The 55618-nt window shown below is 33.2% G+C and carries 60 protein-coding genes, 1 tRNA gene, 1 rRNA gene and 1 other RNA gene (1 of these 63 running past the window's edge); 35 read left to right on the forward strand and 28 right to left on the reverse strand.

The genetic code is table 11. The features are described 5' to 3' along the window. The 5 genes from J0383_RS18670 to J0383_RS18690 all read left to right on the forward strand — a co-directional run. Positions 1 to 290 carry the 3' portion of a SixA phosphatase family protein gene (locus tag J0383_RS18670; protein WP_207295478.1) on the forward strand. The gene continues 196 nt to the left of window position 1, outside the view, so 290 of the gene's 486 nt are visible here — the last part of the coding sequence; its start codon lies beyond the left edge, outside the window; it ends in the stop codon at positions 288 to 290. 5 nt (positions 291 to 295) lie between these two features. Next, complete coding sequence (gene ppk1 / locus J0383_RS18675; RefSeq protein WP_207295479.1) at positions 296 to 2374, forward strand: polyphosphate kinase 1; 2079 nt, start codon at positions 296 to 298, stop codon at positions 2372 to 2374. A 35-nt stretch (positions 2375 to 2409) separates the two neighbouring features. Beyond that, positions 2410 to 3300, forward strand: coding sequence for a Ppx/GppA phosphatase family protein (locus J0383_RS18680; RefSeq protein ID WP_207295480.1), 891 nt, complete (start codon positions 2410 to 2412; stop codon positions 3298 to 3300). A gap of 71 nt (positions 3301 to 3371) precedes the next feature. After that, a complete protein-coding gene (locus J0383_RS18685) occupies positions 3372 to 3932 on the forward strand; it encodes a Crp/Fnr family transcriptional regulator (protein ID WP_207295481.1) in 561 nt (186 codons plus the stop codon). Positions 3933 to 4089: 157 nt separating this feature from the next. Then, entirely contained in the window at positions 4090 to 4668 is a 579-nt protein-coding gene (locus J0383_RS18690; protein WP_207295482.1) for an NAD(P)H-dependent oxidoreductase, read from the forward strand. 109 nt (positions 4669 to 4777) lie between these two features. Here J0383_RS18690 and J0383_RS18695 read toward each other — a convergent pair whose 3' ends face one another. Further along, positions 4778 to 5194 (reverse strand): DNA polymerase III subunit gamma/tau, encoded by a 417-nt coding sequence (locus J0383_RS18695; RefSeq protein WP_207295483.1) that lies wholly within the window; start codon positions 5192 to 5194, stop codon positions 4778 to 4780. 10 nt (positions 5195 to 5204) lie between these two features. Between J0383_RS18695 and J0383_RS18700 the strand changes: the two genes are divergently transcribed. Then, positions 5205 to 5405: a hypothetical protein gene (locus tag J0383_RS18700; RefSeq protein ID WP_207295484.1), complete on the forward strand. Its 201-nt coding sequence runs from the start codon at positions 5205 to 5207 to the stop codon at positions 5403 to 5405. A 46-nt stretch (positions 5406 to 5451) separates the two neighbouring features. Here J0383_RS18700 and dnaX read toward each other — a convergent pair whose 3' ends face one another. Beyond that, positions 5452 to 6537: a DNA polymerase III subunit gamma/tau gene (gene dnaX / locus J0383_RS18705; RefSeq protein WP_207295485.1), complete on the reverse strand. Its 1086-nt coding sequence runs from the start codon at positions 6535 to 6537 to the stop codon at positions 5452 to 5454. 272 nt (positions 6538 to 6809) lie between these two features. Between dnaX and J0383_RS18710 the strand changes: the two genes are divergently transcribed. The 5 genes from J0383_RS18710 (at position 6810) to J0383_RS18730 (ending at position 8847) form a co-directional block, all read left to right on the forward strand. Continuing rightward, positions 6810 to 7226: a hypothetical protein gene (locus J0383_RS18710; protein ID WP_207295486.1), complete on the forward strand. Its 417-nt coding sequence runs from the start codon at positions 6810 to 6812 to the stop codon at positions 7224 to 7226. A gap of 87 nt (positions 7227 to 7313) precedes the next feature. Further along, the gene (locus tag J0383_RS18715; RefSeq protein WP_207295487.1) at positions 7314 to 7565 is read left to right on the forward strand and encodes a type II toxin-antitoxin system ParD family antitoxin; all 252 of its coding nucleotides are present in this window, start codon (positions 7314 to 7316) and stop codon (positions 7563 to 7565) included. Beyond that, positions 7558 to 7851 (forward strand): type II toxin-antitoxin system RelE/ParE family toxin, encoded by a 294-nt coding sequence (locus tag J0383_RS18720; protein WP_207295488.1) that lies wholly within the window; start codon positions 7558 to 7560, stop codon positions 7849 to 7851. Before J0383_RS18715 ends, J0383_RS18720 begins: the two co-directional genes overlap by 8 nt. Positions 7852 to 7988: 137 nt before the next feature. Then, on the forward strand, positions 7989 to 8468 hold the full coding sequence (locus tag J0383_RS18725) for a BON domain-containing protein (RefSeq protein WP_207295489.1): 480 nt from the start codon (positions 7989 to 7991) through the stop codon (positions 8466 to 8468). 7 nt (positions 8469 to 8475) lie between these two features. Beyond that, positions 8476 to 8847 carry a LysM peptidoglycan-binding domain-containing protein gene (locus J0383_RS18730; protein WP_207295490.1) on the forward strand — a complete coding sequence of 124 codons (372 nt, stop codon included), beginning with the start codon at positions 8476 to 8478 and terminating at the stop codon, positions 8845 to 8847. A gap of 103 nt (positions 8848 to 8950) precedes the next feature. On the opposite strand, the gene J0383_RS18735 is transcribed toward J0383_RS18730, so the two are convergent. Beyond that, entirely contained in the window at positions 8951 to 9244 is a 294-nt protein-coding gene (locus tag J0383_RS18735; protein ID WP_207295491.1) for an SH3 domain-containing protein, read from the reverse strand. Positions 9245 to 9369: 125 nt separating this feature from the next. Here J0383_RS18735 and rnpB point away from each other — a divergent pair. Both rnpB and J0383_RS18745 read left to right on the forward strand, forming a co-directional pair. Beyond that, an RNA gene (gene rnpB / locus J0383_RS18740) (RNase P RNA component class A) lies at positions 9370 to 9711 on the forward strand. A gap of 30 nt (positions 9712 to 9741) precedes the next feature. Beyond that, a complete protein-coding gene (locus tag J0383_RS18745; RefSeq protein ID WP_239023098.1) occupies positions 9742 to 10989 on the forward strand; it encodes a cation:dicarboxylate symporter family transporter in 1248 nt (415 codons plus the stop codon). A gap of 81 nt (positions 10990 to 11070) precedes the next feature. Here J0383_RS18745 and J0383_RS18750 read toward each other — a convergent pair whose 3' ends face one another. From J0383_RS18750 to J0383_RS18760, 3 genes are all read right to left on the reverse strand, one after another. Further along, entirely contained in the window at positions 11071 to 11265 is a 195-nt protein-coding gene (locus tag J0383_RS18750; protein WP_207295492.1) for a hypothetical protein, read from the reverse strand. 95 nt (positions 11266 to 11360) lie between these two features. Next, positions 11361 to 12047, reverse strand: a complete 687-nt coding sequence (locus J0383_RS18755; RefSeq protein WP_207295493.1) for a response regulator transcription factor — start codon at positions 12045 to 12047, stop codon at positions 11361 to 11363. Between the two features lie 11 nt (positions 12048 to 12058). Next, complete coding sequence (locus J0383_RS18760) at positions 12059 to 13417, reverse strand: sensor histidine kinase (RefSeq protein ID WP_207295494.1); 1359 nt, start codon at positions 13415 to 13417, stop codon at positions 12059 to 12061. A gap of 138 nt (positions 13418 to 13555) precedes the next feature. On the opposite strand from J0383_RS18760, the gene J0383_RS18765 reads away from it, so the two are divergent. Continuing rightward, positions 13556 to 15670, forward strand: coding sequence for an outer membrane beta-barrel family protein (locus tag J0383_RS18765; RefSeq protein ID WP_207295495.1), 2115 nt, complete (start codon positions 13556 to 13558; stop codon positions 15668 to 15670). Positions 15671 to 15721: 51 nt separating this feature from the next. Here the strand turns inward: J0383_RS18765 and J0383_RS18770 are convergent, their stop codons facing one another. Then, the gene (locus J0383_RS18770; protein WP_207295496.1) at positions 15722 to 15988 is read right to left on the reverse strand and encodes a hypothetical protein; all 267 of its coding nucleotides are present in this window, start codon (positions 15986 to 15988) and stop codon (positions 15722 to 15724) included. Between the two features lie 3 nt (positions 15989 to 15991). Here J0383_RS18770 and J0383_RS18775 point away from each other — a divergent pair, with 3 nt between their 5' ends. Further along, a complete protein-coding gene (locus J0383_RS18775; protein WP_207295497.1) occupies positions 15992 to 16231 on the forward strand; it encodes a hypothetical protein in 240 nt (79 codons plus the stop codon). A gap of 28 nt (positions 16232 to 16259) precedes the next feature. Here J0383_RS18775 and J0383_RS18780 read toward each other — a convergent pair whose 3' ends face one another. Further along, positions 16260 to 16502, reverse strand: a complete 243-nt coding sequence (locus J0383_RS18780; protein WP_207295498.1) for a hypothetical protein — start codon at positions 16500 to 16502, stop codon at positions 16260 to 16262. Between the two features lie 4 nt (positions 16503 to 16506). Here J0383_RS18780 and J0383_RS18785 point away from each other — a divergent pair, with 4 nt between their 5' ends. Then, positions 16507 to 16725, forward strand: a complete 219-nt coding sequence (locus J0383_RS18785; RefSeq protein WP_207295499.1) for a hypothetical protein — start codon at positions 16507 to 16509, stop codon at positions 16723 to 16725. 28 nt (positions 16726 to 16753) lie between these two features. On the opposite strand, the gene J0383_RS18790 is transcribed toward J0383_RS18785, so the two are convergent. Continuing rightward, positions 16754 to 16939, reverse strand: a complete 186-nt coding sequence (locus J0383_RS18790) for a hypothetical protein (RefSeq protein WP_207295500.1) — start codon at positions 16937 to 16939, stop codon at positions 16754 to 16756. Between the two features lie 88 nt (positions 16940 to 17027). On the opposite strand from J0383_RS18790, the gene J0383_RS18795 reads away from it, so the two are divergent. Then, entirely contained in the window at positions 17028 to 17237 is a 210-nt protein-coding gene (locus tag J0383_RS18795; protein ID WP_207295501.1) for a hypothetical protein, read from the forward strand. A gap of 126 nt (positions 17238 to 17363) precedes the next feature. Here J0383_RS18795 and J0383_RS18800 read toward each other — a convergent pair whose 3' ends face one another. After that, positions 17364 to 17831, reverse strand: a complete 468-nt coding sequence (locus J0383_RS18800; RefSeq protein ID WP_207295502.1) for a DUF6934 family protein — start codon at positions 17829 to 17831, stop codon at positions 17364 to 17366. A 31-nt stretch (positions 17832 to 17862) separates the two neighbouring features. Then, the gene (locus J0383_RS18805; RefSeq protein ID WP_207295503.1) at positions 17863 to 18135 is read right to left on the reverse strand and encodes a hypothetical protein; all 273 of its coding nucleotides are present in this window, start codon (positions 18133 to 18135) and stop codon (positions 17863 to 17865) included. Between the two features lie 87 nt (positions 18136 to 18222). Here J0383_RS18805 and J0383_RS18810 point away from each other — a divergent pair, with 87 nt between their 5' ends. After that, the gene (locus tag J0383_RS18810) at positions 18223 to 18435 is read left to right on the forward strand and encodes a hypothetical protein (protein WP_207295504.1); all 213 of its coding nucleotides are present in this window, start codon (positions 18223 to 18225) and stop codon (positions 18433 to 18435) included. Between the two features lie 8 nt (positions 18436 to 18443). On the opposite strand, the gene J0383_RS18815 is transcribed toward J0383_RS18810, so the two are convergent. After that, positions 18444 to 19418, reverse strand: a complete 975-nt coding sequence (locus J0383_RS18815) for an IS1595 family transposase (RefSeq protein ID WP_207295505.1) — start codon at positions 19416 to 19418, stop codon at positions 18444 to 18446. Positions 19419 to 19816: 398 nt separating this feature from the next. On the opposite strand from J0383_RS18815, the gene J0383_RS18820 reads away from it, so the two are divergent. The 6 genes from J0383_RS18820 (at position 19817) to J0383_RS18845 (ending at position 22775) form a co-directional block, all read left to right on the forward strand. Continuing rightward, positions 19817 to 20338 (forward strand): hypothetical protein, encoded by a 522-nt coding sequence (locus tag J0383_RS18820; protein ID WP_207295506.1) that lies wholly within the window; start codon positions 19817 to 19819, stop codon positions 20336 to 20338. Continuing rightward, entirely contained in the window at positions 20338 to 20580 is a 243-nt protein-coding gene (locus J0383_RS18825; protein WP_207295507.1) for a hypothetical protein, read from the forward strand. The genes J0383_RS18820 and J0383_RS18825 overlap by 1 nt, the downstream gene beginning before the upstream one ends. Before the next feature lie 28 nt (positions 20581 to 20608). After that, complete coding sequence (locus J0383_RS18830; protein WP_207295508.1) at positions 20609 to 21019, forward strand: hypothetical protein; 411 nt, start codon at positions 20609 to 20611, stop codon at positions 21017 to 21019. A gap of 19 nt (positions 21020 to 21038) precedes the next feature. Next, the gene (locus J0383_RS18835) at positions 21039 to 21413 is read left to right on the forward strand and encodes a hypothetical protein (RefSeq protein ID WP_207295509.1); all 375 of its coding nucleotides are present in this window, start codon (positions 21039 to 21041) and stop codon (positions 21411 to 21413) included. A gap of 117 nt (positions 21414 to 21530) precedes the next feature. After that, positions 21531 to 22277 carry a hypothetical protein gene (locus tag J0383_RS18840; protein WP_207295510.1) on the forward strand — a complete coding sequence of 249 codons (747 nt, stop codon included), beginning with the start codon at positions 21531 to 21533 and terminating at the stop codon, positions 22275 to 22277. 3 nt (positions 22278 to 22280) lie between these two features. Further along, entirely contained in the window at positions 22281 to 22775 is a 495-nt protein-coding gene (locus tag J0383_RS18845) for a hypothetical protein (protein ID WP_207295511.1), read from the forward strand. 158 nt (positions 22776 to 22933) lie between these two features. Here the strand turns inward: J0383_RS18845 and J0383_RS18850 are convergent, their stop codons facing one another. After that, complete coding sequence (locus tag J0383_RS18850; RefSeq protein ID WP_207295512.1) at positions 22934 to 23128, reverse strand: hypothetical protein; 195 nt, start codon at positions 23126 to 23128, stop codon at positions 22934 to 22936. 34 nt (positions 23129 to 23162) lie between these two features. Here J0383_RS18850 and J0383_RS18855 point away from each other — a divergent pair, with 34 nt between their 5' ends. Continuing rightward, positions 23163 to 23414, forward strand: a complete 252-nt coding sequence (locus J0383_RS18855; RefSeq protein ID WP_207295513.1) for a hypothetical protein — start codon at positions 23163 to 23165, stop codon at positions 23412 to 23414. 109 nt (positions 23415 to 23523) lie between these two features. On the opposite strand, the gene J0383_RS18860 is transcribed toward J0383_RS18855, so the two are convergent. Genes J0383_RS18860 through J0383_RS18870 form a run of 3 tightly spaced genes read right to left on the reverse strand, consistent with a single transcriptional unit; the run spans position 23524 to position 25686 of the window. Then, positions 23524 to 24324 (reverse strand): Imm52 family immunity protein, encoded by an 801-nt coding sequence (locus tag J0383_RS18860; protein ID WP_207295514.1) that lies wholly within the window; start codon positions 24322 to 24324, stop codon positions 23524 to 23526. Further along, positions 24305 to 24868 (reverse strand): RsmD family RNA methyltransferase, encoded by a 564-nt coding sequence (locus J0383_RS18865; protein ID WP_207295515.1) that lies wholly within the window; start codon positions 24866 to 24868, stop codon positions 24305 to 24307. The genes J0383_RS18860 and J0383_RS18865 overlap by 20 nt, the downstream gene beginning before the upstream one ends. Beyond that, positions 24865 to 25686: a DUF3822 family protein gene (locus J0383_RS18870; RefSeq protein WP_207295516.1), complete on the reverse strand. Its 822-nt coding sequence runs from the start codon at positions 25684 to 25686 to the stop codon at positions 24865 to 24867. The genes J0383_RS18865 and J0383_RS18870 overlap by 4 nt, the downstream gene beginning before the upstream one ends. Before the next feature lie 316 nt (positions 25687 to 26002). Between J0383_RS18870 and J0383_RS18875 the strand changes: the two genes are divergently transcribed. Next, a complete protein-coding gene (locus J0383_RS18875) occupies positions 26003 to 27412 on the forward strand; it encodes an ATP-dependent DNA helicase (protein WP_207295517.1) in 1410 nt (469 codons plus the stop codon). 123 nt (positions 27413 to 27535) lie between these two features. Continuing rightward, positions 27536 to 28270 carry a 3-deoxy-manno-octulosonate cytidylyltransferase gene (gene kdsB, locus J0383_RS18880; RefSeq protein WP_207295518.1) on the forward strand — a complete coding sequence of 245 codons (735 nt, stop codon included), beginning with the start codon at positions 27536 to 27538 and terminating at the stop codon, positions 28268 to 28270. 49 nt (positions 28271 to 28319) lie between these two features. On the opposite strand, the gene J0383_RS18885 is transcribed toward kdsB, so the two are convergent. From J0383_RS18885 to J0383_RS18920, 8 genes are all read right to left on the reverse strand, one after another. Further along, positions 28320 to 29669: a hypothetical protein gene (locus J0383_RS18885; protein ID WP_207295519.1), complete on the reverse strand. Its 1350-nt coding sequence runs from the start codon at positions 29667 to 29669 to the stop codon at positions 28320 to 28322. A gap of 222 nt (positions 29670 to 29891) precedes the next feature. Next, positions 29892 to 32303: an alpha-ketoacid dehydrogenase subunit alpha/beta gene (locus tag J0383_RS18890; RefSeq protein WP_207295520.1), complete on the reverse strand. Its 2412-nt coding sequence runs from the start codon at positions 32301 to 32303 to the stop codon at positions 29892 to 29894. 187 nt (positions 32304 to 32490) lie between these two features. After that, entirely contained in the window at positions 32491 to 35241 is a 2751-nt protein-coding gene (locus J0383_RS18895) for a gluzincin family metallopeptidase (protein WP_207298726.1), read from the reverse strand. 268 nt (positions 35242 to 35509) lie between these two features. Continuing rightward, the gene (locus J0383_RS18900) at positions 35510 to 36238 is read right to left on the reverse strand and encodes an LOG family protein (protein WP_207295521.1); all 729 of its coding nucleotides are present in this window, start codon (positions 36236 to 36238) and stop codon (positions 35510 to 35512) included. Between the two features lie 399 nt (positions 36239 to 36637). Next, positions 36638 to 39469, reverse strand: a complete 2832-nt coding sequence (gene uvrA, locus J0383_RS18905) for an excinuclease ABC subunit UvrA (RefSeq protein WP_207295522.1) — start codon at positions 39467 to 39469, stop codon at positions 36638 to 36640. 120 nt (positions 39470 to 39589) lie between these two features. After that, complete coding sequence (locus J0383_RS18910; protein WP_207295523.1) at positions 39590 to 41374, reverse strand: chloride channel protein; 1785 nt, start codon at positions 41372 to 41374, stop codon at positions 39590 to 39592. Positions 41375 to 41458: 84 nt separating this feature from the next. Further along, positions 41459 to 43141: a gamma-glutamyltransferase gene (gene ggt, locus J0383_RS18915; RefSeq protein WP_207295524.1), complete on the reverse strand. Its 1683-nt coding sequence runs from the start codon at positions 43139 to 43141 to the stop codon at positions 41459 to 41461. Between the two features lie 28 nt (positions 43142 to 43169). After that, positions 43170 to 43754, reverse strand: a complete 585-nt coding sequence (locus J0383_RS18920) for an acyl carrier protein phosphodiesterase (RefSeq protein ID WP_207295525.1) — start codon at positions 43752 to 43754, stop codon at positions 43170 to 43172. A 235-nt stretch (positions 43755 to 43989) separates the two neighbouring features. Here J0383_RS18920 and glmM point away from each other — a divergent pair, with 235 nt between their 5' ends. After that, positions 43990 to 45378 (forward strand): phosphoglucosamine mutase, encoded by a 1389-nt coding sequence (glmM, locus tag J0383_RS18925; protein WP_207295526.1) that lies wholly within the window; start codon positions 43990 to 43992, stop codon positions 45376 to 45378. Between the two features lie 72 nt (positions 45379 to 45450). Here glmM and J0383_RS18930 read toward each other — a convergent pair whose 3' ends face one another. Both J0383_RS18930 and J0383_RS18935 read right to left on the reverse strand, forming a co-directional pair. Continuing rightward, a complete protein-coding gene (locus tag J0383_RS18930) occupies positions 45451 to 46935 on the reverse strand; it encodes a glycosyl hydrolase (protein WP_207295527.1) in 1485 nt (494 codons plus the stop codon). Between the two features lie 204 nt (positions 46936 to 47139). Continuing rightward, on the reverse strand, positions 47140 to 48012 hold the full coding sequence (locus J0383_RS18935; RefSeq protein ID WP_207295528.1) for a lysophospholipid acyltransferase family protein: 873 nt from the start codon (positions 48010 to 48012) through the stop codon (positions 47140 to 47142). A gap of 117 nt (positions 48013 to 48129) precedes the next feature. Here J0383_RS18935 and J0383_RS18940 point away from each other — a divergent pair, with 117 nt between their 5' ends. The 5 genes from J0383_RS18940 (at position 48130) to J0383_RS18960 (ending at position 51849) form a co-directional block, all read left to right on the forward strand. Beyond that, positions 48130 to 48768: a rhomboid family intramembrane serine protease gene (locus J0383_RS18940; RefSeq protein ID WP_207295529.1), complete on the forward strand. Its 639-nt coding sequence runs from the start codon at positions 48130 to 48132 to the stop codon at positions 48766 to 48768. 53 nt (positions 48769 to 48821) lie between these two features. Continuing rightward, positions 48822 to 49511, forward strand: coding sequence for an SIMPL domain-containing protein (locus tag J0383_RS18945; RefSeq protein WP_207295530.1), 690 nt, complete (start codon positions 48822 to 48824; stop codon positions 49509 to 49511). Positions 49512 to 49619: 108 nt separating this feature from the next. Beyond that, positions 49620 to 50189 (forward strand): Crp/Fnr family transcriptional regulator, encoded by a 570-nt coding sequence (locus J0383_RS18950; protein ID WP_207295531.1) that lies wholly within the window; start codon positions 49620 to 49622, stop codon positions 50187 to 50189. An 87-nt stretch (positions 50190 to 50276) separates the two neighbouring features. After that, on the forward strand, positions 50277 to 50666 hold the full coding sequence (locus J0383_RS18955) for a RidA family protein (protein WP_207295532.1): 390 nt from the start codon (positions 50277 to 50279) through the stop codon (positions 50664 to 50666). Between the two features lie 208 nt (positions 50667 to 50874). Then, positions 50875 to 51849, forward strand: a complete 975-nt coding sequence (locus J0383_RS18960) for a YheT family hydrolase (RefSeq protein WP_207295533.1) — start codon at positions 50875 to 50877, stop codon at positions 51847 to 51849. Positions 51850 to 51991: 142 nt separating this feature from the next. Here J0383_RS18960 and J0383_RS18965 read toward each other — a convergent pair whose 3' ends face one another. Further along, on the reverse strand, positions 51992 to 52402 hold the full coding sequence (locus tag J0383_RS18965) for a nuclear transport factor 2 family protein (RefSeq protein WP_207295534.1): 411 nt from the start codon (positions 52400 to 52402) through the stop codon (positions 51992 to 51994). A 12-nt stretch (positions 52403 to 52414) separates the two neighbouring features. Next, a complete protein-coding gene (locus J0383_RS18970; protein WP_207295535.1) occupies positions 52415 to 52939 on the reverse strand; it encodes a TetR/AcrR family transcriptional regulator in 525 nt (174 codons plus the stop codon). Between the two features lie 833 nt (positions 52940 to 53772). On the opposite strand from J0383_RS18970, the gene J0383_RS18975 reads away from it, so the two are divergent. Together J0383_RS18975 and J0383_RS18980 are read left to right on the forward strand one after the other, a co-directional pair. Next, positions 53773 to 55286, forward strand: a 16S ribosomal RNA gene (locus J0383_RS18975). 126 nt (positions 55287 to 55412) lie between these two features. Continuing rightward, positions 55413 to 55486, forward strand: a tRNA-Ile gene (locus J0383_RS18980). Positions 55487 to 55618: the final 132 nt, after the last annotated feature.

Here is a 55618-nt window from a genome sequence, read left to right on the forward strand (position 1 = left end):
CCCAAAATATTTCATACCCTATTGAAAGCATCGTTTTTAAAGATGAATTGTATACTTTCGATGTTAAACAATTGGAAAAGGTTATTAAATCATGTGATAATAGTTTAGAAAGCGTTATTCTTTTTGGACATAACGAGGCTATTACAAATTTTGTTAATAAATTTGGAGATGTTTTTATTGATAATGTCCCAACCTCTGGATTTGTATCGCTGCAATTTGATTCGGAAAGCTGGGATGGCATTGATAAAGGCAAAACACATAAAACAATTTTCCCCAAAGATTTAAAATAATTAAAGTGTACGAACAGAAATATATCGATAGAGAAAAAAGCTGGTTAGCGTTTAATGCAAGAGTACTTCAGGAAGCGGCAGACAATACCGTTCCTCTTTTAGACAGACTGCGTTTTGTTGGAATTTTTTCAAACAATTTAGACGAGTTTTTTAGAGTTCGGTACGCTGCAATTAGAAGATTAAGTCTTTCAGGAATTTCTGGAGAAAAATATTTAGGAGGTATTTCTGCTCATCAGTTAATTAAAGATATTACCGAAATCGTAATTCAGCAGCAATCTGAAAGCTTGCGTATTTTAGGAAATATTGAATCAGAGCTTGAATCCGAAAATATTTTCATCATAAACGAAACACAAATTACGCCAAAACAAGAATGTTTCCTAAAGGATTTCTACATGCAGAAGCTGAGTCCTGAACTGGTAACAATCATTTTGAATGATCTTGCTGTATTTCCGGTCTTAAAAGATACTTTAGGATATCTGGCTGTTCGTTTAGAATTGGCAAATGACGAAATTCGTTATGCTTTAATTGAAATTCCTAAAAATATTAATCGTTTTGTCGTTCTTCCTTCAGAAGATGAAAAACAATATGTCATTCTTATTGATGATGTAATTCGTTACAAATTGAAAAGCATCTTTAATATATTTGATTTTAAAAGTGTTTCGGCACACATGATCAAAATTACTCGTGATGCCCAATTGGATATCGATAGTGATTTGAGTAAAAGTATGCTTGAAAAAATTGCGACATCTGTAAAAGACCGTCGAATTGGAGAACCAGTTCGTTTTATCTATGACAGCCAAATTGAAGAAGATACGCTGCATTTCTTTTTAGATAAAATGAAAATTGTTGAAACCGACAGTATAATTCCCGGAGGTAGATATCACAACCGCCGTGATTATATGAGTTTCCCAAATCTTGGACGTTACGATTTATTATACAAACCAAATGAGCCTATGCCTGTTCCAGGCTTAAGTCTTGATGGAAGTATTTTAGAAAAAATCTCTAAAAAAGATTATTTGGTTCACGCTCCATATCAGTCATTTTCATATTTAACCAAGTTTTTGCGTGAAGCCGCTTTAGATCCAAAAGTAACCAGTATAAAAATTACCTTATACCGTTTGGCAAAAAACTCGCAGATTATCAGTTCGTTAATTAATGCGGCTAAAAATGGTAAAAAAGTTGTGGTTCAGATTGAACTTCAAGCACGTTTCGACGAAGCTTCAAATATTTCGTATGCAGAACAAATGCAGACAGAAGGTATTGAGCTAATATTTGGAATTAAAGGTCTTAAGGTGCACAGCAAAATATGTGTGATCGAAAGATTAGAAGATGGAAAAAACCGTCGTTACGGATTTATTTCAACCGGAAACTTTAACGAGTCTACAGCTAAAATTTATACCGATGTTACGCTTTTAACCTGCCATCAAGGAATTTTAAAAGATACTTCAAAAATATTTGAATTTTTCGATATCAATTACCGAGTTCACAGATATAAACATTTGATTGTGTCACCTCATTATACAAGAACGAAATTCATCAAATTAATAGATCGTGAAATTCTTCACGCTTTGGCAGGAAGAAAAACACATATCAAATTAAAAATGAATAGTTTGTCTGATTTTAAAATGATAGATAAACTATACGAAGCAAGTAATGCCGGTGTCAAAATCCAGCTTCAGGTAAGAGGAATCTGTTCTTTGATTCCGGGAATACCAGGAATGAGTGAAAATATCGAAGCGATAAGTATTGTCGATAATTATTTGGAACATTCAAGAGTGTACATTTTTGGAAATGCCGGTTTAACCGAAGTTTATATTTCGTCAGCCGATTTCATGACCAGAAATCTTGACGGAAGAGTAGAAGTTACCTGTCCAATTTACGATCTTGAAATCAAAAAAGAATTAATTGATAACTTCAATCTTGCCTGGAAAGGAAATGTAAAAGTAAGATATCATTCGTATAAATTAGATAATAAGTATAAGCCAAAAAACAATCATGCCCCATTTAGAGCACAATTTGAGACCTATAAATATTATCAGAATAAGGCAGCGGCTCTCGAAGAAGTTCCTCAAAAAGTAAATTAATAAACTAAAACCAATTTCAAAATCATAAAGTGAGCATGATTAATATTAGGAAGTTTGCAGCAATAGATATCGGATCAAATGCCATGAGGCTTCTGATTTCCAATGTTGTAGAACAAGAAGGTAAAGAACCGCAGTTTAATAAAAGTTCGTTAGTTCGTGTACCAATCCGTTTGGGACAGGATGCCTTTACTGTTGGAGAAATTTCTCCTGAAAATATAGACCGAATGGTAGATGCTATGAAAGCATTTAACCTTTTAATGAAAGTACACAAAGTTGAACGTTATATGGCATTTGCAACTTCTGCAATGCGTGAGGCATATAATGCCAAAGAAGTTGTGGCTTTGATCAAGAAAAAAGCCGACATTAAAATAGAGATTATCGATGGTAAAAAAGAAGCTGCAATTATTGCTTCTACAGACTTGCATCACTTAATAAAATCAGATGAAACGTATCTTTTTGTAGATGTGGGAGGTGGAAGTACTGAGTTTACACTTTTTTCTTCTGGTAAAATGATCAATTCAAGATCTTTCAAGGCCGGAACAGTTCGTTTGCTGAATAATATGGTGCACGATGTAGTTTGGGATGAAATCGAAAAATGGATTAAAATCAATACTGCAGATTATGAAGAAGTTACCCTTATTGGATCTGGAGGAAACATCAATAAGTTGTTTAAAATGTCTGGAAAGCAACAGGAAAAACCGCTTTCGTACATATATATCAATTCGCAATATGCTTTCTTAAATTCATTGACTTACGAGCAGAGAATTGCCGAATTAGGTTTGAATTCCGACCGCGCCGACGTAATTATCCACGCAACAAGAATTTACCTTAATGCCATGAAATGGAGTGGGGCACGCCAGATTTATGTTCCTAAAATCGGGCTTTCTGATGGTATCGTAAAAGCAATGTATTACGGTAAGATTTAATTTTTTTAGCCACGAATTCACGAATTATTTTTAAATTTTCACTTGTGAATTTGTGGCGAATAATTTTTATAATGAAATCAATTTTCCAGTCCATTCAGGATTTTTCTGCCGATGAATTAAATCTTTTAGATGATTTAATTACGTTTCGAACTTTGAAAAAAGGAGAGCTTTTATTGACTGAAAATCAGATTTGCAATGAAATTGTATTTATAAAAAAGGGAATTCTTCGTTCCTTTTTCATCAATCATAAAGGCGACGAAATTACCAATTGTTTCGCTTTCGAAAATGAATTCATGGCATCTTTTGCCAGTTTTATAACCCAAGAAAAAGCCCAAGAAAATATTCAGGCGCTTGCCGAAACCGAATTGCAGATTTTAGATCGTAAAGGTTTAGAAAAACTGTATCAATCTGGATTTAACTGGCAGGAAACAGGCCGCAAATTGACTGAAATAGAATTCGTAAATCTCCATAAAAGAATGGTTTCTTTTCAAAAACTATCAGGTGCAGAACGTTACGAAGAATTGTATCAGAATCATCAAAAATACCTACAGTTAATTCCACTGCAATATTTAGCCTCCTATCTAGGAATTACACCAAGACATTTAAGCCGAATTCGTAAAGCTATTTTATAATTTTTTCTCTTAAACTTTTTCGTTGTTTGTATTAAAAATGTATGCAAATCTTAACAATTTTGAACTTGCTTTATGTGCTAAATCTGCGAAAAAAACGAATAGGACATTTGTCTAGTAAGATAAATCGTACAAATCATATTTTTGTAAAAACATTGATATGAAAAAAATACTGATTATAAACGGACATCCTAACGCCGAAAGTTTCAATTTCGGAATAGCCGAATCTTATAAAAATGGCGCTTTAGCTTCTGGCGCTCAAGTCGAAACTATTACAATTGCAGATTTACACTTCAATCCCAATTTAAAATTTGGATATCAAAAACGAACCGAATTAGAACCTGATTTGCTAGAATCTTGGGAAAAAATAAAAAAAGCAGATCATTTAGTTTGGATTCATCCCGTTTGGTGGGGTGGACTACCGGCTATTACAAAAGGTTTTATAGATAGATTGTTTCTTCCGGGAATGGCTTTTCAGTATCGTGAAAATTCCGTTTGGTGGGATAAGTTGCTTAAAGGAAAAACAGCTCATATCATTACCACTTTAGATCAGCCAGGCTGGTATTATAGATTTGCTTTTGGAAGACCAAGCGTAAACCAATTAAAGAAATCAACACTAGAATTCTGTGGTATAAAACCTGTAAAGGTCAATTATATCGGAATCATTAAAAATTCTACAGAAGAACAAAGAAAAAAATGGCTTGAAAAAGTCTACAATTTTGGACTTCAAAATAAATAAATAAATAAATAAATGTAATGCCGTAAATTTTCCGAATTTCCACTAATTCTTTATTGGTTAGGAAATTATCATTTTGTATAAATCGTGAAATTTATTGCTAATGCAGAGATTAATCTTTTAAATCTAATCCAAATGTAGTTCGTAAAAGTTCAATGTTTGGATTGATTTCTAAGAAACGATTGTAACGATCTTGATTGTTATAGCTTCTTTTCATTTCGATAGTTTCGTTTACAACTACCTCGATTGTAATGTCGTGATTGTGCAAATGACCTTTTAGATGCCCTAATAATCCATTCATCTGGCTTTCAAATTCAAGTTTAGAGCCTTCATTTGGAAGCTCATAAGTAATTTTAGTTCCATCTAAAACCGGATCATTAATAAGAAGGATAGATTCCATGATCTTTAATCCTTTTTGACCTAAACGTTCGGCGTATTTGTTCCAATGAAGAAGCATATCTGTTTCATTGAACGGTTCAGTTGGTAAAACAGAAGAAGGTCTGATATAGGATTTACTGTTTTGTTCCATTTCTTTTTTCTTGCGAATACTAGCAAGAGAAAAAGCAGAAACTTTTGGTGTTCCATCTACATCTGTCTTTGGAGTTGCTGGAGTTTCAATTTTTGGAGTTTCAACAACTTGTTCTTGTGGTGGGATTACGGTTTTATTTTCAGTTACAACAGATTCAGGAATTTGGTTTTCAGCTGTAACAGAACTTTCAACTTTCGGTTTCTGGTTTTGAACTTCAACAATAGAATAGCCGCCGTTTTTAAAATAAACGGGCGGAATTATGAATTGCTCAACTTTTTTTTTTCTCCATCAAAGTTGATAGAGGCCAATTGCATCAAGCATAACTCAACTAATAGACGTTGATTCTGGCTCAATTTGTATTTTAAATCACAGTCGTTTGCTAAGTCAATTCCCTTTAGTAAAAATTCCTGTGAACATTTCTGAGATTGTACCGCATACATTTGCTGTGCCTGTTCTCCAACTTCAAGTAAAGCTATAGTCGAAGGCGTTTTGCTTACTAACAAATCTCTAAAATGAGAAGCCAGTCCGGCAATAAAATGATGTCCGTCAAAGCCTTTGGCAAGAATGTCGTTGTATGCAATTAAAAGATCTGGGATTTTAGCATCCAGAATCAAATCAGTAACCGAGATATAGGTTTCGTAATCTAAAACGTTTAGGTTTTCAGTTACGGCCTGACGTGTTAAGTTAGTTCCGCAATAAGAAACTACACGGTCAAAAATAGACAAAGCATCACGCATAGCTCCGTCCGCTTTTTGAGCGATAATATGTAGAGCATCATCTTCAAAACTGATTCCCTGACTTTCTGCAACATCAGCCAAATGTTCTTTAGCATCTTTTACAGTAATTCTTTTGAAATCAAAAATCTGACAGCGAGATAAAATCGTTGGAAGGATTTTGTGTTTTTCTGTTGTTGCTAAAATAAAAATAGCATGTTTTGGCGGTTCTTCTAATGTTTTCAGAAAAGCATTAAAAGCGGCCGAAGACAACATATGAACCTCGTCAATGATATATACTTTGTATTGTCCGGTTTGTGGCGGGATTCGAACCTGATCTATAAGATTACGAATATCATCAACCGAGTTGTTTGAAGCAGCATCTAACTCAAAAACGTTAAAAGCGAAATCTTCAGTGGGATCGTCATATCCTGGCTGATTTATTTTTCTTGCCAGAATACGAGCGCAGGTAGTTTTACCAACTCCACGCGGTCCAGTAAACAAAAGAGCAGAAGCTAAGTGATTGGTATCAATAGCGTTCAACAAAGTGTTTGTAATGGCTTTTTGTCCCACGACATCCTTAAACGTCTGCGGGCGGTATTTACGTGCCGATACTACAAATTGTTCCATATTCTCTTTTTATTCGATAGCAAATATAGGCTGAAAATTACCAAATCACAAATCTGAAAATCATAAATATTGGACTGTTTTTTCGAGTAGTTTGAATGTGAGGAAGTAACACTTTTTTATTTTAATTCACAGAAAGCTTTATTTTTACTTTAAGAAATAAACGTAAAACAAATTATTAGATTTAATAATGTCATAAAGAGTAAATGAAAGCTTTAAAACCAATTCTTTTCGTTTTAGTTTTATGTGTTTTTTCAAAATCCATATCACAAACTATGAAATCCAATCAAACTAATTTTCTCAGAATAACAAATCAATTTTCGGTTGACGAGTTCGAAAAAGTCAAAGGATTTATTTTAGAAAAAGGAAATCGTAAAACCTATAGAAATTACGATAATCATAATCCGTATTATAATTTTGGAAAGTTTGAAGCTTATTTAGGAGCCGATATCGGACAGCAAAATCTCTACAACAAAACTGATTTATCTGATTTTAATGAATTGACTTTAAAAGATGAGAACCATTATTATAAAATTATAATCGTCCGAAAAGGAGATATTCAGGCTTCTAAAAAATGGATTTTAAAAGGAATGCAAGAGAATGAAGTGTATTACACTGATGCTTATCAGGAAAGTATAAAAGAGATTCCTAATTTGTTACTCGAATACTTTAATTTACTTCGGAAAATGTAGTAGAATTTTTAAATTGTAATATTATCGTCATTAAAAAAGAAATATTACCAAAAATGGGTAACTTTACATTTGCTAAATAAATGTATTATGGGAAAGAATACCTCAATATCGCTTGGGAATCACTTTGAAAGTTTCATTGAAAATAGTCTTAAAGATGGAAGATTCAAAAATGCGAGTGAAGTTGTTAGGGCTGGACTTCGTCTTTTAGAAGAAGAGGAAAATAAGCTGATGGTTTTAAAGAAGTCTGTTAAAGACGGTATTGAGAGTGGAAGAAATGAAAACTTTGATCCTAAAAAACATCTGGCAAGTTTAAAGGCAAAGAGAAATACTAATGGCTAAATATTATTTAACCAACAAAGCAGTTGAAGACTTAGAAGATATTTGGAGTTATACATATGATGAGTGGTCAGAAAAACAAGCTGATAAATATTATCTTTTGCTTTTAAATTCATGTCAGGAAATTGCCGATAATCCAGAATTAGGTAGAAAATACGATATAGTAACTCCCAATTTGTTAGGCTATAAATCAAATCAACATATCCTTTTCTATCACATTATTTCAGATAACGAAATTGAAATTATCAGAATCCTCCATGGAAGAATGGATTTGAAAAATAAGCTTTAAGCTTTTACTTATATTAGTAATTTGAGTTGAAATACCTCATTTTACTGGAAAAAATATAAAAGCCAAAATACCATCCTGTAATTTTATCGCTCCTAATCTGTTTAATTTTAGATGATTAATTATTAAAATAAATCATTATGAAAATTAAATCAATCGTATTAGGAATGGGACTTGTTATTTCGTTAGTATCATGTGCTCCTAAAGATGCCGATATCGAAAGAACAATTAGTGAAAAATTAAGCGATACACCCGAAATTAAAGTTACTGTACATGAAGGTGTAGCGACTATCGTTGGAGCTTGTGACGACGAGGCTTTCAAAAAAAATATCGAACGTACTGTAAAAGCTACTAAAGGCGTTAAAACAGTAGTAAACAACTGCCAGATTCCCGATCCAAATGTAGAACCAGCAGCAGCTGCCGTTATTATTAATTCTGATGCCGATCTGGATAAATCAGTTGGGAAAGTTGTAAAATCGTATGACGGAGTAAGCGCTACTGTTGTGGGTGGTGTGGTAACACTTTCGGGCGAAATTGAAAAAGAAAAGCTGCAATCTTTAATTCAAAGTATACAAGAATTAAAACCAAAGAAAGTAGATAATAAACTAATCATAAAATAATCAAGTTATGAGTTTGCAAGATAAATACAGAGAAGTAACAGATTTAGCTTCTGAATTAGGAATAACAAATTTACAAGTAAGGGAACAAGACAATGTGTTGTATATCGATGGAACAGCAGAATCTGCAGCGGATAAAGAAAAACTGTGGAATGCGTATAATAAAATAGATCCTGAATTCAGATCAGCAGATGTGGTTATGAATATCGATGTTACACAGCATGTTTCAAGAGAATACACGGTTGAAATAGGAGATTCGCTTTCTAAAATTGGAAAAGCTTACGGAGTTTCATGGCAGGATATTTTCGAAGCGAATAAAGATATTATTTCCAATCCTGATTTAATTCAGCCGGGATGGAAATTAAAAATACCAACAGTCTAAATATATTGGCAAATACCGATAAAAAAAATCCAAATTCCAATTATGCAGTTGCAAATTGGAATTTGGATTTTTATTTTCAAGCTTCGGATTGGATTTTTAAAAACTATCTTCCCCTAATGCTCAAATCAAATAAAAACTTAGCTGTTTCCAGATCAGAATCTGCTGAAAAGCCGGCAACATAGACCCCTTTTTTGCCTGAAGTGGATTTAATTCCGTATACAACTGCCTCATCCGCCGGGTCTGATTCCCCTTCGTATCGATACACATGAACAATTTCAAATTTCTCAGGATTCTTTTTAATCTGCTCGCAGTTTCGATTAAAGTCAAACGTAAATCCTTTTTCATTCAATTGATCTAAAGCTTTTGAAACAGTTGCGTAATGATACATTCTTTTCATGATAACTGAATTTAATAATTATAGATTTTTAAAGATAACTATTTTAAAATTAAAAAGTTATGATAAATTTCATAAAATCGGAAATTTAAATTCAATATAGTTAAATGATAAAATTGTACTTTTGCCGCGCAGACCGCCTTATCGTCGTCCCAATTCATCGGGAGGGAGGAAAGTCCGGACACCACAGAGAAGCATAGCGGGTAACGCCCGTCGGTTCTCTCGTTTTTAGGAACGAGAGGATTAGGACAAGTGCAGCAGAAAGTATGTACAGGTAATGCTGTAGTGAAACCAGGTAAACTCTATGCGGTGAAATACCAAGTATATCGGCATTTAAGGGCTTCTCGTTCGTTGCCGAAGGGTAGGTAGATTGAGTTTAGCAGTAATGCTGAATCTAGATAAATGATAAGGTATTGTCTTGTTGCAGAACGAGGCAAGAACAGAATCCGGCTTATAGGTCTGCTTTTTTTATTTATATTTGTGAACTGACTAACCATTTCATGAATATAACCATTCCCAATTCTTCTCCTAAAAAGAAGAAAAGCCTTTTTAAAACCATCATCACAAATCTTACATTCTGGGTTTTAATAGCTATTATTGCTGGTATTTTACTCGGGCATTTTTCTCCTGAAAATGCTGTAAAAATGGAATTATTGGGTAAAAGGTTTATCGATTTAATCAAACTTTTTATAGGTCCAATTATTTTCTTAACCATTGTTTTGGGAATTTCCGGAATGGGAAATTTAAAGAAAGTGGGTAGAATTGGAGTAAAGGCACTTGGATATTTTGAAGTTGTTTCAACAGTAGCACTCGCAATTGGTGTTGCCATTGCTTATTTATTTCAGCCTGGAAAAATAGACAAATCAGGATTGTCAATTGGAGATGCAAGTCAGTATACAAATGGAGCTTCAAAAGATTTCTCGTGGATTGAATTCTTCCTATCCAATTTTACTTTGCAAGTTTTACTAGCTGCAATCGTCTGCGGAATTGCCTTAAATTTTTATCAAAAAAGAGAACAAACCATTTTGGTTTTAGAGCGATTTTCAAATGTTGTTTTTACAGGTTTAAAATATGTCATGTATCTCGCTCCAATAGGTGCTTTTGGAGGAATGGCGTATACAATTGGTAAATTTGGTTTGGCAACTTTAATTCCGCTTGGTAAATTAATGCTATGCGTATACGTAACAATGGCATTGTTTGTTTTTTTAGTTTTAGGAAGTATTTTGAAATATTATAAAATAAGTATCTGGTCTATTTTAAAATATATTAAAGAAGAACTATTACTTGTTTTAGGAACATCTTCTTCAGAAGCTGCTTTGCCCAGTATTATGGTCAAACTTGAAAAAATGGGCTGTAGTAAATCAGTTGTGGGATTGGTAATTCCAACTGGTTATTCATTTAACCTTGATGGAACTTCAATTTACCTTTCAATGTCGGTGATATTTTTAGCGCAGTTATACGATGTGCATTTAAGTTTTTTTGAAATCCTAACCGTTATCGGGATTTTAATGATTACTTCAAAAGGAGCCGCAGGAGTAACCGGAAGCGGTTTCATTGTGTTAGCTTCAACTTTAACAGCACTGCATAAAATTCCGGTTGAAGGATTGGCTTTTTTATTGGGCGTTGACAAATTTATGAGCGAAGCCAGAGCTATTACCAATTTAATTGGAAACACAGTCGCAACCATTATAATTTCAAAAACAGAACGAGATTTTACTGAATTGAATCTTGAACTTATTTCGGAGTAAATTTTTTAATGGCAAAGGTTCAAAGCTGCCAAGTAAAATTTTTTGAGTTCTTTTCACCTTCGAACCTTTGCCTCTTAACTATTAAGCTTCATCTTTTGTAGTTCTCACCAAGCTAATGCCTGACATGAAAAAGACGATTCCAAGTATTCCATAAATAACTAGCGATTTAATATCTCTTGTTGCTCCCGATGTGCCGGCAAAAATCACGGCAGTATAAATAAGTCCTACAATTCCGAGGATTGTCAATAATCCACCGAAAAATCTTTTTAGGTTCATGATTTTAAAATTTAAAGTTCTCTAACAAATTTATATTTAGAAACTTTAATTCTTGTTATACAATTGTTTATGAAAATTATATGATTTGCAGAATGTTATTTCTGAATCTTAAATTCCAAACCAATATTTCGAACACTTTCGATCTTGATTTTAGGATCTGAATTGAAATATTTTCGAAGTCTGCTGATAAAAACATCCATGCTTCGTCCTGAAAAATAATCATCTTTTTTCCAAACCGACATTAAAATTTGATCTCTTTTCAGCAGCTGGTTATGGTTTAGATATAAATATTCAATAAGAGCTGCTTCTTTTTCGGTAAGCTGCTGCACATGATTTTTATTGTTGAGTGTTAACCGTTCGTTATCAAAAACATACGAACCAATTTCAATTATATGAGTTCCACTTAAACTTCTCTTTTGTTCAATTCTCTTAAGTATATTCTGCAGGCGCAAAACCAGTTCATCAACTTCAAACGGTTTTGCGATATAATCGTCGGCACCAAGTTTTAATCCAATAAGTTTATCTTCTTTTAACTTTCTAGCTGTTAGAAAAATAAAAGGAATTTCGGGATTAATGGTGATTATTTTTTCAGCCAAAGAAAACCCGTCCAATTTGGGCATCATGACATCAAAAATACAAATATCAAAAGCTTCCTTTTTAAAATAGTCTAACGCTATCTCTCCATTTTCTGCCCAGATTACTTCGAATTCATGCAGTTCTAAATATTGCTTTAAAATGGCCGCAAAATCAAAATCGTCTTCGGCTAAAAGTAATTTTTTCAAAATAAAGAGAATTAAACTTTTAATAAAATAGTAAACTGAGCTCCTTTTCCTAAATCGCTGATAACGTTTACAGAACCCTGATGCGCTTTTATAATTTGATCTACATAATACAATCCTAATCCTAAACCTTTGGTATTGTGAAGATTTCCTTGTTCAACACGGTAAAACTTCTCAAAAAGTAATGCTTGTTTATTTTTAGCGATACCAATTCCGTTATCTTCAAAACTAATTGAGAATTGTTTTTCGATAATTTTTGTGGTTATAGTTATAGTATTCGAACCATATTTCACAGCATTTTCCAAAACATTTAAAAAAGCAGTTGTGACATGAAATTTATCCAGAACTAAAATTGTATTCGAAGTTTTAAAATCGGTTTTAATGTCAATTTTCGGAAATGTAAGTTTAAAATCATTTACAATAGAAAGCAGAAAATCTTCGGCTTCAATTTTTTCTTTCTTCAGTTCGATTTCATTTTCCGCTAGAGAATTGGCCATAACCTGATCGATCAAATTCTGAAGACGATTATTCTGGCGCGAAATTGTGTTGACAATAGCATTGAAATTTTCATCATTTTCGCGAATGTTTTTCTGCTCCAGAATTTTGGTTGAAATTCCCAAAGTGGCCAGCGGCGTTTTTAATTCGTGTGTAATATTATTGATGAAATCTGTTTTTACATCGCTGACTTTCTTCTGTTTAATCAACGCCTTAATGGCAATTACAAAAAGACTTATAAGAGTCGTGATTGACAATAAAGATAAAATAAGAATAAAAGTCATTCGTCTTAAAATGATCATTTCCCAATCAATTACCGAAACGTACATCGAATCTTCAGTCAATAATTTATACTCTTGATTTTCAAAAGTTCCGTTTGTGGTTCCCACATAACTTCGAACCAAAAAAGCATGATTTAACGAAGCCAGATTTCCGTATAATTTATTCTGGATAAAAGGTTTTTCAGAAAAAATAGTATCTGCTTTTTGTGTGTTTTTGTACAAAATGAATTTGTTTAAAACAATCGCAAAATCAATTTTAAAATTGGGTAAATCCCTTTCGAATTTTCGCCGAAGCTGTTCTGTTATACTACTTTGATATTCGTTTTTTAGAACACCGTTTTTAAGATCCAGTTTGGTCTTTTTTCCTTGAAAATAATTCTCAGAAAGTGTTTTGTATAAAATCTCTTTTTTACAAACCAACGCCGAATCGATATCACTGTAATTATTCGTGATCTGTGCAATTTCGTTTTTAATCTGCGTATGAAACTGCGCCACTTTGTAATCGTAAGCGGTTTTTACCAAATAACATTGCACAGTAGTCAGAACAATAAGTGCGACAGCCGAAAATGCTATTAATAAATTTATTCTTCGTTTCATATTCATTTGAAATTTGGTTTCAAAAATACGGCTTTTACGAAACAAAAGGCAGATTAACGCTGCATTAACCTTCGATTAACTTTCGGAAATGGTTTTTCAAAGCACTTTTGCAGCAACTCTAATCCAATTTCTTTAAAAATGAATATTTATCTGCCCATGAAAATTATTTTGGCATTCCTGCTTTTTTGTTTGTCATTTTTGGCAAAGGCGCAAAACGAAACGCCAAAAGATTCTATTTCAAATGAATTAAACGAAGTCGTAATCCATCAGAATAAAAAAACATTTACCAATTCAAACGGAACTATAAAAATTGATGTCGCTAATTCGGTTTACAATTCAGTTCCTAATCCTGTTGAATTACTTTCAAAACTGCCTTTGGTGCAAGTGAGTTCAGACCGTGAAACCATTTCGATTGTGGGAAAAGTAAATCCGCTTATTTATATCGACAATCAAAGAGCTGGAATGAACGATTTAAATGCTTTGGCTGTCGCCGATATCAAAACGATTGAAATCATTCAGAATCCTTCTTCTAAATACGAAGCTGAAGGTCGAGCCATAATTCTGATTACTAGAAAACTTAGTAAAAAAGACAGTTTTAAAACCGATATTTCTGAAACTGCTTCTTTTAAAAAGAACTATAATAATTATTTAGGTTTTAATTCCAGTTTTAAAAAGAATAAACTCGAATGGAAAGCCAATTTCAATTACAATAAATTAGAACCGTGGGAAAATCACAGTATTGCCTATCAGATTCCGCAAGCTTCAATTGTTTCTGATTATGATGTTACGGCGGTTACAAAACGAAATCAATATGTTTTTGGCGGTGGTTTGTTTTATAAAATCAACGATGAAGATTATTTTTCGATTAATGTAAACGGCAAAAGCCAAAATGATACTTTCGATATCAATACTTTCACCTTCAATAAAAATCAAAATCAGGAAAATCACGTTTTTACTTTTAGTGATAATACAAGCGAAAAGAATTTTATAAACTCATTTTTAAATTATTCCAAAAAGCTAAAAGCTATTGATACAAAGCTTTTTATTGGAATTCAAGGATCAAACTTTAATCAGCATTTGTGGAGTTTGGTTGAAAATAATTTTAATGAAACAAAATTAGAATTGTCGCAAAACCGTGGCCAGAAATTTAATGTTGATGTTTTTTCGGGAAGGATCGATTTGGAAAAAAAGTTTAAAAACGAAGTGCTTTGGGAATACGGAGGATTATATTCGGGAGCAAAATCGAAATCAGATTATGATGTTTTTGATTATGTTAAAAAGGAGACCACAAGTTTTGATTACAATTTTAGAGAATCAAATGTAGCAGGTTATTCTCAGCTTTCTGGTAAAATTAAAAAAGTAGATTTTTCTGTGGGATTACGAGTTGAAAACACCAATGTAAACGGAAAATACAGTACAGAAAGTACGGCTTTGGTCGATAAAAATTACACTAACTTTTTTCCAAAAGCGCAGTTTTCATTTTCAATAGACAGTACAAAAAGTGTTAGTATGGATTATTCCAAAAGTATTTCGAGACCCAATTATTCTTCGTTAAGCATGATTGGAGTTTATATAAATCCGTACTTTATTTATGGCAGCAATATCAATTTGGGACCCACATTGATGGATGTTGTGTCTGCCGTTTTTCAATATCATGACACTTCTTTAAAATTAACATTGTACAAAAACAAGAATTCAATTTATCAGGATTTCTCATTTGATAATCAGAATAATGTGCTGACTTTTACTGAGAAAAATTTTCAAAAAGAATCGGGTTACAATATTGAATTAACACTTCCGTTTACGCATAAAATCTGGAATACTACAAATTCTTTGGTTTTTTCGAAGAATAAAATTGAAGACGATTCGGCATTGTTTACTTCGTCAAAACCGTATTTGTATTATTACTCCAATAATACTTTTAAACTTCCGCAAAATTTCACTTTCGTTTTCTCATTTTGGGGATCAACCAAGCAGAAAGAAGGTGTTTTTGAACGAAATGCCAAATTGATTTTTGATTTGTCGCTTGCGAAATCTTTCGGTAAAAACTGGAATTGTACGCTGAATTATAATGATGTTTTCAAAAATACCATTTATACAGAACGATTTACGGTAAACAATGTGAGTTCAAGAGCTCGATATTTGGTAGATGCCAATGAACTTTCGATTGCACTTCGTTATTCTTTCGGAAAAATAAAAGATTCAGCATACAAAGAAAAAAAGGTTAACGAAGACCAGAATCGAATTAGATAAATCCAATTAAAAAAAGTCCAATTAAAAAAAAACAAGGTAACTATACCCTTTTTACACCGAAATTAAAACTTCTATAAAAAAGGCGGTTAAACTTTTTGTTTCAGTTTCTAAGATTATATATTCTCTATTTGAGAAATCAAATTTAGATACTTCTTGAAGATATTCAATCATTTCTTTTATATTTTCCGCGAAATGTGTGGCAATGATTGAAATAAGTTGTTTTTCGATGTCTTCTGTCTTGTATAAGACTATAAATTCGCTTGGTTTATTGACAGTATTTTCGTATTCTTGTCTGGTTAACTGTTTAATTTGTATCATATTATGAGAATTAAAGATTTGAATGACCTTGCGCCGATAAAAAATAAAAGAACAAGGTTTTTAGTGAATAATACAAGTATCCCCTTTACGGATATTTTTTATGGTGTGATAAAAGAAATAAAAAGTGATCATATAATTGTAGAACAACAATATATAAAGTCTAATGAAGATTATTCTGAAGAACTTATCACACAGAATAGAAAGCTTAAAAACGGAACTTTTAAGCTACTGGAAGATAAATAAAAAGCCTTACTGTTTATGTAAGGCTTGTTTAATCAATAACTTCAGTATGAATTAAGTATAATGTTTTGTTTTTAGTTGTTATTTCATATACGTCTTGGATTTTAAACGGTTGTAATTGTTTTAAAATTTCTATGTTTTCTTTTATGTTTTCCGCCAAAAATCTGCTTATTCGTTCCATTATATCTTTTTCGGTCGTATAGAAACATATTTCACTGTTTGGAACTTCTTGAGAATTTTCATACTCTTGTATGGTTAATGTTCTAATTTTCATAGTTATGGAATTATTTGAGTTGCTTAAAAAGTATACAAATACGGTAATAGAGATCCAAGCCAAATATATGCTGATAGACAAAAGTCATTTTACCGACAGATTTTTCGCTTATCTCAGGGAAGTAAATAATAGTGATATTGTTGTTGAGCAGTTTTTTATTAAAACCGATGACGAAGGAAATAATACCTTAGTTTCTAATAAGAGGGGTTTTAGAAAAAGATAAATTTGAAATACTTAGTACTTTGAAATAATTAACTGGAAGTTTCTATTAATTTATCAATTTCTTCAACAGTCGATTTTGCTGTGAAAACCGAACAGTTACTTAAATGAAGTTCTGTGTGTTTTTCTTTATTTGCCCCATTTATTGAAACAATACAGCTTATATTTATAAAGTGGGGTTCGTTTTCTTCATCAAATACAAATATAAATCCTTTCATGGTTAGTTAGTTTTAATGTTCTCTCAAATATACAAAATTGTTATAATCAGCGACAATCAAAATATAATCAGCTAATTAACTTTGTATTATGGAAGAACGATATAAATATACAAACGAAAAACTTTTTGAAAGTGATCCAGCAGTTGATAAAGCAAACGAAGAATATCAAAAAGCAATTCAAAGACTATTAGCAAAAGAAATTACTCTTGAAGAATGCCGTAAATATCAGCAGGCTGTTTTTGATGCTGTTAATAGAAGTACTATTGGCTGGACTATTAGAAAAGAAAAAGCCTCTTAATGTAGAGGCTTAAATTCAAATTTATAGTTTTTAATTTCTTCAAGTTTATTTGACTTTGTCTTGACTAATTTTATCTTATCAAGTTTAGGATCTACTTTATACTTGTTTATCGCTGAAGGTTTCATATTATTTTCTTTTAATGTAAAATCCAAAGAAGTTTTTATTATTATTGAAAGATACGTTAATTACCTCACCATTTTTAATTTCAGCCCCATATATTTCAAAAGTTTTAGATAGTTCTTCAAATTCCCTAGATATTGCTGACCTGTAAAGTCTTGTTCTAACAGGTGTACTCCCACGAAAAAATATTAGCCTGTCAGGATATTTTTTACTGAAAATATATGCAGAATGAGCTACTGTAGCTATTATTTTCTCCATATCTCCGTTTTTACTTTCTACAAGGTCATCTAAATTAAGTTCTCCTGTAATAGGATCAATTGAAATTACATCACCAAAACCAAGATTATAAATGTTTTCGTTATCTGTTATTTTATATACTATTGCTTTTGGTATATCTCCATTTGTACCATTACTAACAAACTTAAATACAAGATTATCAGTGCTCGCAGACAATTCATATTTTGGATAGTCCATTGAAGAATATTTTTATTCTGCAAAATACTACTTATTTCTTAAAATGTCTAGCTTTTAAAAGTGCTTTATTAAAGTCTGACAGTTCTTCTTTTTTGCGTCCTTTTTCAATATCTTCGAAAGTTGCTGTTTTAACTGTCTTTCTTTGTCCGCCAATTAACAGCGGAAGTTCTAAATATTCAACCTCTGATAAATCTTCTTGTAAATACTCTGTCATATCTTCAAGACTAAAATACCATTGTTGTTCAAATTCTGTCTTGTGTATGCTTTCGTCCTGCAAAAGCTTCTGTTTATCTAGTATTTTCAAATCATTGTTTTTAAAGTTTCAAAGTTAGTGATTTTATTATTTGCTTTTTTGTGATATTTTTCTTAACTATGTCTTAAACTTATAATTATGAATAACACACAAATAAGAGGATTTAATATATGTTTATTATCTATTCAGTTAAAACTTAAAGCACTGGAAAAAGCTCTTACCACTGAACAAAAGATAATTTACGAGACTTCCTTAAAAGAGAGTATTGAATTAGCTCAGAACGATAAACTGTCAATGTCATTAAGTCCTGAAGAACGTCGTATATTACTTCAAATTCTCGGTCAGAAGTAGGTTTTCCATTATTGGGCTGTTAACTGTTTGTATTTTGTTCTCACCTGCGAGTTAGCTAACAAGTGGTTAAATCTGTCTGATGTTTTTAAATCTCTCAGGTTAAATCTGAATACATGCTCATCTACATATTTCTGAATGTGTTTTCTTGACCACCAGTTATGAATCCCGTTATAACTTCTTTTCATTATACCCCAGAATCCTTCAATAGAATTGCTGTGTATTTCGGGGTTATCAAAATCTACATATTGTTTTTTAGCATGATCTACAATGTGATGGTCATAACAGTTTTCTAGTCCTCTGTATCCGTGCCATTCATCTGAGATTAAAACCGTGTCTTTTTCTACAAATGATTTTATAAACGGCTGGATTGATTCTTTTTTAGTGTTTTCCACCGCTATGCATTTTACTTTACTTGGTGAAAGCATTACTTTTTTACCGTCTATTATTTCAGATTCACCTCTCTGCAGAACTCCAATTACTGGGGTTTTGTCTTTGAAACTTCTTCCCTGCGACTGTTCGACCTTTTTGTCTTTGTGTCTGTTTTTATTCTTCCCGCCGAAAAAAGATTCATCCGCTTCGCAGATTCCATCAAATTTATCATCAATGTCGTTTTCTATTCCGAAACAAGCTCTGATTCTATGGAGCATATGCCACGCTGATTTCTGACTGATTTGTAAGTCTCTGCCAAGCTGTACAGAACTGATTCCTTTTTTATGATTAATAACCAGATATATTGCCATAAACCATTTAGGAAGCTCAATCTTAGTATTATCGAACATTGATCCAGTTTTAACTGTGAAGTACTTACCGCTTGTTTTGCACTTGTACTTATTTCCTTTACACTTATAGACTTTACTGTCTTCATGGAAAGGACTCACTGGTTTATTATTCCAATAGAGTGCTTCTAAATGCTCAATACACTTTTGTTCAGTAGAGAACTCTCTAGCTACTTCAAGTATTGAATTGAAATCTTTGTTAAACATGACTTTAAATTTTTCTTTCCCCAAATTTACGAACATTTTTACACTTAAACAATAATTTAGTGTAACTAAGTTCTATTTTTAACATTTGAGGTATTTCTTTAAAGCCGTGGATACAAAGATAACCGCTAATTTTTTGTACTCCAATTCTTTGAAATCTGTTGTAATTTATTACTTTTACAGCATTGAAAATATAGGCGTTAGCTATTATCATGGTATCGAAATCTGGACAATTTCACATGCACCACACGATAATAAGACTATGCTCATGCTATGGCGTGGGCGTAACTTATCTTGGTGCAGGTTTGTCCAGAACCCCGATTCAGGTATTGGTTACAGACCCACGCCTTTCTTTTGTATAACAAAGTCACTCAGGGTTTAGTGACATAAAACTAAATCCTATGAGAAATTTTACTTTTTTGTTATGCTTCTTACTTACTTTTATCAGTTGTTTCGGGCAGAATTCAACTGAGAAATATAATACTTATCTGAGAAGATATGAATATTTCGATAGCAACGGTAATATGACTGGATATAAACAGTATAATACTTACTTAAACCAGTGGGAATATTACAAATCCGAAGAACAGGGCTATCAAATTCAACAGCCAAGTCCTCTAGGCGATATTGAGTTAACAAGACAGGTATTATCTTCAAAACAAAAGCAATACGATACTAATTTAGAAACAATTAGAGAGGTTGTTAGAGTTTCGGTCGCATACATACACAGCCGTGCAAAAGCCAAAGGTTACAGTAATGAAGAAGCTAAACGTTCAGCAACTGAATTTGATGTTTATTATGTCAATAAAGTACGGTATGGTAAATACGATTTATCTTTTGATTATGTGAAGAACGATTTGATAATTTTTCTTTCTAATGGAGCGAAAAAGATAGCATGTGACAATTTTAAAGACTGTTATTAATGGAAATATTATTTACAATCATAGGCTTTATAATTTTAGGTGCAATTGTAAGATCATCTCTTAATGATAAATCTGTAGAAGCTAAGCCCCAAAACAGTTCAGAATGGATAATACAGCTTATTATTTGTCTTGCTGTTGGTGCAATAGTTTGGTCACTTATTCCTGAGAGTTGTAAACATAGAAAAAACAGCGATTATGACCCTGCTTCACATGAAAAACTCAGCCCTGATTATAAAGACTAAACATATATAATTCGTAAAAAATGACACTATGAAAAAAATTTACATTTTACTACTTACAACACTAATAATCTTTTCTTGTTCTTCTTCAGAAGATAGCAATTCTAAAAATAACTCTTTAAACCCTCCTGCTTGGATACAAGGGACATGGGCGCAAAAATATGGCAGTAATGGTTCTTATACATATCAGCCTACGTTTATATTTACTAAAAATGATTTCTGCACAATCAGTTTAAACAGCAGTAGTTGTATATCAGAATCTTTAAATAACACACCAGATTTAAAAATAAATGAAAGCAGAACTAATTCCGAATATAAATTCTCTTTGAAAACCAACGGAGTAACCACTTCATACAGGTTTATAAAAGTTTCTGATTCTAAAATTGAATATGATATTTATCCAGATCAAAATGTTCCAAATATGGAGCTTTTTAAGCAGTAAACACATAATAAAACAAACAATGAAAAAACAAATTATCTTATTTATATCTATCCTTTGCTTATACTCATGCAGCAGCAATGAAGAAAATATGCAATCAGCTGCAACACTAGAAGGAAATTGGCTTTTACAAAACATTCCTTCTGGTTCAAAATTAAAATTTTACGGTAACAATTTTATGATAGAATCAGGTACTGTTACTATAAATGGTACATTTAAACTAATTGACAAAAAAATGACTGGGGAAGTAACAAGTCGTAAAGGAGCAAACAGCAACGCATTAAAACCCGACACTTTTACGGGAAACATCGAAATTACAAATGACAAAGTGACTTTTACTAATTTTGACGGAAATTGGAGAGCAATCTTTTCTACATGGTACGGAAAACAAAAGTAAAGATGTAATATCATATCCGAATACTTTTAAAATCAAGTGTTTGTACTTGGTTGCTATTTTATAACTTTTAATATATTTGTTTTTGCGTTTGTATAACAGTTTTATAAAAGACAAGATATGAGACCTTTCAACTTAAATGAAATTGAAGCTAAAATTATTTCTGATTCTAATGATATAAATTACTCTGATAGAGTATATGCACAAGATAAAATAACTCAATTTCTAAATTTTCTTCAAGATCAACCAATTTCCAATAGGATATTGGAGAGAATTGATGAGGACTTTTCTTTATTAAAAAATGAATTATCACTTAATCAAAAATCAAATACATATATTGAACCTAATGTAAAAAATAAAGCTAAATCTCTTCTTAAAACTAGTTACGATCAGGGTGCATTTGGATTTTTTATAATTAAAAATTCATTCGATATAGAAAGAAAATTTGATAATCACTATTTTGAAGCCAGTGCTACTTGGTACGATCTCATCGGACATGCTTATGAAAACAGATTTGAGTGCTTTAAAGAGAAGTTTTTTAAGCCATTTATAGAATTACTAAAATGGTATCTTTATGAAAGTCAAGCAAGATCTACGAAAGATTATTTTTCTAAAGCAGAAATAATAGTTATGCATGAAAAGCTTGACAAAATACTTGCCATACAAACAGCATCTTCTGAAATTGTTTTTGATGAAGTACAAGAATTGAAGGGATTAATGCTCGTAAATAACAAAAAGAATTGGGGAGAAATACTAAGAGAAAAATTAAGAGATTTAGTTATTGGAGAATTTTTAACTGCGGAAAATGCAAAAATTGTCTATAAAGAAATTTTAGGCATGGTTTTACCATTACTAAATATTAGTTAACCGATGTTTGATCTAGAAATTTTAGATAAAATACTCTCTACTTTAAGTCAACCAAATACTAAGAAAGCGACAAAACTTGACTTGTCAGTAATTTTACGTAAAGACCCTATTATTCACCTCTATTATAATGAATTTATACTAGAGAAAAACATTGAACGCCTTTTAGAAGAAAACTACATCAAAGAAGTAGCAGAAGACGTCCATATTAGGGATTTCGGAACTCATTCTGTAACGTATTATACTTTAACAACAATTGGATATATTTTTATAAAAGAAAAAGGTTATCAAAATACCTACTATAGTAATTTATCAATTGAGCAAGAGAACAGAGAGTTACGTAAAAGTCAAATCGAACTTAATAAATCTGTTGTTGAAACAAATAAAAGAACACTTAAATTAACAAGCTGGATTGCTTTTGGTACTATTGTAGCTGCTGTTTATTATCTCGTTGAGCTCTATCTCGTCTTTCATCCTTATAACACTGGATCAAATCCATAATTGTGAAATACAAATATATGTGCATTCCTATAAAAATAATTGTAACATCAGTTAGTACTATAATTTTTAAAATTTCCATGATTTTATAAATTAAAAAATCCACTATAATAAGTGGATTAAGATTAATAATTTTGTTTCGGTGTAAAAAGGGTAAGAACTTAAATCTTTGAAAGATAAACAGTAGTTCTAGTTATGATTGTTAAAGCAATCGTTTTTCCTTTTTTCATTTCTTTTATTCTTTTTTCGCCGAAATAATTTATTTCATTAGGTATTGATGAATTTGTAATATCCGAAATATCTATCTTTCCGACTCTTTGTGTATGGGGTACTAAAATTTCTTTAGCTTTTTTCATACATTTATCTTCTGTTGTAATCTTAAATTTATACATGATGCTTAAATTTCCTTATTATTTAGTATTTAATACAATTAATGTTGAGATGATTCCTTATCCTGTAATATTTACCGCTTCTTTATCAGAAGATAAAGCCAGCTTTATAATTATAGATAACTTAGAAGAATATCTTAAAGATGGTAAAAGCGGATTATCTGATAAAAGTATTTCTGTGAAGGGTTTAGGATTTGTTTTAATTGATGACTATAATTGGAAGTCAAGAATTAACGGAGCTAAATTTTTCTAAGAGGCTGGTGTAAAAAGGGTATACTTACCAAAAACAAATTAAAAATTCCAAATTCCAACTCTAATGCTTGGAATTTGGAATTTAAAAAGTTGAATATTTTAGAAGGAAGTTATCCTTCGTCTTCTTCGTCTTCGCTTATTCGTAACTTTAGACTTCTATTGAAAATTTGTGCGAAAAGGTCAGCGTAACATGGTAGTAAGCCAAGATCAGCGAGTCGAGTCTCGATCGCATTAGCTGCTTTGACATGCTCGGGATTTTCAGCATAAAAAGGACCGTCGATTTCACTGATAATGATAGTTCCCTCGGTGCCGTTTAGATCTTTGACATGCTTAATCATTCGTGCTTCTGGAACCTGTTCGATTTCGATTCGATTTGGTAGATAGAGCATCCAGCCTACACCTGAGTGACTAGGGAATAATTTCAAATCAGCGGAATAGGCGAATGGAGCAGCTTCTGCAATCTTGAGAGGCCATATCTGTAAAGCATCTTCAATAATTTTTGCTACACAATCATAGTGTTTTAGACTGGAAATTTCATCGGATGAGAACGATACATCGCTAACGCCCATTGTATTATACATCAAAGTAAGGGCAGCACTTCCATCTCCTTCGCGACCATTCCAAACCCCGACTGTTCGAATCATGTCATCACGATCGTTTTCAAGGTCAATCGCTCGCTGAGAAACCCTGTCATTTTCGAAAGCTGGGGAAAGAAGCGATTTCTTAATGCTCGATGCCGATGGATACCATTCATGGATTGGCAGGTCGTTTTGTGAAAAACTAAGGCATAATCTTCTTAATTGCTCAAACTGTACATCTACCGTGGGAAGCACCTTTTCAGACAATGCAAAGATAAATTTAAGTTCTAAACTAAAGTAATGGGCTAACTTATCAGAGTTCTTCGTCATCATCAGTAGAATTCAGTTCGAAGAAACTGAAGTACGAACCACCGTAACTTTTCTGAAACGAAAAATTACTTAAATGATCCAGTTTGGTATATTTTGAATGTTCGATAATCATCATTCCATCTTCAGAAAGCAATTCTCTTTCAAAAACTGTCAATACAATTTTTTCAAAAGTGGCCTGGTCAAGACCATAAGGCGGATCTGCAAAAATGATATCGTATGAAGTTTTACAGTTTTCTAAAAACTTAAATACATCGCTCTTGGTAGCTGCAATATCAAAATCAAATTCAGATGAAACTTGTTTGATAAACTTTACACATCCAAAATCACCGTCGATTGACGTAATTGGTGCGCTGCCGCGTGAAGCGAATTCGTAACTTATATTTCCGGTTCCCGAAAACAAATCCAAAACCTTTAAACCGTCAAAACTAAAATGATTATTCAAAACATTAAATAATGCTTCTTTACTCATGTCAGTTGTAGGTCTTACAGGAAGGTTTTTTGGTGGAAAGATCCGACGCCCTTTGTATTTTCCTGAAATGATTCTCATGATTGAAATAAGATATAATGTTTTTGATTTTGAGCTGTTGTATAATGGTTTTTCTCTTGTAATGCACGTACGTCAAGAAATGAAACGTTGCGAATGTATTTGTAAGCGATTTCGAAAAAAGGATCATTTTCGGTAATGGTGCCTAATAATTCAAGATGGAAAATTTCAGGATTTAAATTAAGCTGTTCAGCAGTGAAAAGTACATAATAAATGAAATCTTCTGGTTTTTCATATTCAAACGAATTGAATAATAAAAGTTTTTGGTTTTGAACGACTATAATTTCAAAATGATCGGGATTAAAATTCACAATCATTTTTTTATCATCATTGTTTTTTGAGGCTTCCAAGATTTTTTCAACCAGAATACTATTTACGTGTTTGTAATCAAATGAACCAACCGTATCGATTAGAAAATTGTTGATATTGATGTACGGAATATAAACCGAGTGCATCTCGTAATTTGAAATTGTATCGTAAGTAAAAAAATCAGTATCAAAAACTTTAGTAGTGTATTGAAGGTAACTTCCCAAATAATCTTCATCAAACAAAGCAGCTGGTACAAAAGTAGAAAGGTTATTGCTGTGAATGACTAAAATATCATCATAAGTTTCTTTTAACTCAGGATGTTTTTTAAAAGCATCGGCATATAATTCTTCGATTTTGTTTTGTTTCTGCTGGGTATCAAATACAACTTCATTAAATGCAGTTATTGTATTGTTTAAAGTATCAAAACAGCAAAATGAAAATCCATTCAGTGAAACTTGAATCGAAAGTTTTTTATAATTTTTTGAAGTGATATTTGTGTTGTGTAATGACATATTTGATTTACAATTCGTTACCAGCGCTGAAAAATAAAGAATTTTAGACGACCACAAACTTACAAATTAAAAAGGAACAATTATAATTGCAATTTTAAAAATCAATATTACAAAAAGGTTATCCAAATATTATTTTTGTATTATTAAACTTATCTTTTGTAACTGAATCTTATAAATGATATAAGTTCTTTCATTTCAATCTGTAAAATTTAAATCATTTATATTTACATTGCCATTTGCCATTGTCTTTTTGTCATTGATATTGTTATTGCCATTACCATTTAAAAAACCGAACTTTGCCGGCCAATTTAATCTCATGAATTCATCATTATTTTACGGTATTTTACAGAAAAGATTTCCTTTTGCACCTACTTACAAACAGGATGTTTTTTTTCAGAAAATTGCTATTTTTTTAACAGAGCCCAAGAACGATACAATTTTTGTATTAAAAGGATATGCCGGAACGGGAAAAACAACCGTGATTTCGACAATCGTAAACAATCTTGGTGATATCAATAAAAAATTTGTGCTGCTTGCGCCAACAGGGCGTGCCGCAAAGGTAATTTCGAATTACTCAAATACTCAGGCTTTTACAATTCATAAAAAAATATATTTCCCGAAAAAATCATCGGGAGGCGGAGTGGCTTTTACCAAACAGGTTAATAAACATAAAAACACCATTTTTATCGTTGATGAGGCCTCGATGATTTCTGATAGTACTTTAGACAGCGGTTCGCTTCTTGACGATTTGATTTACTACGTATATTCGGGGAACAATTGCAAAATGATTCTGTTGGGAGACACGGCTCAGCTGCCGCCCGTAAATCTTGATATAAGTCCTGCGCTTGATATTCAGACGCTTGGTGTTCATTATGACAAAGAAATCGAACATATCGAACTTGATGAAGTAATGCGTCAGGAAGAAAATTCGGGAATTCTTTACAATGCAACTGAATTACGTGAACTATTGAAAGAATCGTTTATAACGGAATTCCGATTTAATGTAAAAAAGTTTAAAGATATTGTTCGTCTAACAGATGGATACGATATTCAAGATGCTATAAACACCGCGTACAGTAATTATAGTATTGAAGATACCGCGTTTATTGTTCGCTCGAACAAAAGAGCGAATCAATATAACGAACAAATCAGAAGCCGAATTCTGTTTAAAGAAAGCGAACTTTCGGTTGGGGATTTTTTAATGGTGGTAAAAAATAACTACTTCTGGCTGAAAGAAACAGATGCTGCTGGATTTATAGCCAACGGAGATATTATAGAAGTTCTGGAACTTTTTGGAATCAAAGAACTTTATGGATTTACTTTTGCAAAAGTAAAAATCAGAATGGTCGATTATCCAGATCAAATACCTTTTGAAACGGTTTTAATTTTAGATACTTTAAAAAGCGAATCACCGTCTTTAACTTATGAAGAAAGCAATCGTTTGTATGAAGAGGTTATGAAAGATTATGAAGATGAACCAACGAAATACAAAAGGTTTCAAAAGGTAAAAGAAAACGAATATTTTAACGGACTTCAGGTAAAATTCTCGTACGCTATAACCTGTCACAAATCGCAGGGAGGGCAGTGGAATACGGTTTTTATCGAACAGCCTTATCTGCCAGACGGAATTGATCGCGATTACATACGATGGCTTTATACGGCAATGACACGAGCTAAAAATAAATTATATTTGATAGGATTTAAAGACGAAAGTTTTGAAGAGTAATTAATTTTTTTCCGCCACGAATTCACGAATTATTATACGACAAATCGTGAATTCGTGGCGGAAAAAATTGCAAAGAAGAGACGATAATAACGAGAAAAACTTTTCTCATAACAAAATATAAAAATGAAAATAATAGCGGTAATTCCAGCACGATATGCTTCAACTCGTTTTCCTGCAAAACTAATGCAGGATTTGGGAGGTAAAACAGTAATTCTTAGAACCTATGAGGCGGCAGTTTCGACAAAATTATTTGACGATGTTTTCGTGGTAACTGATTCTGATTTGATTTTTGATGAAATTGTTTTCAATGGCGGAAAAGCCATTATGAGTATCAAAGAACATGAATCAGGAAGTGACCGAATTGCTGAAGCTGTAGCAAATCTTGATGTTGATATTGTGGTAAATGTACAAGGCGATGAACCTTTTACAGAAGCCGGACCTTTGGAGCAAGTGTTGTCGGTTTTTAAAGATGATAAAGATAAAAAGATTGATCTGGCTTCGTTAATGCGTGAAATTACCAGTGAAGACGAAATCAATAATCCGAATAATGTAAAAGTGGTGGTAGACCAGTCGCAGTTTGCGTTGTATTTTTCAAGATCGGTTATTCCGTATCCAAGAGAAAAAAATGTGGGAGTGAGGTATTTTCAGCACATCGGAATTTATGCTTTTAGAAAACAAGCGCTATTAGACTTTTACAGTCTGCCAATGAAATCTTTGGAAGCTTCTGAAAAATTGGAACAATTACGCTATTTGGAATTTGGAAAACGTATTAAAATGGTAGAAACCACACACGTAGGAATCGGAATTGATACAGCAGAAGATTTAGAGAAGGCGAGAGCTATGCTTAGAGATATTTAATTAAAAAAGCTCCAAATATTTGGAGCTTTTTTAATGTAACCAACAGAAATTAATATACAACAACCGAAATAATTTTACCATTTAATCCGTAAAATTGTATACTGGAATGGTAATCTTCGCAAGTATAATCCATCGAGTAAATTTTTGTTTTTCCAACAAAACTTTCGTTATAATCTCCAAAACAAGAAGTGGGTTTGTTTATTATTTCAAGATCAAAATTGGTCTTTTTTTCTTTGAAAGTTTCTGTATCAAATTTTATGAATGCGGTTGGTGCAAATTGAATGCGAAAAGCTTTTCCATCTTTTAAAACAATTTCATAAATACCATCTTTAGTTTTGTATTTGTTTGCGGTATATTCCTTTTTGTTTATACCTGAACCAACATTTATTTTGAAATTTTTTGCAACAGGAAGTCCTAAATAACTCTGAACGATATCATCATTTTCTCCTATAAGAGAACGTAGTTTTATTATATTCGGATGTTCTGTATGCCATTTTTTTACAGCAGCCTTTATTTCTAAGGTATATCGTGTTTGTTCTGCTTTTGAAAATTTATCGTACCATGTTTTGCAGGCGTTTTTAGTGTATCCGTTATTGTGAAAAAAGAGCATATCTGTTTTGTATAATAATGAACATGCATTATCGGTATCTCCTAGTTCTATTTTTAATTTTGCTTCTTCTATTTTTTGGTCTTTGGAAATATGATATTGGAATTTACTATTGTCAAAATAATACTCTGCGTATTCTTCAAGCTTTTTTAAAATATCAAGAAGTTCATTTTTATCGGCATTAGGATTGGCTTTTTTTTCTGAATAAACATTTTTTAAATCTTTGTAATCAGCCGTGTTTTTTTCTTGAAATGCAGTAGAAATTTTAAACAGATTGGATTCATTAAATGCTTTAAGATCATGATCTGAATTTTTAGCTAATAAATTGATTTTATCGATATGGGAAAGAATATCTTCTTTTTTAAATTCATTAAGATAAGCATTTGAAAAGTGTTCTAACGCGCGGTAAAAGAAATAACCCTCACTCCAGTAGCCATTTTTTAATTCTCTTTCTCCTTCTTCTAATGATTTTATTGCGAAATCATAATTGGTCTGCGATTGCAGATTAAAAGCTTCACTATTATTTTTTTCTAATAGTAAAGAATTACGAAGATTAATCAACGCGTTTTTATACTGATAAGGATTATTATAAGCTTGTAAATATGCTTTGGCAAGAGCTAAATAATATTCTGAATTTTTGTCTTTACTTTTAGGCAGGTTAGATCTTGAGATCGCATAAGTTGATCCTATAAGATCTTGTTCTGTATCAATAATGGATGATGTTTGAGAGTTTGCATTTTGAATATTTAGTGCTAATAGAAGTAAAATAAGCAAAAATTTACTGGTCTTCATAATACTGGGAATAAGTTGTTTTTGGTTTACTGAAGTATTAAAATTGGTTGTATGCCTCAATTAATAATTGGGGCTAAAATAATATTTATTGGACTTTATCTTGTTAAAATAAAGATGTTTTTTAGTGGTTATTAATAACCAATTACTGCTGGATTGTACATAAAAAAAAGCCCCAGATCGAAATAATCTGAGGCTTTGTATTAATTAAAGTGATTTAATTTTTTAGTACAAACTTGGAAATTTAGAAGGATTAACTTCATTCATCATTTCGTAAACTTTCTCGAAGATATCTTCAGCAGAAGGTTTAGAGAAATAATCACCGTCAGTTCCGTAAGCAGGTCTGTGTGCTTTTGCGGCAAGAGTCTGTGGTTTGCTGTCCAGATATTTGTAGGCATCTTGTTCTTCAAGAATCTGCTGTAAAATGAAAGCAGAAGCACCTCCAGGAACATCTTCGTCGATTACTAAAAGACGATTTGTTTTAGCAATACTTTTTACAATATCCTTATTGATATCAAACGGAAGTAAAGATTGAATATCGATAACTTCACATTCAATGCCTAAATCAGATAATTCGTTAGCTGCCTGCTGAACCAATCTTAAAGTCGATCCATAAGACACTAAAGTAATATCAGTACCTTTTCTTAATGTTTCCACCACACCAATTGGTGTTTTAAATTCACCAAAATTTAGAGGCGTTTTTTCTTTTAAACGATATCCGTTTAAACATTCGATTACTAAAGCAGGTTCGTCGCATTCCAAAAGTGTATTATAGAATCCTGCTGCTTGAGTCATATCTCTTGGAACCAAAACGTGAATACCACGAATAGCATTGATAATCATTCCCATTGGAGAACCAGAATGCCAGATACCTTCTAAGCGGTGTCCGCGTGTTCTGATGATTAACGGAGCTTTTTGTTTTCCAACAGTTCTGTATTGTAATGTAGCTAAATCATCACTCATGATTTGAATAGCGTACAGTAAATAATCTAAATATTGAATTTCAGCAATAGGACGTAAGCCTCTTAATGCCATTCCAATTCCTTGACCAATAATTGTTGCTTCACGAATTCCAACATCGGCAACACGAAGTTCTCCGTATTTTTCCTGCATGCCTTCTAAACCTTGGTTAACGTCACCAATGTTTCCAACATCTTCTCCAAAAATTAAAAGTTCTGGATATTTGTGGAATAAAGCATCAAAATTGTCACGAATTACCATTCTTCCGTCTAAATCCGGTTTTGCATCTTCCGCGTATTCAGGAAGTACTTTTTCTACAGAAAATACATTTTGAGCCGATTCAGAATGCTGATTACTGCTGAATTTTTCTTGAGTTTCATTTAAGAATCTCGTAATCCAGTTTGATAAAAGCATTTTGCTGTTTGGAACTTCAATAAAACGAAGAATCTTTCTCGCATACACCAATAATTCTTTCTTTAAAGGTGCTTTAATAGCAGCCAATTCAGAAATTAATTTTTTGATTCTTTCTTTATGATTAATGCTTGCTTCAGCAATTTGCTCTAATAAATTTAAAAGATTGTTCTGCTCCTCAATAATTGGATTGATAAAGTCATTCCAAGCTTCTTTTTTAGCTTCCAGAACTTCTTTTTTAAGCTGTAAATCCAATTCTGCTAATTCTTCTGGAGAAGCAATATTGATCGCAATCATCCATAAACGCATCTGGCGGATACAGTCAAAATCTCTTTCCCAGGCAAGTCGGTCTGCGTTTTTGTAACGTTCGTGAGAACCTGAAGTTGAGTGGCCTTGTGGCTGCGTTAATTCATTAACATGGATTAAAACCGGAACATGTTCTTCGCGTGCGATAGCGCCGGCCCTTTCATAAGTCGAAACCAATTCAGCATAATCCCATCCTCTTACTCTAAAGATTTCATAACCTTTAGAATCTTCGTCACGCTGATATCCTTTTAAGATTTCAGAGATATTTTCTTTTGTAGTTTGATGTTTCGCGTGAACAGAAATTCCATATTCATCATCCCAAACACTCATTACCATCGGAACTTGTAAAACTCCTGCGGCATTTATGGTTTCAAAAAATAAACCTTCAGAAGTACTGGCGTTTCCAATAGTTCCCCATGCTACTTCGTCTCCATTTACAGAAAATTTGTCTTTGATGGTAATTCCGTCAATGTGTCTGTAAATTTTAGAAGCCTGAGCTAATCCTAATAATCTAGGCATTTGCCCTGCAGTAGGCGATATATCTGAGCTTGAATTTTTTTGTTTAGTAAGGTCCTTCCAAGATCCGTCTTCGTTTAAACTGTGTGTTACGAAGTGCCCGCCCATTTGTCTTCCGGCTGACATTGGATCGTAAGCTAAATCAGTGTGGCCGTATAAACCTGCAAAGAATTGTTTTGCGTTTAATTCGCCAATCGCCATCATAAAAGTTTGATCGCGATAGTAACCAGAACGGAAATCTCCGTCTTTAAAGGCTTTTGCCATAGCTAGCTGAGGCACCTCTTTTCCGTCGCCAAATATTCCAAATTTAGCTTTTCCGGTTAATACTTCTTTACGACCTAAAAGGCTGCATTCACGGCTGATAACTGCAATTCTGTAGTCATTTAAAACTTCAGTTCTGAAATCTTCAAACGTTAATGTAGTGTTGCTTTTTTCTAATATCATAATCTTGAGGGTCAAGTTTAGACTGCGAAATTACTTAAAAACAATCAATAATCATAATTCTTTAAAATAAATATAATTCAATTATTTGTATTTAAAACGAAAAAACTGGGTGTTTTATTTATGTAATTTTTATTGATTTTATGTTTTTGTTATTAATAATTTATGTTTTTGATTAAAATTTATTTAATTAAAACCATTTTCGAGTAAAAAGAGTAACTAATGTTTTTGGAGCGATTGTAATTATAAACCTAATTTTTTGGGTGTATTTGTCTTGTGCAATTTCCCATCCGTTATTTGAATACACTGGAAAATAAAGTTCAAAATAATCAGGAACTAGATTTAAGCGCACACCTGTATCATATGCAAAGTACTCATTTTGATGCTTATTTTTTAAAAATCCAACGTCTCCATATAATTCAACCCAGTTCCAGACTGCATAGCTGGCATTCAAAGTCGTCATCCATTGATTGGCATACGAAGGTTCGATTTGTGATTTAAAGCCTCCTTCTGCAATTACATACTGCTGGCTGAAAAGTCCAGTGCTTTCTGATCTTCCCAATAAATTATAATCAAATAAATAATCAGTGGGTCTGTCTAAACCAAAACTAAAATAATCGGAATTTGTTGTATTGTAAATGAAACTTCCAGCAAATAATCGCAAATTTAGTTTACGGTTGTTTTCAAATAATCTTCTGTATTCTATTTCTCCCGAAACTTTTCCAAAACCGTTTGAAAACTGAACGTCGGTCATGAAATTAAAATGATTAATAAGTTCTGTTTTGGTATTGGCATAACGAGCATTAAAAATCGAATAATTGGGTTTGGAATTATCAGTTATATATTCGCTTTCTTCTCGGTTTACAATTACTTGGCGAAGTAAAATCAATTGTTTACGATTGTCTCTGAAGTTTTCTTCACGAATTCGAATCTGAACCATCGGATTTAATCTTAAATAAGTAGCATCAGGTGCATAATGAAAGTAATTCTGGCTTAAAGAATACCGAACATTGTATAAAGTACTGTTTCGGTAATACTGGCTCCACGAAAAAGCAGATGAACCTGACAAAGTTCCTGCTTTGATAGAATAAGCAGGATTAATATCAAATGTAAACGGTTTGTCTAAAATGGTTTTGTTATGAAAACGTACTCCCGGTGTAATTCCGTCATAATAGTTATAGGTTACAGTTGGAATATACAATATTTGATTGTAATAAGGATCTTCTAAATCTTTCGCAAAATTAAATTTAATAGGACGATTGGTAATGGCAATGCTTTTTAATGATTTCCAATTGTTTCTCTGGTTGAATTCTGGAACTTCATTATCGTAATTAATTACTAGTTTATCGGCATTTTTGCGATCAAAATGATAAATTGAATCTGCTTTCAAAGGTTCAATCCATTTTTTAAAAACCACTTCATTTTTTTTGAGACCGTAAATTGAAATAGGAGCATATACGCCGGTTCTGTTTCTTATAGCAAATTGAACACTATCTGGAGTTCGTGTAACATGTCCAAATTTATAATCAATAATATCTCTTGAATCAATTATGGTTTTAAAGAACCAATCAATGTTTTTTGGACTTTTATTGATTAAGATTTTTTCAAAATCATATCGATTGGTTTGTTCTTTTTTATTTAGATTGTAAAATTCCTGAATACTTTCGGGTACGATATTGTGATCTAAATAGTCATCTAAATAACTTAAACTTAAACCTGCGCGATATTTACTGGCAATTTGTTCGTTGAATTTGATCAAAGTGTTTTTTGGATCACCAAGAGGCTGATCCAAGTTTTTACGAGCCATCAACATGTAGTAATAGCTATACTGCTCATTAAAAGTTAAGTTGGTGATATTATAACTTTTAAAAAGTTTCATTCTCGAAAGTCTTCCAAGCATTTTCTGATCCAGATGATTTTGCTCCATATATTTCATCATGGCATAAATCTGAATTCCATCGTAAACCCAGTTGTCTTTTCTTGGATCCAGATGAAGGCTGTTTTTTAAGTAATTATTCAGATAAGTTTTGAAAAATGTAATTTCAAACATAAAATCATCGGTGAACGGACTCAAAAACGAAGGCAGCTGATTTAAACCGTAAAACGGATTACGCTCATAATCTGCCTGCGAAACCATGATTTTGCTGTATGGATATTTTCCAATAAAATCATTTGCAAAAGTCGCTACTCGATTTATAATAATGGCTTTTTCAATTTCAGTTATCTTTTTGTTTTTTAAGTCCGAAAGTACTTCGATTGTGCCATTGTCATAACTCATAAAAGTATTTTGTTTTTGAATGACTAAGCTGAAATCATTTCGGTTCTTTCCTGTATAACTGTAGTTGGTAAAAGCAGTATTGGTAATGTCTTTTGCAACCGAATCCAAATCGGTTGATATGGAATAATTGTTAGGCACTTTTATATTCACTTCGTAATCAGAAATAGCATTGGCAATATCGTCGAGATTGAAGTTGTTGTTTTTCACGAAAGAGTGATTTTCAAAACGGGCAGGAGTTAAAAACCAATTTTTTAAATTCATCCCGCCATTTTGATCAAAACCATAACGAGTAAATTTATCACTTGGAATTTTGGAAATATAAGTAAGATGAAGATCAATTTGTTCGCCTGGAAGTAGTTTTTGATTCAATCTGACTACGATATAATCAGGATTTTTTTCGGTTCGTTCCCACTCAAACGCCATAAAATTAGAATCGGTCAGACTTAAAATGGTTGTATTTCCTCTTTCTGCAGCTTTTGCTAAGTGAAAACCTCTATAAAATTCATCCGAGAAACGTCTTGCCAAAGGTGTATTTTTATCTGCGAACGCGTTGTTCCAGTCATTTAACACAATTGAAACCAAAGTATCATTTGAAGTATTATAAAATGTAATATCTTGTTTTACATTTAGTGTCTTCAGTTCAAGATTAACCGCCACTTCCATCTTAGATCGATGTTGTGCGTACTGTTTTATCGAACTGAATAAAACAAAAAACAGGATTATAATTTTATATAATGGCTTCAAAGATTTGGCGCAAATTTAAATTACGTGCATAAAAATGTTTTCGGTTCTCTGTAAAAATAGCATAAAAAAAGCTGTTTTTTAAACAGCTTTTTAAAATTAACCATAAAATTCATATATTTTTACATTAACAGCTTTGTTTTATGCTAAAAAAGTAAGAATATTTAGTGAATTTATGTTGTTATATTGATTAGAAATTCGGACTTAAGTCGTATTTCTTGTAGAATTTATCTAAAGCTTCAACTACTTCATCTTCAGTATCTACAATCTTGAATAAGTTCAAATCTTCTGGACTTACCGTATGCATTTTCTCCACTAAAACTGTTTTTACCCATTCGATCAAACCAGACCAGAATTCAACACCAACTAAAATAATTGGAAATTTCCCAATTTTCTTAGTCTGTATCAAAGTTATTGCTTCAAACATCTCATCCAAGGTTCCAAAACCACCTGGCATTACCACAAATCCTTGAGAATATTTAACAAACATTACTTTTCTCACAAAGAAATAATCGAAATTCAAATTTTTATCGTGGTCAATGTATGGATTGAAATGCTGTTCAAATGGAAGTTCGATATTCAAACCAACCGAAATTCCGCCTCCTAAATGTGCGCCTTTATTTCCGGCTTCCATAATTCCGGGACCACCGCCTGTAATTACACCATAACCAGCTTTACTGATTTTGAAAGCAATTTTTTCGGCTAATAAATAATATTTGTCATCTGGTTTTGTTCTCGCCGATCCAAAAATAGAAACACAAGGACCAATTCTTCCCATGCTTTCGTAACCGTTAACAAACTCAGCCATAATTTTAAAAATCGCCCAGCTGTCATTACTTTTAATTTCATTCCAGGTTTTTTGCTTTAAACTATCTTGGATTACTTTATCTTCATCATTATCAAAATCTTCTAATCTCATTTTAGGTATTTTAATTTATTATTTTATTTCATTGTTTTTGTTTTGGAAGAGCTGTTTCGATATCGCTCTAACTTTTTTTAATACTTGATTTTTTCAAAAAAAGCGGATACTAAATTAACTCTTTTTTCTAGAATTGTTACAGGAAACACAAATTATAATCCAAAAGTAATCTTATGATAATAATCAATTTGAGTTTTTTGATTCATTATCAATATCTTAAAAAAGAATATTTCTGGAAAAAAGTTTTGTTCTTACGGAACTGAATAGGGGCGATTCAATAACCTTAAATCTATTAAAATTGTTGTGGCAAAATGGATTTGTTTCTACGAAATTTACTTATGGAGTAAAATTAAATTCCAATTCATATAAAAGGGATAAATTGCTTTATCCCTTTTAGTTTTATTCTAATTCTTTCTTTAAGAACTTAGCAGTATAGCTTTTCTTGTTCTGCGCCACTTCTTCTGGAGTTCCTTTGGCAACCAATTGTCCGCCGCCTTTTCCTCCTTCTGGACCAATATCGATAATGTAATCTGCAAGTTTGATAACGTCCATATTATGTTCGATAACCAATATGGTATTTCCTTTATCGACTAATTTATTAATAACGTCCATTAGAACGCGAATGTCTTCAAAATGAAGTCCGGTTGTTGGTTCGTCCAGAATGTAAAACGTATTTCCCGTATCTTTTTTAGATAATTCTCCGGCTAATTTAATACGCTGCGCTTCACCGCCAGAAAGTGTTGTGCTTTGCTGGCCAAGCGTGATATATCCTAAACCAACATCTTGAATGGTTTTTACTTTTCTGTAAATCTTCGGAATGTTTTCAAAGAACGGAACGGCCTCGTCAACCGTCATATCCAAAACATCCGAAATTGATTTTCCTTTGTATCGAATTTCCAGTGTTTCTCTATTGAAACGTTTTCCTTGACACGTTTCACATTCTACATAAACATCTGGAAGGAAATTCATTTCGATTGTTCTTACACCAGAACCTTCACACGTTTCGCAGCGTCCGCCTTTTACGTTAAAACTGAAACGTCCGGCTTTGTAACCGCGAATCATACTTTCAGAAGTCATTGTAAATAGATTTCTGATTTCAGTGAAAACTTCTGTATAGGTTGCGGGATTTGAACGTGGCGTACGACCAATCGGACTTTGGTCAATATCGATTACTTTGTCTATATGTTCTAAACCTTCAATCTTTTTATAAGGCTGTGGTTTTTTTACACCATTAAAATAATGAGCATTTAGAATAGGGTAGAGCGTCTCGTTAATCAAAGTTGACTTTCCACTTCCAGAAACCCCTGTTACACAAATCAATTGTCCTAAAGGAATTTCTATAGAAACATTTTTTAGGTTATTTCCAGTAGCTCCTGTTAGTTTCAAGAATTTTCCGTTTCCTTTTCTTCTTTCTTTCGGAATTTCCAGTTTCATTTTACCGTTCAAATATTGAGCAGTAATGGTGTCTGAAGCCAAAGTTTCTTTTGGCGTTCCGGTACTAATAATCTGTCCACCGTATTTACCAGCTTTTGGACCAATATCAATTACATAATCGGCTGTTTCAATCATGTCTTTGTCGTGTTCGACTACAATAACCGAGTTTCCGATGTCGCGTAATTGTTCTAATGAATGAATCAGTTTTTCATTGTCTCTTTGGTGTAAACCAATACTCGGTTCATCCAAAATATATAAAACACCTACTAATTGCGAACCAATTTGGGTTGCCAGACGAATACGCTGTGCTTCACCTCCAGAAAGTGATTTTGAACTTCGGCTTAAAGCCAGATAATTCAAACCAACATTCATTAAGAAGTTCAAACGGTCTTTGATTTCTTTTACTACTTCAGAAGCAATTAAAAGCTGTTTATCGGTTAAATGATTTTCTAAATCCAAAAACCAAGCTGTTAAATCTGAAATGTCCATATCACACAATTCGGTGATATTTTTTTCATTTACTCTAAAGAATAAAGCTTCTTTTTTAAGACGAGAGCCTTCGCAAACAGGACACGCAATTTCATCCATGAAATCTTTAGCCCAGCGTTTTAAAGTTGTAGAGGCACTTTCGTCATATTGATTTTTGATGAAATTTGAAATTCCTTCAAAATCAATTTTATATTCTCTTGTTACGCCAAGATCTTTTGAGTTGATCGAAAATTTATCTTTTCCGCCATGTAAAATCATGGTCATAGCTCCTTCAGGAATTTTCTCGATTGGATCAGTAAGTTTGAAACCGAATTTTTCTCCAATAGTTTCTAATTGTTTGAAAATCCATGATGATTTATATTCGCCAAGAGGAGCAAAACCACCGGCCTTAATCGATAATTTAGGATTTGGAATAATCTTTTTTACATTAATTTCATGAACTGTTCCTAATCCGTTGCAATGTGGACAAGCTCCTTTGGGAGAGTTGAATGAAAATAAATTTGGTTCTGGATTTTGATATGAAATTCCCGTTGAAGGACACATTAAGTTTCGGCTGAAATAACGTACTTCATTAGAATCTTGATCTAAAATCATCAAAACATCTTCACCATGATGCATGGCTGTATTGATACTTTCGGCCAATCTTTTCTGGGTGTCCGGATTATCTTCGATAACCATTCTGTCAACTACAATTTCAATGTCGTGTGTTTTATAACGATCAAGCTTCATTCCGGCAATTAAATCCTGAACGTCACCATTTACACGGACTTTTAAAAAACCTTGTTTGGTGATTTGTTGGAATAATTCGGCGTAATGACCTTTTCTGGCTTTAATGACCGGAGCAAGAATGTTGATGCGTTTCCCTTTGTAATCTTGAATAATCAGATTTTTAATCTGCTCATCAGAATACGAAACCATTTTTTCGCCTGTATTGTAGCTGTAAGCATCAGCGCCACGAGCGTATAAAAGTCGAAGGAAATCATATATTTCAGTAATAGTTCCTACGGTAGAACGCGGACTTTTACTGGTCGTTTTTTGTTCAATAGCAATTACCGGCGAAAGACCGTCGATTTTATCAACATCTGGACGTTCTAAACCGCCAAGAAATTGTCGGGCATACGCCGAAAAAGTTTCAACATAACGACGCTGTCCTTCAGCATAAATAGTATCAAATGCCAAAGAAGATTTTCCCGAACCTGATAAACCGGTAATTACAACCAATTTTTCACGCGGAATGGAAATGTCAATATTTTTTAGATTATGAACTCTTGCACCAAGAACTTCAATAGTGTTGTCTTTATCTAACATAAATTTTAGCAAAAACGCAAAGTTACCACTTTGATTTGTTCTTTTTGTACTCGATCGTAAAAGTTTATGTTACAAATAGTAACAAAATGAAGTCGCAGATTAAGATCTTCAAAAAATGTTTTATTCAATTGTCATTGAACGCAGTTTCATTCTGTAGGCTTCTAATGCTATAGATTTTGAAATGAAACCGAAGTATTTTTCATTTCGTAAAACAGGAAGAAATGCAGTTTTAGATCTTTCGAATTTGGTCATTACAACTTCCATACTGTCGTGTGATAGAATTATTTCAGCAGGAGTTTTCATGACGTCTTTTATCTGTGTGTATTTTACGCGATATGCATTGAAAATGATTTCACGGATATCGTTGAAATGAACCACACCAACCAAATCTTTTTCATCATTAACAACAGCAAAAACGACTTGATTAGAATGTGAAATAAGATCAACCAGTTTGCTTAGATTTTCTTCTGGATGAACGGTTAAATAATCACATTGAATGATCGTGTCAATATCCAGAGTAGATAAAATGTTTGAATCTTTATTGCTGGTAAAAGCATGACCTTTTTTGGCTAGATTTTTTACGTCAAGCGAATATTTTTCATATCGTTTAGAAATAGCAAAACTAATAGACGAAACAATCATAAGCGGAATCATTAATCCGTAACCTCCTGTAATTTCGGCAATAAGGAATATGGCTGTCAGCGGTGCGTGAAATAAACCACTTAAAATTCCTGCCATTCCAACCATTGTAAAATTGCTGATGGGTAAATGCGATAAACCTGTGAGACTTATTAATTTGGAGAAAAAATATCCCAGATACGATCCTAAGAAAAGAGAAGGGGCAAAGTTTCCTCCGTTACCACCGCTTCCAATTGTAAGTCCCGATGCAAATACTTTTACCATCATGGTTGCCCCAACAAAGAGAAGCAATACCCATTCATTGTTTCTAAAATCACCAAATAAAGTGTTGTTTAGTAATTGGCCTGGATTTGCTTCAGATAAAATTTTAATGCTTTCATACCCTTCACCAAAAAGTGTTGGAAAAATAAAAATCAATAATGCTAAAAGTGACGAACCTATTAAGGCTTTTTTATAAGTACCAATTTGTTGTTTGGCAAAATAATGCTCAACTCTCTGGAAATTCCTTGAATAGTAAATGGCTACAAGCCCTGTTAAAACTCCTAATACGACATAAAAAGGAATATTGTGATAATCGAAATTTTCTTGTTTTTTGAAAGATAGAAGGATCGATTCGTCTAACACAATTGCAGATACTAAAGCACCTGTTGCGGCAGAAATCATAATAGGTGTAAAAGCAGAAATACTCACATCGACTAACAATACTTCGATGGCAAAAAGCACACCTGCAATTGGAGCATTAAAAGCGGCAGCGATTCCAGCAGCAACTCCACAGCCAATTAGCAATGTTCGATCTTTATACGCTAATTTATAGTTTTGTGCATAATTGGAGCCAAATGCAGCTCCGGTAATTACGATAGGACTTTCTAATCCGGCAGATCCTCCTAAACCTACAGTTAAGGAGCTGGTTATAATCTGCGCATACATTTGTTTTTTCGGAATGATACTTGCTTTTTTGGCAACCGCATATAAAATTTGAGAAGTCCCTTTTTGAATAGTTCCGTTTAAAACTTTTTTAACTACAAAAACGGTCAGTACAATTCCAATAATGGGAAGAATACTGTTAATGAAACTCAATTTTAAAATTCCGTTAATATAAGTGGCAAAAGAAAAAACGCTGTGAGCAAAAGTTTTTAAGACAATTACGGCAAATGCGCATGAAATCCCAACCAATACGCTTGATAAAAAAATAAATTGCTTTGGCGTCAATATAGATTGCGATAAAGCAATTATGCTTTCTAGTCTTTGAAAAAGTTTTTTTATCATTATTTTTTAAAAAATTTACCGAGAATACAAATTTAAGTGTAAACATTCGATTTTGTCTAATTTTTCAAGCAAAAACTTTTTAATTTAAAATCCAGCTGCTTTGTCATCGCCTCTAAAATCAGCTCCTGCTTCTAGTTTACCGTCTGGTAAAACTAAAATAGCATCTACTTTTCCAATTACAGGAGTTGTTTTCTCATTGATTAGGTAGCCTTTAGCTTTCAGGCTGTCTAAAGTATTTGGACTAAAAGCATTTGGTTCAAAAGTAATTAAATCCGGCAGCCACTGATGATGAAAACGAGGTGCATTTACTGCTTCCTGCATGCTGAAATTGTATTCGTAAACATTTAAAATGGTTTGAAGAACAGAAGTTATGATTGTTGAACCTCCAGGAGAACCCACAACCATAAAAAGTTTTCCGTTTTTTTCTACAATCGTTGGCGTCATAGAACTCAACATTCTTTTTTGTGGCGCAATACTGTTGGCTTCGTTTCCAACTAATCCGAACATATTTGGAGAACCCGGTTTGGCACTGAAATCATCCATTTCGTTGTTTAAAAAGAAACCTAATTCATCGCAGTAATATTTCGAACCAAAACCATCATTAAGCGTTGTAGTAGCGGCAACGGCATTTCCAAATGAATCTACAATTGAGTAATGTGTCGTTTCGGTGCTTTCATTATACGTCACTTTTCCTTCTTTTATTTCTGAAGATAGAGAAGCTTTTTCTGAATCAAAAGTTGACATTCTTTCTTTTAAATATGCATCCGATAAAAGTCCGTTAATTGGAATTTTTACAAAATCAGGATCTCCTAAAAACTGGCTTCTATCTGCGTAAGCTCTTCTTTCAGCTTCTACAATTACCTGTATAGATTGTTCTGAATTATGCCCCATTTTTGAAAGATAGAAAGGGGAAATCATCTTCATAATCTGAGCCAGACAAATTCCACCGCTGCTTGGAGGCGGCATCGAAGTAATTTTTAAATCTTTATAAGTAAACTGCAATGGTTTTCTCCATTTTGCTTCGTAAGATGCTAAATCTTTAAGTGTAATAATACCGCCTTTTTTCTTTAAATAGTCAACAAGAATCTGTGCGGTTTTTCCTTTGTAAAACTCATCTTTCCCATTTTTTAAAATTCGTTTTAAAGTATTAGCAAGAGCAGGATATTTTATAGTATCATTTTCTTTATAACTTTTCGACATGAATCCGTTTGGACCGTTTGCTTTTACAATAGCGTCATGATAGGAATCATATTGTTTTTGTTGTTTTTGAGTTACAACAACTCCTTTTTCTGCAAGCGCAATTACAGGTTTTAAAATTTCTGACATTGGCAGCGAGCCCAATTTTTTATGAACGGCAAAAACACCGGCAATAGTTCCCGGAACACCAATCGCAAGCGGACTATCGGTACTTTTTCCTTTTATTACATTTCCTTCTTTATCCAGAAACATATCTTTAGAAGCTGCCATTGGTGCTTTTTCGCGATAATCTAAGGTTCCAACTTCTCCGTTTGCTTTTCGATAAACCATAAATCCACCGCCGCCAAGGTTTCCTGCAAACGGATAAGCAACTGCTAGTGCTAATTCGGTTCCTACCATGGCATCAAAAGCATTTCCGCCTTTTTTCATGATTTCAACACCAATTTTTGAAGCTTCTTCGCGAGCCGAAACGACCATTGCTTTTGAAGCTGTTAAACCTGTTGGCGCCGCCGTTTGCTGCGCAAAACTAGAGATGGTTACGAAATAAAATAACAGAGAAATTTTTTTCATAGTGAGTATGTTTTAAAACCGGTTGATTTTATAAAGTAAGTAGCTTTTGGTTGGCTTGTTGTCGCAGATCTTCAAAGAAAGTGGTGAATTCCTGTTCAAATTCATTGTAAAATTCTTTTAATTCTTCGCTGGCAAACTGCATTTTAGACCTATTTTTAGACCTTCGATCCATTTGGGTCAGGATTTGATGGATTCCTTCAACCGTACGATAACTTAGAAGCCAGTTTCTCTCGATCATATACGGCATTAATCCCTGTGTTTTTTCGGTTAAAATGTCGTAGTTATCATGAAGCGAATTGTAAAATCGATTGATGAAAGTTTCCAGCTTTTCATCTGAATATTGTGTCCAGTTTTTGGCCAGAAAGTGATCATAAACAATATCTACAATGACGCCCGAATAATGGTGGTATTTTTCATGAAGACGTTTGGTGCTTTGTCTGAAAATATCGTGAGAATCAGTATAAGTATCTATAAATCTGTGTAAAAGAATTCCTTTTTGAACATCTTCGGGAAAGTGTTCAAATTGTTTTCCGCGAATGCCATCGGCCATAAAATTGCCAATTTTGATTAAATCATTATCGCCGGAAAGATATATATGGGCAAGGAAATTCATTTTTAAAGATACAAAGGCGCTAAGTTATTTAGTAAAAGTATGAAAACTTTTTCAGATGATTTTATTATAATATAAACCTTTCGGTTTTAATAATTAACGATTATTTTGAAATCGTAGTGTTTTTAAGTGATTTAGCCTCTAATTTTTTTAATAAGAAAAAAACTTAACCGCTTAGTATCTTAGAACCTTGGTAACTTTTTTATATTTGTAATAAAAATAACCATAACTCACAGAAATGACTTTAATAAAATCTATCTCAGGTATTCGAGGAACGATTGGGGGGAAAGTAGGAGATAACCTGACTCCAGTTGATGCTGTAAAATTTGCTTCGGCATACGGAACCTTTCTGAAAAACAATACTTCAAAAGAAAAACTAACAGTTGTAATTGGCCGTGATGCAAGAATCTCAGGACCAATGATTCATAATCTAGTTGTAAATACTTTAATTGGTTTAGGAATCGATGTAATCGATCTTGGACTTTCTACTACGCCTACGGTTGAAGTGGCTGTTCCGCTTGAAAAAGCTGATGGTGGAATCATTTTAACAGCATCACACAACCCAAAACAATGGAATGCTCTAAAGCTTTTAAATGAAAAAGGCGAATTTTTAAGTGGTGCCGATGGTGCTAAAATTCTTGAAATTGCCGAAGCCGAAGCTTTTGATTTCTCGGATGTGGATAGTTTAGGAGAAATTATTCCAAATGATGCTTATATGGATATTCATATTGATGAAGTTTTAAATCTTCCTTTGGTTGATATTCAGGCTGTAAAAGAAGCAAAATTCAAAGTAGTGGTTGATGGTGTAAATTCATCAGGTGGAATTATTATTCCGAAACTATTAAAACAAATGGGAGTTGAAGTAGTAGAATTGTACTGTGAACCAAACGGACATTTCCCTCATAATCCAGAGCCTTTAAAAGAACACTTAACTGATATTTCAGAATTAGTGGTAAAAGAAAAAGCACATTTAGGAATTGTTGTTGATCCAGATGTAGATCGTCTAGCTTTTATTAGTGACGATGGTGAAATGTTTGGTGAAGAATATACTTTGGTTGCTGTTGCGGATTATGTTTTAAGCAAAACTCCAGGAAATACAGTTTCGAATATGTCATCTTCTCGTGCATTAAGAGATGTTACTAAAGCGCACGGCGGAAGCTACGAGGCGAGTGCAGTAGGCGAGGTGAATGTAGTTGAATTAATGAAGAAAAATAATGCTGTTATTGGCGGTGAAGGTAACGGCGGAATTATTTATCCTGAGCTTCATTATGGTAGAGATAGTTTGGTAGGTGTCGCTTTGTTCCTAACACATTTGGCAAACAAAAAAACATCAGTTGCTGCTTTGAGAGCTTCATATCCTGAATATTATATGAGCAAAAATAAAATTGAATTAACACCGCAGATTGATGTTGATGCAATTTTAGCTGCTATGACAGATAAATATAAAAACGAAGATATCTCAACAATCGATGGAGTAAAAATTGATTTTGCAACAGAGTGGGTTCATTTAAGAAAATCAAATACAGAACCAATTATTCGTATTTATACAGAAGCGCCTTCTCAAGATGCTGCTGATAAATTAGCACTTAGAATTATTGACGAAATAAAAGTAATTGCTGGAATTTAATCTCAATTCTTTAAACATAAAAAGCCTCTTTTGAAAATTTCGAAAGAGGCTTTTTCTATTTGGTATTAAAAGTTAGTTCTTAATAATCTTAATTGATTTTTTGATGTTTCCGTAAGAAACGTTTACGATATATACTCCCGGCGCGAGTTTATCGCCAATTTTAATATCTTCATTTGTAAAATAATCATCTGAAGAAAAACATATATCTCCTTTCATATCAACAATTTTGATCGTCAATGGTTCTGTTATATGTGATTTTATATGAAGCGTTGATTGGGTTTTTACCGGATTTGGATAAATAGTGAAAGAACCATTTTCTTTTTGGTGATCGTTTACTCCTAAATTAGAAACTACAGCATCAATATAATTAAAATTCATATCGTTTGATTTGAATTTAATTTTAAGGTATACTTCACCTTTTGGTAGTGTAATTCCGTTTACAACTTTGTCAGCATAAGTTTGCCAGTCTCCTGTTGGTGGAAAAGTCTCGTCTGTTTTTACTGCTACATTATTTACCAGAATATCAAATTTTCCAGTGTTTGTTGGTGAAGCAACTCTAAAAGTTAAATTGTAAACTCCTGCATCGGCTACATTGAGCATAAATTCATTCCAGTCTCCATTGTTTATAAAACAAACATTTTGTCCAGTTCCAGAATCGGTTGTGTTTTGCAATCCTGTTCCTTTTCTTCTATAATGTTTATTAGCAGTAATTCTTCCTGGCACACTCATTTTTTTAGAAGTATAACTTTCGTTGATATAAGCCGTTCCAATTGGTTTTAAAACACCACTAGCTGGGCTTAGTAATTGTCCTTCAAGCATATCAGTCCAATCAGAAGGAACACGTCCTGTAAACCAAGAATATCGGTAAATATCAGGATCGTTTTCAAAACTGCTCACGATGGTTTTCATGAAGTTAATTTTATCAGTTTCACTTTGAATAACTCTGTTTGCAAACTCAGTTACCCAAACCGGACGATTAAAGTTTTTTAAAAGTCCTGTTACACCAATAACAGCTCCTGCTGTATTATCATACGTATGAAAAGCAATATAATCGACTTTACAGTCTGGACATAAAAGAAAAAACTGGTTATGCCACGCTACTGGATCGCTGTAACCGCCATAGTTATTAGGACCATTATAAGCCGGAGAAGCACTCACAATTTCTAGATTTTTAGCTGCGGCAATTTTTTCAACATTTTTCCATGCATTTACTGCTTCCTGAGGTGTTAAGCGAGCGCCATCAGTAAAATTAGGCTCATTGAACGCTAATAGATATTTAGCTCCCGGTTTAATACGGTCAATAAAGGCTTGTACATCGCCATCGTTTACTTTTCCCCAAGCCATTGGAACATATTCTAAGCCAAGCGAAGCATAATTAGCATTAACGTCATTTTCAGGAAGAGATCCCCAATTGTACCACCACGAAATTCCGGGTTTTAAAGCCTGTAAATCGGCAGTAGAATTGTTTCCGTATGCAATTCCTCTTTTAGGACTCTGAGAAAATACAATTGCCGAACAAATTAAGGTTAATAATGTAAAAAGTAGCTTTTTGATCATGGTTAATGATTTAGTAGGTTTTGATTATTTAGTTATTTCAAATGTATAGGGTTTCTGTTTTTTATCAGAATAAAAAAATCATTACAAAAACACATCAAACGATTTCAGAATACTTCAAAAGAGGTATTTCTTTAAAACAGTTTTATTTTCTAAAAAGAAAAAGTCTGAAAAACAGCAATTGCATTTCAGACTTTTTAGATTTTTTTATTTTACACGATGTTTCCATCTTTTGTGAGTCCATAAATAAAACTCAGGAGCTTCATAAATTTGCTTTTCGACTCCTTTTAAATATTTTTCGGTGATTTCGAAATCCTTATATTCTTTCGGATCATCTGCTATTGGTACAAAAGTCGCTTCATAATATCCTCTTTTCACTTTACGTACTTGTACAGAAATGACACTTAAATCATATTTTTTAGCCAGCATTTCGGCACCGGTATGTACAGGGACTTCAACACCCATAAATTTCATCGAGTGGAAAATTCTATCCAATTTTGGTGACTGATCACTTGCTAAACCGTACATGCTTAATTTTCCGCTTCTTTGGTTTTGAGCCATTGTTGGAATTGCTTGTCTAGTTTCGATCATTTCGGTTTTATATTTCGAACGGATTTTTCGAATCAGCTTATCAAAATACGGATTGGCAAGTCTTTTATAAACAGCAATTCCTTGAAAACCTAATTTTGGATTAATAGTTAAAAGCCATTCGTAACTAGCATAATGAGAAGCAACTAGAATAACACTTTTGCCTTTTCTTGCATAATCTTGAACCAATTCGATATTCGTTACATGAAATCTTTTTTCCATTTCTTCTGGAGAAATGCTCATTGTTTTTACCATCTCCAAAAACATATCGCACATATGCTGATAGAATTTTTTTTCTATTTCTTTTCTTTCAGCAGCACTTAAATGAGGAAGCGCAAGTGCGAGATTTTCGCGAACCACTTTTTTACGGTAACCAATGATTCTGTAAATGATGAAATACACAAAATCTGAAAACCAGTAAAATATTCGGAAAGGAAGTATAGAGATTAGCCAAAGAAGTGGATAGGCTAGTATATAAACAATAAATTGCATCTAATATTTTTTCTGCAAATATAACGTAAAAATGGGTAATGAGAGATATTTTTGAATTTGGATCTAAAACTTATGTCCGAATATAACTATATTTACATCTCACATTAAACATTATTTATGAATACCATTTTAATTGGAATTATTGTTGCCAACGTTCTTTTTAGTTATAAAGGTTTTAACGATTATGCATTTTTTAGAAAGTATGAATTTCATATAGGAAGCATTCGAGCGGGAGAACAAATCAGAATGCTTTCATCTGGATTTTTACATGTTGATATCCTGCATTTGGTGTTTAATATGTATACGCTTTGGATGTTTGCTCCAGTGGTTTCGGATGCACTTGGTGATTTTTCTTTTGTTCTGGTTTATTTCGGAAGTTTAATCTTCGGAAGTCTGCTGACGATGTTATTCCATAAAGATGATTACAGCTATCGTGCAGTGGGGGCATCTGGTGCTGTAACTGGAGTTTTGTATTCGGCAATTTTATTACAGCCAGATATGATGCTTGGAATTTTTTATGTTATTCCAATGCCGGCATATGTTTTCGGAATTTTATATTTATTGTATTCAATTTACGGAATGAAAGCAAAAAATGATAATATAGGACATACGGCTCACTTTGGAGGTGCTGTAGGAGGATATCTGATTACTTTAATAAAAATGCCGTCATTAATTACAGATCACAGTTTAATGACGATTTTATTGGCTGTTCCAATTATTATACTTTTTGGAATGGCAAAATTGGGAAAATTGTAATGCTGGCATAACTTTTGAAATGCCTTTATCAAATAATTTAAATATCACAAAAAATGAAAAAACTAGTATTATTTTTAACAATCATGTTTATGACTATGTCTTACGGCCAAGAAATAAAACAAATCCCATTAATCAACGTTAACGGGGAAGGAAAAGTAAAAGTAGCACCTGATCAGGTTTGTATTTCAGCAACTGTTGAAACTAAAGGGAATAATGCTAAAGATGTCAAAAAACAAAATGACGAAAAAATGGATGCTGTTTTGAAATTCATCAAAAAAATGAATGTTCCAACAGCTGATTTTAAAACAAAACAAGTAGCTCTTAATCCGCAGTACGACTACGAGAAAAAGAAAACTAGCTACAATGCCACTCAAACTGTTGAAATCGTATTAAAAGATTTGACTAAATACGATGAATTAATGGAAGGTTTGGTACAACAAGGAATCAACAGAATTGATAATGTTTCTTTTGAATCTTCTAAATTGGCTCAATACCAGTCTGAAGCTAGAAAAATAGCGATCAAAGATGCTAAATTGAAAGCTGAAGAGTATGTATCTGTTTTAGGTCAAAAAGTAGGGAAAGCATTTACTATTTCTGATAATTCTCAGGTTTATCAGCCAAGACCAATGTACGCAGCGATGAAAACCGAAATGATGGATGCATCAGGTGCTTCAAACCAAACATTGGCAATTGGAGAAATCGAAATTACAGCCAATGTAAGCGTAAGTTTTGTTTTGGACTAATAAGTTTTAAAACTACAATATTTGAAATCCAAATTCCAATTTAATTGGAGTTTGGATTTTTTGTTTCTAAATGAGATTAATATTTACTTTTACTCTAAAATTATTTTCATGAATAACCCTGAACAATTTCTGAGATCGCATATTGAAAAAGTTGTTGATTTAACCGATGAAGAAGCTGTTTTTATCGTTTCTCATTTCGAAGTAAAAAATTTCCGTAAAGGAGATTTCATTATTGAAGAAGGAAACGAAGTAAAAGAAGTTTATTTTGTGCTTTCAGGACTTATTAAACTAGTTTATGAAGATAAAGACGCCAGAAAACATATTGTTTCGTTTGCAATGGAAGACTGGTGGGAAACTGATTTTCAGGCTTTTTATACACAAAGTAAATCCCAATTGACATTAGAATGTATAGAAGATACAACTGTATATAGTCTTTCTCTAGAAAATTTTGAAAAACTTTGTTCGGATTTATCTAAGATGGAACGCTTCTTTCTTAGAAAATCAATTGCAGGTCACATTGGTTCACAGCAACGTATTTTATCCTTTTTAACTTCAAATGCTCGGGAACGGTACGAACAGTTACTGCTTAAAAATTCATCATTACTGCAAAGAGTTCCTAAATCTTCGCTGGCTTCTTATTTAGGAGTTTCGCGCGAAACGCTAAGCCGTCTTTTTTAATTCGTATTTTAAAATAGTGATATTTATCACACCTCTAAAAAGCAAAGTGTGCTGATTTTTGCATCTGTTAATTAAAAAAAATACAAGATGGAAAAAAGAGCAATTAATCCTTGGAAATGGCAGGATGCCAGAAATTATGTTCAAGCGGTAGAAGTTACAAATGTTGCCGGAACTTTATATGTCTCGGGACAAACAGCTATTGATGACAACGGAATTTCAAGTACGGCAGATATGAGAACTCAGATAATTCAGACTATTGAAAATCTAGAAAAAGTAATTCTCACAGCCAATTATGAACTTAAAAATATAGTAAGGCTTAATATCTATACAACCGATTCAGCTTCATTTTTTGAAAATTTTGATGTTGTACAAACGTGGATTCAAAAACATCAAATTAAACAATCAAGCACCGTTTTGGAAGTAAAAAGCCTTTTTGAAACTTTAAAAGTAGAATTGGAAGCTACTGTAGTGAAATAAGAAAAGAGTTTTTAAAAATTAAGCTCAAAATTTTAAATTCCAAATTCCAGCCTTTTTTTGGAATTTGGAATTCAGTTTTTGAAATTTTTGGCACACGAAATTTATGAATGTTTAAAAATCTCATAAAAAAGAAATAAAAATTGACAGTATTACACTACATATTGATTGATTTCTTAGATTTGTATAAGCATTGTAAAAACTTTTTGTCATGCCAATAATTGAACAATCAGAATATATCTTTCCACCTATTATTCATCGCAACAGACATGTTTCGACTATTTATGCAGCTTTGTTTAAAAAGTTTGAAGTTCCAGAATACACTAGAGAAAAATTGGAATTGAATGACGGCGATTTTATCAACATTGATTTCATTATAAATGATTCAAAAAAAGCAGTCATTTTATGCCATGGTCTAGAAGGTGATTCACGCCGAACGTACAACAACAGTTGTGCAGATTATTTTAAGCAGAAAGGTTTTTCAGTTTTTGCTTGGAACAATCGTACTTGTGGAGGGGAAATGAACCGTCTTCCAAGACTTTATCATCACGGTGCTGTTGATGATTTAGATGAGGTAGTGCAATTTGTTCTGAGAAAAGGATTCGAAGATGTTTATCTAATTGGATATTCTATGGGAGGCGTTCAGCTGTTGAATTATTTAGGCTGGACCAAAGTAGATGAACGCATAAAAGCGGCTGTATCGATTTCAGTTCCCACTCATATTGCGACTAGTGCGGAAGTGCTTAAACAAGGTTTCAACAGAGTTTATCTGAAGAACTTTACAATCGACATTAAAAGAAAACTGAAACATAAAGCGAAACAATTCCCTGATTTTATAAACAGCGATCAGATCGATAATATTTCTTCATTTGATGAAGTCGACCAGTATTTTACAGCGCCGCTTCATGGTTTTGCAAGCCGTGACGATTATTATGAGCGCGTTTCTCCTGAATTTTCACTTCAAAATATTACAACTCCAGTTTTAATTGTTAATTCGCTGGACGATCCTTTTTTGGGTGAAAGATGTTATCCGAGAGCGATTGCTCAAACGAGTGAATATGTCTATTTGGAAACGCCTAAATACGGCGGACACTGTGCTTTTCCAATGCAGAATTCAACGTATTCATACGCAGAGAAAAGAGCGTACGCCTTTTTTGAATCCTTTAAAACTGCTGGGAATTGTTAACCCTACAGCTTTAAATCTTTCAAATACTAATAATAGTTTAATTACTTTTTATCGAATAATCACTTTCAGAATATTTTAATATTTAACCATATAAGATATTTACGTTATAAGCTTAAATGTCTTATATGGTTATTTTTTTGAATTATAAATGCCTGTCTGATTCTTTAATTTCAAGATCATTAATACTTGCAAATCTTTTCTGCATTAGTCCGTTTTCGTCAAATTCCCAGTTTTCATTGCCATAAGCCCTGAACCATTGTCCTTCTTTATTTCTATATTCATATTCGAATCTTACTGCAATTCGATTATCAGTATGTGCCCAATATTCTTTTTTAAGTTTATAATCGAATTCTTTCTGCCATTTTCCAGCTAAAAATTGTACAATTTCTTCACGTCCGTTAACAAATTGATTACGGTTTCTCCATTCGCTGTCTATTGTGTAAGCTAATGAAATTCTTTCTGGATTTTGTGAATTCCAAGCATCTTCAGCAAGTTGTATTTTCTCCTTTGCTGTTTCAAGCGTAAAGGGAGGAAGGGGATGTTTTTTTTCCATGTTTTTAAAATTTTATAATAAGTTGTGAATTATTAGTTTTGACTTTTTAATGATTTCATTCGATTTGAATAACTGGCTTTCTATAATCGAACTTTCAAATAGAAGATATATATGTGTCGACAATAATTCGTCTTCTATTAAATCTTTAAAAAAAACAATCAAATCTTGTTTGTGGGCTTGTATAACTTTTAAGATGTTATCCTGATTTTTTGAAATTTCAGACATAATATTCAAAAAACTACACCCGCGGAAATCTTCATTTTCATTCATATAAATTATGAAATCAAATGCTGCGATTATTTTCTCCGTCTGCTCAATCGGTTTTGAAGTAAATTTTAATAGTTCAGAAAACCAATAATCGTGTCTTTTGTTTAGAAACTCAATGCACAAATCATCTTTAGATTTGAAATGCATATAAAAACTTGCCTTAGCTACATTTGATTCACTTATGATTTGATTAATTCCAGTACTATTATATCCTTGTTTGTGAAACAAAACAGAAGCTGTTTCTAAAATTCTTTCTCTCGCTGTTTTCATATTGATTTAAATATAGGACAAAGATATAAAAAATATTGAACAGACAAGTCTGTCTATTATTTTTTTTATTTTATTTTATTTATTATTTAAAGAAGTAGAAGCTGAATAAATCAGATAAAGGAGTTAAACTGAAAAAAATAATAAAGGATGTAAGTATTGAATAAATTGGAGATGTATACTTAAACCTGAATTTTAAATGATTTGGAGGATTAACAAGCTTCGGATTGTTTAATTGTCTATAATAAGTAAGTTGGGCTTTACTCTAATATAATATGTGTGTTTTAAATATTATTTTTAATTGTTATGTTTAATGCATTCAATAGCATGTTATCAATAGTAATTGGAATGTTTAATTTCAAAATGTCGACTCAATAATTGTGTATTTTATGGATTTAAATAGATAAAGTAAGAAAATACTTTTGTATGGAAATAAAATTTGAAATTCTAATTTTAATGTTGTCAGTTGGTTAGCTGAAAAACCGAAAAAAGATTGAAAAAAACTTATTGAAAAGACTTGGAAATGTAAATAAAGAGTCTACCTTTGCACCCCGCAAACGAAGCGAAGTTCATTGAAATACCGGCAGAGAATTTAGGAATAAGGGACGAAAAAAAAGTTTCAAAATTTTTTTAAATTTTTCTTGCAGGTTTTAAAAAGAAGTTTTAGTTTTGCACCCGCTTTGAGAGACAAGCGGAAAAGAAAAGAAAAACGTTCGTAGACATATTGAATTGACAGCCGTTCTGATGAAAATCAGAACAGATAAAATAAGGGTAATAGAATCGGTAAGATTCGAAAAGAACCGATAGTAAGCATCGAATTATAATATAAAAAATATACGATGAAGAGTTTGATCCTGGCTCAGGATGAACGCTAGCGGCAGGCTTAACACATGCAAGTCGAGGGGTAGGGGCTTTCGGGCCTTGAGACCGGCGCACGGGTGCGTAACGCGTATGCAATCTGCCTTCCACAGAGGGATAGCCCAGAGAAATTTGGATTAATACCTCATAGTATTACAGGATGGCATCATCCGGTAATTAAAGTCACAACGGTGGAAGATGAGCATGCGTCCCATTAGCTTGTTGGTAAGGTAACGGCTTACCAAGGCGACGATGGGTAGGGGTCCTGAGAGGGAGATCCCCCACACTGGTACTGAGACACGGACCAGACTCCTACGGGAGGCAGCAGTGAGGAATATTGGTCAATGGGCGCAAGCCTGAACCAGCCATGCCGCGTGCAGGATGACGGTCCTATGGATTGTAAACTGCTTTTGTACGGGAAGAAACACTGATTCGTGAATCAGCCTGACGGTACCGTAAGAATAAGGATCGGCTAACTCCGTGCCAGCAGCCGCGGTAATACGGAGGATCCAAGCGTTATCCGGAATCATTGGGTTTAAAGGGTCTGTAGGCGGTCTTGTAAGTCAGTGGTGAAAGCCCATCGCTCAACGGTGGAACGGCCATTGATACTGCAGGACTTGAATTACCGGGAAGTAACTAGAATATGTAGTGTAGCGGTGAAATGCTTAGATATTACATGGAATACCAATTGCGAAGGCAGGTTACTACCGGTGGATTGACGCTGATGGACGAAAGCGTGGGGAGCGAACAGGATTAGATACCCTGGTAGTCCACGCCGTAAACGATGGATACTAGCTGCTGGGGGCGACTTCAGTGGCTAAGCGAAAGTGATAAGTATCCCACCTGGGGAGTACGAACGCAAGTTTGAAACTCAAAGGAATTGACGGGGGCCCGCACAAGCGGTGGAGCATGTGGTTTAATTCGATGATACGCGAGGAACCTTACCAAGGCTTAAATGCAGACTGACCGGTTTGGAAACAGATCTTTCGCAAGACAGTCTACAAGGTGCTGCATGGTTGTCGTCAGCTCGTGCCGTGAGGTGTCAGGTTAAGTCCTATAACGAGCGCAACCCCTGTTGTTAGTTGCCAGCGAGTCAGGTCGGGAACTCTAACAAGACTGCCAGTGCAAACTGTGAGGAAGGTGGGGATGACGTCAAATCATCACGGCCCTTACGCCTTGGGCTACACACGTGCTACAATGGCCGGTACAGAGAGCAGCCACTGGGCGACCAGGAGCGAATCTATAAAGCCGGTCACAGTTCGGATCGGAGTCTGCAACTCGACTCCGTGAAGCTGGAATCGCTAGTAATCGGATATCAGCCATGATCCGGTGAATACGTTCCCGGGCCTTGTACACACCGCCCGTCAAGCCATGGAAGCTGGGGGTGCCTGAAGTCGGTGACCGCAAGGAGCTGCCTAGGGTAAAACTGGTAACTAGGGCTAAGTCGTAACAAGGTAGCCGTACCGGAAGGTGCGGCTGGAACACCTCCTTTCTAGAGCCTGGGTGTTAGTCAGAGACACGCCCAGGAAATAAGATGCCCGCTTAAGGTTCTGGATCTTAAGATTGTATTACTCTTGCTGTTAATTTAAAAAAATGATAAAAGAATTAAGTAAAACAGAGTCTCGTAGCTCAGCTGGTTAGAGTACTACACTGATAATGTAGGGGTCGGCAGTTCGAGTCTGCCCGGGACTACTTTTTAAGAATTTCCGGTTAAAAAAACCGGGGATTAAGAATTAAAAAGACTGTTGAATGCTTAAGGAAAAGGAAATTTTAGAGGTTGAGGCCTTATGAGAAATAATTCATAACTCATAACTAATAACTCAT

It is taken from the genome of Flavobacterium endoglycinae (assembly GCF_017352115.1).
Taxonomy (GTDB): domain Bacteria; phylum Bacteroidota; class Bacteroidia; order Flavobacteriales; family Flavobacteriaceae; genus Flavobacterium; species Flavobacterium endoglycinae.

What these genes read in the sequence shown, in the direction of transcription:
- J0383_RS18970 (WP_207295535.1), bottom strand. Translation starts at nt 52,939, where the DNA reads ATGAAAACAGCGAGAGAAAGAATTTTAGAAACAGCTTCTGTTTTGTTT.
- J0383_RS18710 (WP_207295486.1), top strand. Translation starts at nt 6,810, where the DNA reads ATGAAATCCAATCAAACTAATTTTCTCAGAATAACAAATCAATTTTCG.
- J0383_RS18695 (WP_207295483.1), bottom strand. Translation starts at nt 5,194, where the DNA reads ATGGAACAAAACAGTAAATCCTATATCAGACCTTCTTCTGTTTTACCA.
- J0383_RS18870 (WP_207295516.1), bottom strand. Translation starts at nt 25,686, where the DNA reads ATGTCATTACACAACACAAATATCACTTCAAAAAATTATAAAAAACTT.
- J0383_RS18900 (WP_207295521.1), bottom strand. Translation starts at nt 36,238, where the DNA reads ATGAGATTAGAAGATTTTGATAATGATGAAGATAAAGTAATCCAAGAT.
- J0383_RS18855 (WP_207295513.1), top strand. Translation starts at nt 23,163, where the DNA reads ATGATGCTTAAATTTCCTTATTATTTAGTATTTAATACAATTAATGTT.
- J0383_RS18745 (WP_239023098.1), top strand. Translation starts at nt 9,742, where the DNA reads ATGAATATAACCATTCCCAATTCTTCTCCTAAAAAGAAGAAAAGCCTT.
- J0383_RS18895 (WP_207298726.1), bottom strand. Translation starts at nt 35,241, where the DNA reads ATGGAAGTGGCGGTTAATCTTGAACTGAAGACACTAAATGTAAAACAA.
- J0383_RS18685 (WP_207295481.1), top strand. Translation starts at nt 3,372, where the DNA reads ATGAAATCAATTTTCCAGTCCATTCAGGATTTTTCTGCCGATGAATTA.
- J0383_RS18770 (WP_207295496.1), bottom strand. Translation starts at nt 15,988, where the DNA reads ATGATACAAATTAAACAGTTAACCAGACAAGAATACGAAAATACTGTC.
- J0383_RS18795 (WP_207295501.1), top strand. Translation starts at nt 17,028, where the DNA reads ATGGAAGAACGATATAAATATACAAACGAAAAACTTTTTGAAAGTGAT.
- J0383_RS18825 (WP_207295507.1), top strand. Translation starts at nt 20,338, where the DNA reads ATGGAAATATTATTTACAATCATAGGCTTTATAATTTTAGGTGCAATT.
- J0383_RS18720 (WP_207295488.1), top strand. Translation starts at nt 7,558, where the DNA reads ATGGCTAAATATTATTTAACCAACAAAGCAGTTGAAGACTTAGAAGAT.
- J0383_RS18845 (WP_207295511.1), top strand. Translation starts at nt 22,281, where the DNA reads ATGTTTGATCTAGAAATTTTAGATAAAATACTCTCTACTTTAAGTCAA.
- J0383_RS18730 (WP_207295490.1), top strand. Translation starts at nt 8,476, where the DNA reads ATGAGTTTGCAAGATAAATACAGAGAAGTAACAGATTTAGCTTCTGAA.
- kdsB (WP_207295518.1), top strand. Translation starts at nt 27,536, where the DNA reads ATGAAAATAATAGCGGTAATTCCAGCACGATATGCTTCAACTCGTTTT.
- J0383_RS18960 (WP_207295533.1), top strand. Translation starts at nt 50,875, where the DNA reads ATGCCAATAATTGAACAATCAGAATATATCTTTCCACCTATTATTCAT.
- dnaX (WP_207295485.1), bottom strand. Translation starts at nt 6,537, where the DNA reads ATGGAACAATTTGTAGTATCGGCACGTAAATACCGCCCGCAGACGTTT.
- J0383_RS18765 (WP_207295495.1), top strand. Translation starts at nt 13,556, where the DNA reads ATGAATATTTATCTGCCCATGAAAATTATTTTGGCATTCCTGCTTTTT.
- glmM (WP_207295526.1), top strand. Translation starts at nt 43,990, where the DNA reads ATGACTTTAATAAAATCTATCTCAGGTATTCGAGGAACGATTGGGGGG.
- J0383_RS18935 (WP_207295528.1), bottom strand. Translation starts at nt 48,012, where the DNA reads ATGCAATTTATTGTTTATATACTAGCCTATCCACTTCTTTGGCTAATC.
- J0383_RS18775 (WP_207295497.1), top strand. Translation starts at nt 15,992, where the DNA reads ATGAGAATTAAAGATTTGAATGACCTTGCGCCGATAAAAAATAAAAGA.
- J0383_RS18680 (WP_207295480.1), top strand. Translation starts at nt 2,410, where the DNA reads ATGATTAATATTAGGAAGTTTGCAGCAATAGATATCGGATCAAATGCC.
- J0383_RS18735 (WP_207295491.1), bottom strand. Translation starts at nt 9,244, where the DNA reads ATGAAAAGAATGTATCATTACGCAACTGTTTCAAAAGCTTTAGATCAA.
- J0383_RS18850 (WP_207295512.1), bottom strand. Translation starts at nt 23,128, where the DNA reads ATGAAAAAAGCTAAAGAAATTTTAGTACCCCATACACAAAGAGTCGGA.
- J0383_RS18800 (WP_207295502.1), bottom strand. Translation starts at nt 17,831, where the DNA reads ATGGACTATCCAAAATATGAATTGTCTGCGAGCACTGATAATCTTGTA.
- J0383_RS18715 (WP_207295487.1), top strand. Translation starts at nt 7,314, where the DNA reads ATGGGAAAGAATACCTCAATATCGCTTGGGAATCACTTTGAAAGTTTC.
- J0383_RS18790 (WP_207295500.1), bottom strand. Translation starts at nt 16,939, where the DNA reads ATGAAAGGATTTATATTTGTATTTGATGAAGAAAACGAACCCCACTTT.
- J0383_RS18690 (WP_207295482.1), top strand. Translation starts at nt 4,090, where the DNA reads ATGAAAAAAATACTGATTATAAACGGACATCCTAACGCCGAAAGTTTC.
- J0383_RS18830 (WP_207295508.1), top strand. Translation starts at nt 20,609, where the DNA reads ATGAAAAAAATTTACATTTTACTACTTACAACACTAATAATCTTTTCT.
- J0383_RS18760 (WP_207295494.1), bottom strand. Translation starts at nt 13,417, where the DNA reads ATGAAACGAAGAATAAATTTATTAATAGCATTTTCGGCTGTCGCACTT.
- J0383_RS18865 (WP_207295515.1), bottom strand. Translation starts at nt 24,868, where the DNA reads ATGAGAATCATTTCAGGAAAATACAAAGGGCGTCGGATCTTTCCACCA.
- J0383_RS18885 (WP_207295519.1), bottom strand. Translation starts at nt 29,669, where the DNA reads ATGAAGACCAGTAAATTTTTGCTTATTTTACTTCTATTAGCACTAAAT.
- J0383_RS18945 (WP_207295530.1), top strand. Translation starts at nt 48,822, where the DNA reads ATGAAAAAACTAGTATTATTTTTAACAATCATGTTTATGACTATGTCT.
- J0383_RS18785 (WP_207295499.1), top strand. Translation starts at nt 16,507, where the DNA reads ATGGAATTATTTGAGTTGCTTAAAAAGTATACAAATACGGTAATAGAG.
- J0383_RS18835 (WP_207295509.1), top strand. Translation starts at nt 21,039, where the DNA reads ATGAAAAAACAAATTATCTTATTTATATCTATCCTTTGCTTATACTCA.
- J0383_RS18840 (WP_207295510.1), top strand. Translation starts at nt 21,531, where the DNA reads ATGAGACCTTTCAACTTAAATGAAATTGAAGCTAAAATTATTTCTGAT.
- J0383_RS18815 (WP_207295505.1), bottom strand. Translation starts at nt 19,418, where the DNA reads ATGTTTAACAAAGATTTCAATTCAATACTTGAAGTAGCTAGAGAGTTC.
- J0383_RS18965 (WP_207295534.1), bottom strand. Translation starts at nt 52,402, where the DNA reads ATGGAAAAAAAACATCCCCTTCCTCCCTTTACGCTTGAAACAGCAAAG.
- J0383_RS18940 (WP_207295529.1), top strand. Translation starts at nt 48,130, where the DNA reads ATGAATACCATTTTAATTGGAATTATTGTTGCCAACGTTCTTTTTAGT.
- J0383_RS18930 (WP_207295527.1), bottom strand. Translation starts at nt 46,935, where the DNA reads ATGATCAAAAAGCTACTTTTTACATTATTAACCTTAATTTGTTCGGCA.
- J0383_RS18780 (WP_207295498.1), bottom strand. Translation starts at nt 16,502, where the DNA reads ATGAAAATTAGAACATTAACCATACAAGAGTATGAAAATTCTCAAGAA.
- J0383_RS18810 (WP_207295504.1), top strand. Translation starts at nt 18,223, where the DNA reads ATGAATAACACACAAATAAGAGGATTTAATATATGTTTATTATCTATT.
- ggt (WP_207295524.1), bottom strand. Translation starts at nt 43,141, where the DNA reads ATGAAAAAAATTTCTCTGTTATTTTATTTCGTAACCATCTCTAGTTTT.
- J0383_RS18910 (WP_207295523.1), bottom strand. Translation starts at nt 41,374, where the DNA reads ATGATAAAAAAACTTTTTCAAAGACTAGAAAGCATAATTGCTTTATCG.
- uvrA (WP_207295522.1), bottom strand. Translation starts at nt 39,469, where the DNA reads ATGTTAGATAAAGACAACACTATTGAAGTTCTTGGTGCAAGAGTTCAT.
- J0383_RS18950 (WP_207295531.1), top strand. Translation starts at nt 49,620, where the DNA reads ATGAATAACCCTGAACAATTTCTGAGATCGCATATTGAAAAAGTTGTT.
- J0383_RS18820 (WP_207295506.1), top strand. Translation starts at nt 19,817, where the DNA reads ATGAGAAATTTTACTTTTTTGTTATGCTTCTTACTTACTTTTATCAGT.
- J0383_RS18875 (WP_207295517.1), top strand. Translation starts at nt 26,003, where the DNA reads ATGAATTCATCATTATTTTACGGTATTTTACAGAAAAGATTTCCTTTT.
- J0383_RS18750 (WP_207295492.1), bottom strand. Translation starts at nt 11,265, where the DNA reads ATGAACCTAAAAAGATTTTTCGGTGGATTATTGACAATCCTCGGAATT.
- J0383_RS18890 (WP_207295520.1), bottom strand. Translation starts at nt 32,303, where the DNA reads ATGATATTAGAAAAAAGCAACACTACATTAACGTTTGAAGATTTCAGA.
- J0383_RS18920 (WP_207295525.1), bottom strand. Translation starts at nt 43,754, where the DNA reads ATGAATTTCCTTGCCCATATATATCTTTCCGGCGATAATGATTTAATC.
- J0383_RS18955 (WP_207295532.1), top strand. Translation starts at nt 50,277, where the DNA reads ATGGAAAAAAGAGCAATTAATCCTTGGAAATGGCAGGATGCCAGAAAT.
- J0383_RS18725 (WP_207295489.1), top strand. Translation starts at nt 7,989, where the DNA reads ATGAAAATTAAATCAATCGTATTAGGAATGGGACTTGTTATTTCGTTA.
- J0383_RS18860 (WP_207295514.1), bottom strand. Translation starts at nt 24,324, where the DNA reads ATGATGACGAAGAACTCTGATAAGTTAGCCCATTACTTTAGTTTAGAA.